The sequence below is a fragment of the Mesotoga sp. H07pep.5.4 genome (assembly GCF_003664935.1).
GTDB lineage: Bacteria > Thermotogota > Thermotogae > Petrotogales > Kosmotogaceae > Mesotoga > Mesotoga prima.
This window is the reverse complement of sequence record NZ_JFHM01000018.1, coordinates 1-57,671: the sequence shown is the minus strand read 5'-3', so window position 1 is coordinate 57,671 and position 57,671 is coordinate 1. Positions and strand designations below refer to the sequence as shown.

Genomic DNA, 57,671 nt, shown 5'->3' with positions numbered 1-57,671 from the left:
AACTAGGACTTCTCCGTCGTCGAACTCAATCCACTTTCTATAATTTTCTTTGCAAATGGAAAACAGCGTATCATCGATAACTTCCGACAACCTGAAGTAATCCTTTCCGCGCAGGGAGTCCTTCAGAATCTCTTTACGTAGAAGCCTTTCATTACCATAGTAAGCAAGGAAGTAAAGCTTCAAAGGACTTTGAAAGATCGCTCGATGGTACGTCAGTTCCGTTTCGTCCCCAAAGAAACCGGCGAATACTTCCATATACGGGTTCTCGACTTCGTTTGGGAACCGGTACAAAGCGCTTGCTGTCTCAAATGGAGATGAGTTTGAAAGACCCACGTAACCTCTGCCTTCGCTGTCCACAAAGACCGAAAGAACGGGAGCGTTCCCTTTTGAAGTTTGAACGACCAGTGTCATGAAGTGGCCAAAAGCATTGTCCAGTCGATCAGAGTGGTCTTTGACAAGTTTTGCCCACGAGACGAAGCTGTCTTCAACTTTTTCGTAGACTCTCCTGAGAATTTCCCTGTAGCTTTCGGGGCCGGAATAGTAAGTCACTTAAGAAACACCACCGACGAACGTCCGTATATTGATTTTGCTTCTTCAGCAAATTCTGAATTGTGGCTTTTTGGTAGAACGAACAATACTCTTCTCGAAACTGTAGGCAAATCCGTGAACCCGTCGGTGAAGAGGAGGAGACCTTCAGGTCTCAGCTTTTCCTGAGCGTAATCGACGGCCGGCTGAAGATCAGTCTCTCCTCTTCCCATTAGCTTAAGGTCTCTCCACATTCCCTTTCCATATTTCATCACACTCTGAACCGTCTCATCAACCTGCACAAGCCAGACCCTGGAATCTGTCACTCTTGTAACTTCGTCTATCTCACTGAAGAAAGAGTTGAACTCCTCTTCGATAATGCTCCCACTGGTATCGACAACTACCACCAGTTTCGCCGCATAGTCGTTTTTCCATCCCGGTTGATCATCATATCTTCGGTTGGGCCTCATCGGAGTTCTGTACCTTCCAACCTGCATGGAGGAACCAAAGAAACGTCGAATCATATTTCTCCAGTCGAGAACGGGATTGTCGAGAATCAGCTTCATAACTCCCTCGAGACCTTCTGGCATGCCGGTCTTGGCCTTTTCCATAGTCTCAGAGATCACCTGCTTCAGTAGATCCTCTACAAACTCCTTAGGAAGCTCGAATTTGCCAAAGTCCTCATGTGAATCCGGCCTGGAGATGTTTGAATCGAGTAGTTCGAGATCAATGGTCTTGTTCTTCTTCATGAAGTCAAGTCCCCAGTCGTGATAGAACTCTGCCGTCATTCCCGGATACTGCATTGGAGGTCCAACGAAAAACCTCTCGTTGTCGGTCCCGCAGCCTTCTTTCAAAATCGAATCCATTGGGAGGCTGAAAGCATCGAGTTCCCGTATGAACTGATTCACGGCCGCGTCCATCGACAGATCCCACAGCATTTTTTCTCTGGACTTGCTTACCGGTATCAGTATGTGACCATTTACTATGTGGAGACACTCATGCTTTAGTAATGCCTTTGTAAACGTCAAAGGTCTGTTTCGAAGAGTATCTGGATTGTATAGGAGCTGAAACCTTCCTCTTGAACTAACTCGGAGTTTCAACGTTCTTACCGCAACCGAGGGGATTCTATCTATGAAGAGGAGCAGGAAATTGTAGAAGGGGCTGTCTTTTCCCAGTTCAAAGACTGCCCGTTCCATCAATTCCTCATTTTTCATCCTTTTCGCTCCTTTGAAGGAATTTCAGAACGTCGTGATCCATTGCCAGTTCCTCAAGAAGATTCTCATAAAAAGCCCGCTTCAGTCCCTTCTCTCCCTCTACCTGATGAACAATGTGCCTTATCACCGAGAAGAATGAGTCTTTTGGAATCACTTTCCCAATTCTGAGAAGATTACCGGCGATTACCGGAACGTTCTGAAAGTATTCCTGAACTTGCAAATCATCTAGCTCAGAAAGATGCTTCGTAACACGGAGCACCGAGGCACTGGTCCATGAGATGTCCCCCTCCGAAAGCCTCCCTAAAATGTTCTCGTCAAGATCGAGAAGGAGAGCTCTTGGAGAAGGGAGAAGTTCGCTACCTTGAATCTTGCTCATGAAAGTCCTGGCCGCCTCGGGACCAACAATGCCTGCAGCTATTACATAACCGTATCTCTCGATCTCTTCGCTTGAAAGGTCTGCGAATACTCTTCCGAGCTTATACCAGCTACGAGGGCTCGGCCTCAGCTCGAGACGCATCGAAACTATTGTATCCCTCGAAAGAAACTCTGGATACTCCCTAATAAAATTCGTCACGTTGCTCGGCATCCCCTGAATTTCAGCCCATTTAAGCCACTCATCGGGATCTGGAGTGAGCTCTATGTGGAAGAACCTTGACATAAAGGCGGGATCAGTTATTAGCTCTACCTGATCATATTCCTCATCCGGCGGGTTAGCAGCTGCCATTATCCAGCTTCCTTCCGGAAGAAAGTGATTGTGTATTCTTCTATCTATCAAGAGCTGCATTATTGCATTTCTTATCGATCTGTGAGCTCTGTTCACTTCATCTATCATCAATATGACATTTCCTTCGGTTGGCCACCAGTCAGGCCTTAAGAACAGTGTCCGCTCTCCATCCCTTGAAGGCATTCCGATGAGATCACCGGGCTCCATCTGTGAAATCACTAGAATTATCAGTTCTCTGCCCGTCTCGGATGCGATCTCCCTAGCGAGATCTGTCTTTCCAACCCCAAAGTGGCCCCAGAGAAGTGGGATCTCTCCAGACTCCATAATTATTTTACTCAAGTGTTTTGCATCTTGAACCTTCAAGCGTATCCCTCCAAAATCCTCATTCAGACAAAATTATAGCACAGTGATCTGAACGATGCCCAGGCTATAGAGACCCAGAGAGAAACCGGCAAAACGAGTCCTAAGAGCCAGGTAAAGGGTGAAACTATAGGGATATTCATGAAATTAAGAAAAAGACCGATATTTCCGGAAATGTACAGGGTCATTGGAAGCGTTGAAAAAACAGGGAGAAGTGTTGATAGAAGGAAAGATAGAATCGCACCCGAAAGACTTAGTGCCTTAAAAACGTTCTTCGAATCCTTCGTTCCAAAGCTCTTCTCGAGAAATCCCCCTAACAATGAAAGAACGAAGATCGTAGGAATCATAAATAGAATGAAATTCATCATGAAAGCCCTGTACTGTGAAGTGTTGTTGGAGACGTACAGACCTACAAGCAAAATGACGAAAGAATACAGAGAGGTGATAACGAACGATTTCGATAAGATCGTCTTGCCCCGCCTGATGGGAAACAACCACGAAGTATCGCCAAGTTGCCTCTCAAAAGCAAAAAGTGCGGTCGAAGAGACAGTTGTGTAGTTACTGAAGAGGAAAACTATAAGACCCAACAGCTGTAAAATACCAAAGCTGCTTAGAAGACCCGGGTTGACAAGAACAACCACAGGGACGAACAGTGAAGGATACAGAATTGCAAACATTAGTTTGGGCTCTCGAAGAAGCAACAATGAATCCTTTATCAGCAGACCCAAAAACAATCCATGAACTTTGAAATCTCCATTTGATTTCGTGGACACATTCCCGATTGGTCTAGTCATAAGCTTCTGGAGAACCTTGCTGTAAAGGAAGATTTCTAGCAGTGCTAGAGAAGAAAAGATACCTATCGAGGATACTATGAACACGGCAAGATCCCTTGTATCTCCCGTAATTGCTCTTACAAAGGGCGACCAGGGAAGATAGGGGGAAGTGACAATGCTCTGAAGCCCGCCGAATTGTTCTGCAACCTGATCAGGTTTTGCTAGATCAATTGCGGAAAAGTCCATGAATCTCAATGTGAAAATGAAAACGAAAAGCGTAACCATGGTCATCATAGCCGAAAGCGTCTTAAGAAAGCGCCCCTTGGATAGAAAGACAATCACGAATGAGATTATCGCAGTTATCGCCAGAGTGTTGAGCACGAAGACAAAGAGCAAGACGAGGGCCATCCAGAATCTCCCGTCCGAGTACCCCAAGCCTCTTAATGCGGCCATGAAGACCGGCGCAAAAAGAAGTATGGGCAATCCTCCCGCAGCCAGAACTTCAAGCAACTGAACGTTTGCAATAGTGGCTGTCCTTACCGGCAAATTCAGCAGCATTTCAACCCGTTCAGAAAAGAAAAGGTTTGAGACTACTATTGGAAGGTCGCTCCCAAGGAGTATTGAGAATATTATCGCCGAAAAGAATGAAATGACTATCAGTTTTAGATCGATTCCCGTCAGCTCCCTTAACTGATCGGAAAGATCGGCGACCCTGGAGAAATTCGGCACGAGGTAACCTCTCAAGTAGAAGGCAATCGGTACAGCGATCATTATCACGAATGCGACAGCAAGAAAAGAAGCAACAAACGCTCTCTTTCCCTGACGGGTCAGCATTCTCAACCCTTCGACGCCTCGCCACTTAAGAATCGACAAGAAATCTCTCATGAAACTATTTTGCCACACTCTACAAGTCTTTAGCCAAAAGGCCTTCTGCGAAATTTACGAACCTCTTTCAATAAAAGCCAGGGTCGAAGTTGTAAAAGCTTCGTCACGACAAATCTTCATTAACTCAGAAAATTTCTTTTTCAGTCGACAATACCCGGTTATGCATCGTGGCGCAGAAAGAAGTGCCTTCATCCAGGCAGATTACCAATAACAGTGCAATATCATTTAGGAAGCGTGAGACATTTAAACAGCCAGCTAAACGGTCCATCGTTCTTTTGAGAAGGAGCGAGTACAAACGCAAACAGTTTCCTCCCGGAATAAAAGTATCCAAAAGAGCTTTCGGAAAAGACTGGAGAATACCAATAACCAGTCACCACTGAACCACTGTTTTGAACCCTAAGTTCCCGAAATCTAACGATGAAAACCATTTAAAGCGTTGAAAAGACTGAGTTAGGGTTGTTTTCTCTAGGTTTGCTACTCGTTATATATTATAATGCATGTAACGAGGTGAAGAGATGGGGATTGTCTATCAGAAGAACAAGAAAACTGGAATCACATATGTCTACAAAAACGAAGCCTATTGGGACAAGGAAAAACAACAGTCCAGAGCCAAGAGAACCTTAATCGGCAAACTGGATCCAAACACTGGAGAAATCCTACCGACGAGGTCATACAGGAAGGATACTGAAAAGAAGGATAGCATTTCGAAAAAGCCCGGTTCAGTTCCCATCACCAAAATCCGCAGGGATTTCTATGGTGCTTGCTATCTTCTCGATCAGGTTGGAAAGATCACCGAAGTTGAGGCAGATTTGAAAGCCTGTTTCCCCGATCGTTATAGAATGATTCTGTCTATTGCCTATTATCTTATTCTCGAAGAGAACAACTCCCTTAGTAGGTTTTCACATTGGCAGAGATTGCATGTTCATCCTTATGGAGAAGACATACCATCACAGCGCAGCAGTGAGCTGTTCCAATCTATTTCCGAAGAAGAGAGGATGATGTTTTTCAAGAAGCAGGGCAGACGTAGAATTGAGAAAGAATACTGGGCCTTTGACATCACTTCCATCTCCAGTTATTCAGAGACACTGAGACAGGTAAAGAAAGGAAGAAACAAAGAGTACGAGAGACTACCTCAAATCAACCTCGCCCTTCTCTTCGGTGAACAGTCTGGACTTCCCTTTTACTACCGGAAGCTCCCTGGCAATATCACCGACGTGAAAACGGTCAAGCAACTTATGGCTGAATTCAATGTCATGGGATACAAAAAGGTAAGTGTCCTTCTTGACAGAGGCTTTTATAGCAGAGAGAACATAAACCTGCTCTTCAAGAACCACCAGAAATTCATCATCGGTGTCAAACTGAATTTGAATTATGTGAAAGAGACCCTGGAAGAAGAGCGCGATAACCTCCAGCTATGGTCAAACCTGCAACCCCAGTTCGGAGTATATGGCTTGTGCCGAACAATCCAGTGGGAATATGAACAGGAAAGACCCAGTAAAGGGGACGTATTCAGCTCGAAAAGGAGGGCATATTTACATCTTTTCTACAATCCCGAGAAGGCAGCCAAAGATCAGGCAGAGATGAACGATTATCTGAGCAGACTATACAATGATTTGGCAAACAACACGCGTGAAGAATACCGCATGAAGGACTATGATAGATTCTTCACTGTTACCAGTACACCAAAAAGGGGCAGGAAAGTCACACCGAAGGAGGAGGCGATGCGTGAAGCGGCAAGAAACTATGGCTATTTCGCACTGCTTTCCAATGAAGTCAACGATCCCTTCGAGGCCTTATCTCTCTATCGCAGTAAAGACATAGTGGAAAAGGGGTTTGGGAACCTCAAGGATCGTTTGAATTTCCGTAGAATGCAGGTTTCTTCAGAACTATCACTGAATGGAAAGTTGTTTGTCGAGTTTGTCGCATTGATTTATCTTTCCTACATAAAGAAGAAGATGCAGGACACCGGTCTCTTCGATAACTGGACATTGCAGGGTCTCCTCGACGAACTGGACACCATTGAAAGGTTTGAGTATCCCGAACATGGCCGCTTGATCGGAGAAGTCACTAAGAAGCAGAAGGATATCTACGCCAAACTGGGGGTGAAATCACCTTCGTTATAATTTCCGGGAATGCAGGATGGATGTCTCTCACTTTGTCATCCCGAACTTGTTTCGGGATCCAGTTTTGATCTTATCAGCGCATAGCGGTTCATGGGTACGAGATCCCGTACAGGAGCAATATGGGATGACAGTATGTGAGAATTAGGGAATCACCCTGAACAGGAGCACTTCAGGGCAGGCTCTCCCTTCACGTTATCCTGACAATGCTCCTGGTCAGGATCCCTGTCCCTCGCGTAAAAAAGACGTGAGGAGAATCGTCAGTCCCTTTTTCGCTCTCGTCTTCTCTTGAGCGCAGAGAACTCTCGAATATTCTCTTTGTCGGCTTTTCCAAGTGTTCAGCGGGTCTTCGTTCTTTAGCGCACAGCGGATCTTAGATCGAGATGCTGAAACGAGCTCATGACGCATTGTTAGATTCTCTGAACGATCTTCATCTTCATACATCTATTCTCAAACCTCTGACCTCTTTATCGATTTTTTTGATCCTATTTAAGGACGGCTCTTCACAGCGATCAGCGGATCCTTGATTTTAAGAGTACGCCGGTCATCAAGAAATTCATTACTCTCTACTTTCGAATTTTCGTTTTCTCGACTTTTACACCATTCAGTGACCAACTATCAGTTCCTCTAACAAGTGGATCTTTCAGCTGCAAACGGCCCCTCGATCAGGCGAGGATTAATGTCAAGACCGTATAGATGATTGAGTCGTGTTCGTTTGATGATGATGACCGATTCTGGAACTAAGAAACTTTTGAGCTCCAGAGAAGATGTCATGGGTAGTGATCGGCTATTCAAAGGAGAATTATAGGAAGAAACTGTGAGAGAAGATAATTCATAGAGGCTCTCTCACTTCGTTTTGTTTATCGTACAAAGAAGCTTTTCTACTTGGCAAAAAAAAGGGAGAGCAAGCTCTCCCTTCAAAAGATCACTTCATCAATACTCAGGCATCTGTGGCATTGGAGCCTGGGGTTTTTCTTCTGGCTTTTCTGTAAGAGCGGCTTCTGTTGTAAGAAGTATACCCGCAATGGATGCCGCATTCTGAAGAGCACTTCTTGTAACCTTTGCAGGGTCTATGATACCCACTTTGAACATGTCTGTATAGACATCGTTCAGAGCATCGTATCCAAAAGCTGCATCGTCACTGTGAAGAATCTTGTCAACGACCACTGCACCGTCTAAACCGGCGTTCTCGACTATCTGCCGAATCGGAGCATCTAGGGCCTTCATGACCACCTTGATACCAATCTTGATATCGGGATTCTCCGTGCTATCGAAGAGTTCCTGAACGGGCTTCTTCGCTCTCGCAAGAACAACTCCGCCTCCGGCTACGATTCCTTCCTCTACTGCAGCTCTTGTCGCTGAGAGAGCATCCTCAATTCTATGTTTCTTCTCTTTGAGCTCGGTCTCTGTTGCAGCACCGACTTTGATAACCGCCACTCCTCCTGAAAGCTTTGCAAGTCTTTCCTGGAGAGTTTCCTTTTCGTATTCGGAAGTAGTCTGATCGATCTGAACCTTGATCTGACCAATTCTCTGCTTGATCTTTTCGGGATCTCCCTTGCCATCAACGATTATCGTGTCGTCCTTCTTGACCTTTACAACACCCGCACTACCAAGGTCATCGATAGTTGCATTTTCAAGGGTGAGTCCAACCTCTTCGCTGATCACAGTACCACCTGTAAGAATTGCGATGTCCTGCAGCATTGCCTTTCTTCTGTCACCGAAACCGGGAGCCTTAACAGCTACTGAGTCGAGAGTACCTCTGAGCTTATTGAGAACGAGAGTGGAAAGTGCTTCACCTTCAATGTCTTCAGCGATTATTACGAGTGGCTTGCCTGCCTGGGCAACCTTTTCCAGAATCGGAACGAGCGGTTTTACTGCTGAGACTTTCTTGTCGGTTATAAGAATAAGAGGCTCTTTGATTATAGCTTCCATCTTCTCTGGATCGGAAACAAAGTAAGGAGAAATGTAGCCTCTGTCAAACTGCATACCTTCAACGAACTCTACGTATGTGTCGAGGGTCTTGGAATCTTCTACCGTTATTACTCCATCCTGACCGACCTTGTCCATCGCTTCTGCAATGAGTTCACCAATCTCCGAGTCATTGGCAGAAATAGCTGCAACTGAAGCAATGTCCTCTCTTGAAGAGATCTTCTTCGATAAGGACCTGATGTGAGAGACGGCCTTCTCTGTTGCCTTCTGGATACCCTTCTTCATGAGTATAGGATTGGCTCCAGCGGTAACATTTTTCAAACCTTCCTTGATCATTGCCTGTGCGAGAACGGTCGCAGTCGTGGTTCCGTCACCGGCAATATCGTTCGTCTTGGAAGCTACTTCCTTTACGAGCTGAGCTCCAAGATTCTCGAATTTATCTTCCAGATCGATTTCCTTTGCGATCGATACACCATCATTGGTTATCGTCGGAGAGCCCCAGCTCTTCTCAAGAACTACGTTTCTCCCTTTGGGACCGAGCGTTATCCTAACTGCATCTGCTACCGCGTCTACACCTTTTTCAAGCGATCTTCGTGCTTCTTCGCTGTATTTCAGAATCTTAGCCATACCGATTCCTCCTTCAATCCTCGATCTTTGCCAGGATATCATCCTGATCGATGATTATGTAGTCGTCATCATCGATCTTGATCTCCGTGCCGGAATACTTGGAATAGAGGACCTTGTCGTTTTCCTTAAGGTCAATATCCTCGACTTTCTCTCCAACTGCAATTACCTTCGCAGTCATCTGTTTCTCCTTCGCAGCGTCGGGAAGAACGATACCACCTGATGTCTTCTTCTCTTCCTCATAAGGCTTAATCAATAATCTTGTACCAAGGGGAACTACTTTCATAAAAAGCCTCCTTTCGAATTTTATGTTTTAGCACTCACAGTGATACTCTGCTAATAAATGATAAAACATCGTTCCGATTTCTTCAAGAGCTTTCTGTGTTAAATGATCGTAAACATAAAAAAATGAGCACGCAAGAAGACGGCTGTTCACATTTTTCTCTGGATTCTTTTTGTTATCATACAGCTTCTGCCTTTTGCACAGTTTCGAGTCAGGCAACTCCATCACGCAGTTTCCAGTTTGAGAATGTTCGTGGAGTTGCTAGTTCCAAACGGAATACCGGCCGTCAGTATTATCGTGTCACCGGATTTCACAAGCTTTAGGCGTCTAGCAAGCGGCCCGGCCACTCTGACGAGATCGTCTGTCGAGGAGCCAAGGCCCATTAAAACTGGGCGGGCACCCCAAACGAGGTTCAACCTGTAATACGTCTCCTCATTTGGAGTAACTGCAAGTATGTGAGCTCTCGGGCGAAACCCGGAGACGTTTCTTGCCGTGTGCCCCGAGAATGTGGAGCTCACTATTACTTTCACTTTCAGCTCCTCACTTATATCCCATGCTGCCCTGCATATGGCATCTGTATGGTCGTCCGTAGATATCTTTTCCCTTGTCCACTTAAGTAATTCCGGATTCTGCTTAAGATACTTCTCTGCAGCTCTAGCAGTGAGATCCATAACCGACACTGCTTCTAGAGGATACTTGCCGATCGAAGTCTCGCCAGAAAGCATTATCGCATCACTACCGTCCAGAATGGCATTTGTGATATCGGTTGCCTCTGCCCTCGTCGGTACCGGATTCTCAATCATCGATTCCAGCATTTGAGTAGCAGTTATTACGGGAATGCGTTTTTGATTACCGTATCTAATTATCTTCTTCTGAGCTACCGGGACTTCTTCGACCGGTATTTCAACTCCTAAATCGCCTCTAGCAACCATTAATCCGTCGGAGACTTCCGCAATTTGTTCAATGTTTTTTAAGGCCTGTTCTGTTTCTATCTTCGAGACTATTGGAATAGAACCCCCAAGATCCTTAATCACTTTTTTGGCATGTAAAACATCTTCTGATCTTCTCACAAATGAAAGGGCAAAATAATCAACCCGTTCTTCAATTCCAAGTTTGATGAACTTCTTATCCTTCTCGGTAATTGCAGGAATGCTTATGTCGATTCCAGGAAGGTTTATACCTCTTCTGTGTGTCACTATTCCACCATTTAAGACCTTAGTTTTGACTTCAGAATCGGTTATCGATTCTACTCTCAGTTTTATCTTCCCATCGTCCATGAGAATCAGATTCCCCGGCTGGACTTCTTCGGGAAGTTTCTTATAGTTCACACCGACAATCTTCTCGTCCCCCTCGATATCCTCGGTTGTTAGGATTATTTCACTGCCTCTTTTAATGTCCACCGCATCCTTTTTGAAGACGCCCGTCCTGATCTTTGGACCCGAGAGATCTAATAATATGGTAAGGGGAGAATTCGCCGACTTCCGAATCTCCTTAAGATTCCTTATTCGCTCCCTGTGTTCGGAAATGTCGCCGTGAGTCGTATTCAGTCTTGCAACATCCATTCCCCTTTTAAGAAGGGTTTTCAAAACCTCCAGAGATTCGGTAGCCGGACCGATGGTACATACAATCTTCGTCTTCCTCAATCAAACCACCTCATTAAGAGAGTATTTTCGCCATTTCCATCAGTTCCATATCCAGTTCTTTTTTGTGTGAAAGCACTTCCTCAAGAGGTACTCCTTTGATTTTCCCACCATTCAACGACATCATCATTCCCGCTTTACCTTCTTCAAGCGCCTTAACCGACGCATATCCCATTCTCGAAGCAAGTACTCTATCAAATGCAGTGGGAGAGCCTCCTCTTTGAATGTGGCCGAGAATGGTTATTCTTGTCTCGTATCCAATCCTGTGTTCAACATGTCTAGCAACTGTATATGCGCTTGAAGCCCCTTCAGCGACAACTATAATACAGTTGATCTTTCCCCTTTTCCTTTCATTCCATATCTTCTCGGCAATCGCTTCGTAGTCCACTGGAAGCTCTGGAACTATAATGGCTTCAGCTCCAACGGCCATACCGGAAGCAAGTGCTACATACCCAGAGTTCCTTCCCATAACTTCTACAACAAAGGCCCTTTCATGTGAAGAAGCCGTGTCCTTGAGCTTCTGAATCGTTTCTACGCAGGTATTCAAACAGGTATCGACACCGATACACATATCCGTCATGGCAATATCATTGTCAATCGTTCCAGGAAGACCTATTACGGGAATTCCGTTTTCATCCATGAGAAGCTTGGCTCCGTTTAAGCTTCCTTCTCCACCAATAACTACAAGGGCATCAATCCCATTGCCTCTCAAAAGGTCGGCCGCTTTTGCTCTTCCCTCTTCGGTTCTGAACTCCTCACAGCGTGAGCTGCGAAGTACTGTGCCGCCCTTCTCCATTATTCCTCCCACAGAGGAGTAATCCATATCGATGAATTCCTCATCGAGCAGACCGGAGTATCCTCTGCGAATTCCGACGACAGCTATCTCATCCGTGTAAGCCGTTCTTACCGCCGCTCTTATCGCCGCGTTCATTCCCGGTGAATCTCCCCCGCTCGTAAGGACACCAATCTTCTTTATCATCATTATCCCTCCCAACAACTTCTACACTCAGCAAGACGAAAACATTCTAGCACATTGAGCTTCTAAAGTCATCAATCAGAAAAGCTTCCAGAAGTTAACTAATCTAATTACTTGGTGTATAATTTCTGGTGAACCGGGAGGTGATAAAATGAAGATCCTCAAATCGGGAGTTCCTGAATTTGAAGCGAAGATGTTCCAGGAGATTCTGCTCGAAGAGGGAATCTTTTCAGAACTTGTGGATTCTCATTTTGCATATACCGATAGTATTTACTTTGGTTCGGGCGGTTTAGTAGACATTATTGTACCAGACGAAGTCTTTGATGAAGCCGTCCAGATCTTTGAAGACTTAAAGAAAACGGGGAAGGAGGAAATGGATGAGTGAGCTAAAGAGAACTCCGCTTTTTGATGAGCACGTACGTCTAAAGGGGAAATTGGTGGATTTTGCAGGATGGGAAATGCCGCTCCAGTTCGATTCTATTATCAATGAACACAACCTTGTGAGAAAGGTGGCCGGTCTTTTCGACGTTTCACACATGGGAGAGATAGAAATCGAGGGTCCAGACGCCATTCACTTTTCGGACTACCTGGTGACGAACTCCGTTTCTTCACTCAAGAACGGAGCTATTGTGTATTCTCCAATGTGCAATGAAAAGGGCGGAATAGTCGACGATGTTCTAGTCTACAGGTTGAGCAATGCTAAAACTATGTTCGTTGTAAATGCCTCAAACAAAGACAAGGATTTCAAGTGGATTACGAGCAATAAGGGTAGTTTCGATGTGAGAATCAAAGACGCATCGGCTGACTTTGCGCAGATTGCATTTCAAGGGCCACGCGCGGAGGAGATCCTGTCGGAGGTATCACAGGTAAGGCTTGAGAAAATCCCATTCTATCACTTTGAATACGGCAGGGTGAATGGCATAAAAGCTCTCGTATCTCGCACGGGATACACGGGTGAGGATGGTTTTGAGCTATACGTTGACCCCGAAGCTGTAGTCGCTTTGTGGAGAAAGATACTTGAATTGGGGTCAAGTATTGGTGTCAAACCAATCGGCCTCGGAGCAAGAGATACCCTTAGATTTGAGGCGGCTTACATGCTTTACGGTAACGAGCTAAACGATTACAACTCTCCTCTTGAAGCAGGTTTGAAGTGGACCGTCAAGATGGAGAAGGATTTCATCGGCAAGGAAGTACTTCAGGAGCAACTGGCAAATGGAACAAAGTATAAATTGAAGGGACTGGAACTATCAGGCAAGAGCATTGCCAGACACGGGTTCGAAGTCTTTGATGGTGAAAAGAAAATCGGCTGGATCACGAGTGGTATCTTCTCACCGACCCTTCAGAAATCGCTCGCACTTGCTTACTTGGAAAAAGAATACTGGAAAATCGGTTCCGAGGTACAAGTTGAGATTCGAGGTAAGAGGTCTCCTGCAACTGTAGTAAAAACACCTTTCTATAGAGGTTCTGTGAAATCAAAAGGTTAAGGAGGAGTGTAAATGAAAAAGTATGCTGCAACACATGAATGGGTATCGGTAGAGGGAAAGACTGCAACTGTAGGAATTTCGGATCACGCTCAAGATCACCTTGGGGACATCGTGTACGTTGACCTTCCTGAAGTCGGTAAGTCATATAAGAAGGGAGACGTCTTCTGCACGATAGAGTCTGTAAAAGCTGCCAGTGATATCTACGCACCAGTGAGCGGCAAGGTTGTTGAAGTGAATGAAGAACTCGATTCATCACCAGAAAAGATCAACGATGATGCCGAAGGTGAAGGCTGGATTGCAAAGATGGAGATAAGTAACGAATCTGAACTTGACAGCCTGATGGATTTGGAGGCATATAAGAAACACTGCGAAGAGGAGGGCTAATATGCCTGAGTTCCCCTATCTACCCCAAACAAAGAAAGACATAGATGAAATGATGGAGGTAGTTGGTGTCAAGAGCATATCAGAGCTGTTCAGCGACATACCCGAAAGGTTCGAGGTCGACATCTCTTTACCTGAGAGTCAGGATGAATTCACTGTACTTAGAGACCTCAGTGAACTCAGCAAAAGAAATCTCACGCTTAACGATATGTCTGTCTTCCGAGGAGCCGGAGTGTATAAGCACTTCGTCCCTAGCGCGGTTCAAGCGATAGCATCAAGAGGGGAATTCCTGACTGCTTACACACCTTACCAGGCAGAAGTTTCTCAGGGCACTCTTCAGATGTTATTCGAGTTCCAGACAATGATATGCGAACTTACGGGGATGGAAGTTGCCAATTCATCGATGTACGATGGTGCAAGTGCCGTTGCGGAAGCTGCTCTTATGGCTGTCAGAGTAAAGGGTGGTAAGAAGGTTTTGGTCTCGGAGGCACTTCATCCCGAATACGTTGAGACGATCAAAACATATTGCTTTGGTAGCGACATCGATGTAGAGACTGTTGCCTTCGATTCCGAATCTGGACAGATAGATGTTACTGACCTTCAGAACAAACTAACAGAAGATATTTCTGGCTTTGTTCTAGGTTATCCAAACTTCTTTGGAATAATTGAAAATCTCTCAGAAATTCGCTCCACGATTGGGGAGCACACTATGATGATAGTGAGTACAAACCCTATCGCTTTGGGCATACTTGAAGCTCCGGGGATGTTGGGAGCCGATATAGTCGTGGGCGACGGTCAACCGTTGGGAAATGCACCTTCTTTTGGTGGACCGGGGCTTGGTTTCTTCGCATCTAAGGAGAGTTACATCAGAAAGATGCCAGGAAGAATCATCGGGGAGACCAAGGACAACGATGGTCGCACAGGCTACGTAATGGTTCTCCAAACGAGAGAACAACATATCAGGAGAAGCAAAGCAACCTCGAACATATGTTCGAATCATGCTTTCAATGCACTAATCGCTTCAATATACATGAGCATGATCGGTTCTGAAGGTTTAAGGGAGATAGCGAAGAGATCCTTCGATAAGGCTCATTATCTTTCCGAAAGAATAAGCAGAACAGATCATGTAAGCCTTGTCTTCACAGGGCCCTTTTTCAACGAGTTTGTGGCTCGCTTTGATTGTGATTTGAAAGAGTTTAACAAAGAGTTATTGAAGGATAAGATATTGGGCCCACTTGAACTTGAGAGGTTCAACGAAAAACTGAAGGATTGTGGTTTGATTTGTACAACTGAAGCAAACCTTAACGAAGAAGTGGAGTTCTTTGCAGGTAGGCTGGAGGCGATAGGATGACAATATTCGAGCTGTCAAAAGAAGGAAGAAAGAGTTTCTTTCTTCCAAAGGAAGAATCTTATGGTTACGAGCCTTCAGAATTACTGCCTGAAGAATCGGTTCGGAAGAATGAGCCGTTGCTTCCACAATTGAGTGAACTTCAAGCAATCAGACACTACACGGGACTCTCGAAGAAGAATCACTCTGTTGACAGCGGCTTTTATCCACTTGGTTCATGCACGATGAAATACAACCCAAGAGTGAACGAGAAGATCGCAAATCTTGACGGGTTCAGTCAGATACATCCATATCAGTCTGAAGATACGGTTCAGGGTGCTTTGGAAGTCATGTACAACTTGCAGAACTCCCTTTGCGAGATAACCGGTATGGACAGCTTTACCCTGCAACCGGCTGCCGGGGCTCATGGTGAGCTGGTTGGAATGCTGCTGATGAAAAAATACTTCGAACTTAAGGGTGAGGATAATAGAAGAAAGGTAATTGTTCCAGACTCTGCTCATGGAACCAATCCCGCATCCGCAGTTATGGCGGGGTTTGAAGTCATAGAGGTCCCTTCAGGAAGAAATGGTAGAGTCGATTTAAAAAGCCTTGAGGAAATCCTGGACGAAAGTATCGCAGGAATAATGCTGACAAATCCCAATACGTTAGGGCTCTTTGAAAACGAGATCTGCGAGATTCAGGAACTGGCACATAGTAAGGGGGCTCTGCTGTATTACGACGGCGCGAATCTCAATGCTATTATGGGCCACGCAAGACCTGGTGACATGGGATTTGACATAGTGCATCTGAACCTCCACAAGACTTTCTCCACACCTCATGGTATGGGTGGCCCCGGAAGCGGCCCGGTTGGTGTTAAGAGTTTTCTGGCAGATCTTCTTCCGGTTCCCGTAGTTCGTTTTAATGGCAGAAGATTCTCACTGGATTATGATTTGCCTAACTCCATAGGTAAGGTGAGGAGTTTCTATGGAAACTTTGGAGTCTTCTTGAAGGCATATGCTTATATTCTCACTTTAGGCGGAGACGGACTAAAGAGAGCAAGTGAGATGGCGGTGCTAAATGCAAATTACCTTCGGGCAAGATTGACGAAGCTGATACCTACTGCTTATGCCGGGATCTGTATGCATGAGTTCGTTTTGAAAGGAAGTAAACTCGTCTCGGATTATGGAGTAAAAACCCTAGACGTCGCTAAGAGGCTCTTAGACTACGGGATTCACCCGCCTACCATTTATTTCCCACTAATAGTCGAAGAAGCACTTATGATCGAGCCAACTGAAACGGAGAGCAAAGAATCATTAGACATCTTCGCTGACACATTCGAGAAGATTTTGAACGAGGCAAAGAAGGATCCTGAGATACTGAGAGCTGCTCCTAAGCTTACTGCCGTGGGCAGACTTGATGAAGCAACGGCTTCAAGAAAGCCAAAGACAAGGTGGAGCAAAGACAGTTGATATTGAAACTTGAAAAATGCTGTGATATCATAGTTTCAGCAGAGCAGGCGTAGCTTCAATCGGTCGAGCGCCGCCTTGGTAAGGCGGAGGTTGTGAGTTCAAATCTCATCGCCTGCTCCATTTTATAACCGGATGATCATCCGGTTATTTCTTTTGTTGGCCATGAAAGTACTAATTTTGAATCTTCTCCCAATCTATGCTAGAATAAAAATGTAACTTTCTTTTCGTAGCATAACCATCCAGTTCCCTTTGCAAGGCTTTGAACGGCATTGTTAGCAAAACGACTGTAACCTCCGGTATGAACATCAAAGTTTAGCTTATTCAGAATGGATTTTGCGAATTGTTTCCTTTATGGGTGGATGTATAGGTAACTGGTTTCATCGGTGCGTTCTGTTCAGGGGTGAAGTCTGTGTTTGATTTCTATTCAAAGCCACGAATTATCCTGGTTGGAAGAAGCCAAAAGGATGCAAGAAGGTTAATTGAAGCTTTCGATGAACGCTTCGACGTGAGATACGTTGAAGAAGTATCTGACGAATACAGTCGCTTTTCTGATGCAATGGTCTTCGATTATGTCGGAGAAGACATAATCATGAATCTTCGTTCAGGTTCCATTCCTTATCTGTGTCTCATTGGTAGCGAGAAGGCTGTTGCGAAGTACTCTCTCGAACCTGGAGAGTATCTTCTCAAGGGGCCCGGTTATCTTCACTATCTTCCCGAGATAGTCTATTCGATGTTGGAAAAGCATCGTCTTCAAAAAATTCTTGATTTCGAACGAGAGAAGTACATGGGTCTGGTGAATAGCATGGGCTGCGGAATGCTAATCCTTAGAAAAAGAGATGGAAATGTGATCTTTTGCAATCAGGTCGCGCAGAGCCTTCTGGGATACTCGGAGGAAGAAATCGAAAAGATGCGATTGCAAGATCTTGTTTATGACGAACCCTTTGCTTTGGAGACTATTCTGGGAATTGAGCATTTCGAAACTGATCGAGAAATCGTTATGCTAACAAAAACCGGTGGAAAGACTTATGTAATTTTCAACACCTCTGAAATGCTTTACGGCGCAGAGAGTGTTGTTCAGCTGACCTTCATGGATATCTCAAAACAGAAGAGAGACAGGGAAGAGCTGATACTCCAATGGCGTTTTCTTGACAATGCCGAAGAAATTGCAATAGCCGTCGATGAGAAAGGAAGGATTGTATATCTGAACAAATTCGCTGCAGAAATCCATGGATATGATCTTGAAGAAATGCTGGGAGATAATCTTGCCTCATATTTGGTGCATGGTGAGGGAGAGGCAGAATCCATGCAGTTCTCGATGATGAAGTCCGGCAAGTGGAAGGGAAGACAACTTCACAGGCGAAGAGACGGAACCGAATTCATAGTTGAAGCGAAGCGAAGCATATTGAGGGTTGACGATAATGTCTATGAACTCGTTATTGGAATAGATATTACAGAAAGCATTGAGCTTCAGAGGCGCAATAATCTTCATTCCCTGCTTCTAAACGGGACTGGTGATCTGGCGATCGCAACCGATATGAAGAATCGACTGATTTACTTGAATGAAGCTGCCGAGAAATACTTTGAAACCAGACTGGAAAATGAAGAAAATAAAGCTCTGGAGGACATTAGTTCAGAACCTCTAAGGAACTTCCTTAAGATTGCCGTTTCAAAGCCATCAGAGCCCCTTAAAAACAAGATCAGATTTCCAGTCAGGCAGAAATCAAATGCCGTCATTGAATTCACGGGGAAGATTGTACGCGATCATGATGAAGAAGTAGGCACTATCTTTATTGGCAGAAAGGTTACTTAGTCTCTTTCATTCCTCCATAACTGAATGCCAAGCGCAAGTGACAATAGTTTCTCGGCGCTAAAGATGGCGACTGTCTCTCGAGGAATCGAGATCTTGAAGCCTTCTTACCTGAGATCTCACATCGAAATCTGTATTCACCTCACAGGGAAATTGCGCATGACAGTTGTGAATTGTAGCAAAGAAGGGGTAAATATAGATGAAGCATCCGAAAGGCAAGTGTTGTGATCCTGAGTTCGAATTAAGATTAATCGAGAATTTCCTGGACACTCCCATCATATTGGTAAATAAGGTTGATTATTAAGATAACTAAGGACTACTTAGAATCCTTCGATGATTTTTGCTGTGTTCAAAACTGGAAGGTTCAGTAGTGATTGGTAATTGGCATTCTCCAATCTTTTCCGAAAGCTCTTTTGGACACTTTTATTCCGGGAGGACACTGTTTGCGTTTGTACTCGCTCCTTCTCAAAAGTTTGAGAGAGTGCTCCACAGTATCCCTTTCAAAACCCTCCAGCACAATCTCTTCCGCCGACTGACCCTCTTCAATGTGAAGCCTGAGGATTTCGTCCAGAATCTCATATGGAGGAAGAGAGTCCTGATCTTTTTGACCTTCTCTCAACTCTGCTGACGGAGCTTTGGAAAACACATTTCGCGGTATCATATCTCTCTTCGCGAGTTCATTTATTCGCTCTGCGATTTTATATACCTGGGTCTTGTACAGATCCTTGAGGACGGCAAATCCACCCGCCATATCCCCGTAAAGAGTAGCATAACCTGTTGCCATCTCACTCTTGTTGCCGGTAATAAGAACCAGCCATCCAAACTTGTTAGAGAGAGCCATCAGTATCATCCCTCGAATTCTTGCCTGCAGATTCTCTTCAGTAATATCTTCAGATGTCCCCGCAAATACTGGTTCTAGAGTGCTCAGTGTCGTACACATGATATCGTCTATCGGTATTTCCAAACCCTCTATTTGGAGATTATTCAAAAGTTCCAGTGCATCTCTCTTTGATTCGTCTGAGGTTATCCTCGAGGGCATCATTACACCCTTAACATTGTCGTTACCGATTGCCCTGACAGCTAGAGCTGCTACTAGCGAGGAATCCATTCCCCCACTTAAGCCAAGTACTACCTTCTTGAAACCGTTCTTTTTCACGTAATCTCTTATTCCGACTTCCAGGGCCGCTATCAGCTCATCGTACTTGCAGAGTTCTTGACAGTAGCTATCAGGGTTTACCGATGGACTCTGTCGACGAGATGGCTTTATTGAGACCTCTTCGAGGCTTACCTGCATAGAATAGTCTTTCCTCTTTCCTTCGAAAAGGTTGTATCTAGTCGAAACATCGGTGTCTATATCGAGCAGAATCATATCTTCTTCAAAAGCCTTTCCTACTAGCAATCTTCCATCCGGCATCGCTACGCAGCTTCTGCCGTCAAAGACTAGATCATCTTGACCACCCACTAGATTACAGTATACTATGGTGCTGGAGTACTCCATCGCCCTTGTAAGCAACAGAGCGGACCTTGTCTTGTTCTTCATCCCGGAAAAGGGAGAAGCTGAAAGATTGAGTATGAGATTTGCGCCTCCAATAGCCTGTTCATTTATCGGGCCGGAAGGAACCCAAAGATCCTCACAGATATTTATCCCGATATTCGCTTCCCCGTATCTTACTAGTAAAGGGTGGCTTCCCGGAGAGAAGTATCTCCTTTCATCGAATACCGAATAGTTTGGCAGGCTCATCTTTCTATAGACGGCTCTAATCTCGCCCGAATGAATCACGGCAGCAGCATTGTAGATTTCATTGGAGAAATCTACAAACCCAAGAACGATCATTGTTTTGCTTCCTTCTGTGTAGTTGGCGATTTCCCTAAGCGCAGCCAAATTCTCTCTGAGAAAGCCTGTGTTGAGTAGTAGATCTTCAGGAGGATATCCTGTCACCGTCAGTTCTGGGAACAAAAGTATTTCCGAATCACTTGCGGTCGCCTTATCAATTGCCTCTATGATCTTATTCTTGTTACCGTTTATATCTCCAACAGTCGTATTTATTTGAGCCAGCGCCGTTCTGACAATCATTTTGAGACCCCCCTTATATACTCGAAATGATTCACAAATTCCCTTGCAAGTTCTCTGGAGTCGATTATAGCAACTACTTCTCGATTTTTCCCCCAGCCGCTCAGAGACGCATTCGCCGAACCAGTAATTACAGTTTCTCCATCAACGACAAATGTCTTGTCGTGAATTGTGACAGCACCGCCTTCATCTACTTCCATTCCAGTAGTCAAATATTCTCGCAAAGGAGAATCCTCGTTCCAGCTGTCTACTATGCCAGTAACCCTAACTCCATTGGAAGCACAAAATTTCAAAGCTGCTAAGATTTCCGGATCGGTAAAGGCAAACATAGCGAAACATATCTCCCTTCTAGCTCCCATAAGCTCCTTTATTACTCTTTCCCTTGCCTCCCCTGAAGGGCACAAGTAGAAATCAATGTTTCCAATGTTGACTTCGTCCAAAAAGGCCCCAGTTTCAATCGCTTCAAAGTATCGTAGAAACAACTCAGCTACCGATGGAGATTCGAAAACCAAAAAGCTATTCGAATCTTCTCTTAGGCTTCCTTCAGTGAAGTTGCCCGTTCCGAAGACAACCACTTGTCTGTCAACGACAAGAAATTTCGAGTGGACTAGAGCCGCTGCAGTATCGCTCCTGATTTCAAATTCCGGTGATTTTGCGAAGGCTCTATCCACAGTCGAATCATCGATCATCACCTTAATTCTTACTCCCCTTCCCTCAAGGTGATTTAGACATTTCATTATCTCGGTTTCATCAAGAGAGTAAGATACCAAGATGACCTCTTCTCTCGCATCCTCAAGAACGTTCAGTATTTTTTGCACCGCTCTCCCATCGTCAGTGAAAAACACTGAGGGGGCTGCAACTAGCGCGGCTTCAACCAAAACCAAGACAAAAACGAGGAGTCTCTTCATCCACATCACCAAAATTAAAAAAGCGGAGAACTCGTGTTCCCCGCCTGGTGGAGACGAAGGGATTCGAACCCTCGGCCTATACAATGCCATTGTATCGCGCTCCCAACTGCGCTACGTCCCCACTCTACAGAAAATTATACTCTACCAGGTATCACTTTTCAAGAGGTAGACAACGATCAAGCGTGGCTTCTGCTCTCTGATCTCTTCAACCACTCGATAACGATAGGGCTGGAGATGTACAGAGAGGAGTATGTTCCAACGACAACACCGACCAACATTCCAAAAGCAAATGGTCTCAAGACCTCTCCCGAGAATATGAAGAGAGTGAGAACAGCAAGGAAAGTGGTCAAAGACGTATTTATCGATCTAACTATTACATCATTGATACTTGTATTTACCACTGTTTCTATCGTCTTTCCCCTCATCTTCTTGGTATTCTCCCTAATTCTGTCGTAAACGACGATCGTGTCATTGAGAGAGTATCCAACCAAAGTAAGGAGTGACGCAACTACCGGTGCATTGAACTCAATTCCGAAGATACTGTAGAATCCCAGTACTATAATCACATCGTGAATAAGCGTTAGTATAGCTCCTACTCCAAAAGAGAACTTGAATCTAATCGTTATGTATAGAAGAAGAAGCGCCATGGACACTGTTACGGCAATCCAAGCATATCCCCTTATCTCCTGGGCAGCATATCCCGAAATTGTACTCACAGAAAGTATATTGTCATTTGTAACATCTTTCACTTCTAGTCCGGCCAGCATCTTTGCTGTTATGGATTCTTCACTCTCTGAAGTATTGACGATAATCGAGAATCTACTCCTCTGTTCGGAAGAACCTTCTTCGGTAAGCGGTCTTTGTTTTATGATTCTTGCAGCCGCAAAATCGGGGTCCTCTGCGCTCAGGAGCTCTCTCATCTCAGCCACAGTCATATCGACATCCTGGACGGAAACGCTTATTTCGATTCCGCCGGTGAAGTCAACTCCAAAATTGAATCCTTTTGTGAAAATGAAGATAACAGAGACGACAATCAGCACAAGGGAAAGAGCAATGAAATACTTCCTTTTTCCGACGAAGTCTGCTTTGAAGGTCATCTTGCATCTCTCCCTTCCGTTTCAACTTCAACGTAGCGATGGGGTTTGAGACTTCCCGCCATTCCCGTAAGTACGGTTCTTGACACCACTATATTTGTGAACATTGCGCCTACAACGCCTATTATAAGTGTGACTGCGAATCCCTTAACCGTACCCGTTCCAAAATAGAAGAGAACGAGACCGGCGAGTATTGTAGTGAGGTTGGCGTCGAAAATCGTCCACACAACCTTAGAAAAGGCCGAATCTATTGAGTTCTCCGGCGTCTTTCCCAACCTCAATTCTTCTTTTATTCTCTCGAAGATCAGAACATTTCCATCGACTGTCATTCCTATTGTCAGAACTATACCAGCTATACCAGGCAGTGTGAGAATTGAACCGGTAAGAGATATCATTCCAAAGAGAAGCACCGCATTATACAGCAAGGCGATGTCTGCCACAATACCCATCTTCTTGTAGAAGACAACCATGTAGATCATTATTATAACGATACCTGCTACTCCGGCCCAAAGGCTTGAATTTATGATATCTCTGCCGAGCGTGGGCGACAAAACTCTCTTGTTGAACGATGCGAGATCGACGGGAAGATTTCCACTTCCGACAAGAATGGAAACTTCCTTCGCTTCTTCGATTGAATTCAAACCCTCAATTACGGCATTTCCATCGGAAATCTGAGACTGAACTAGAGGTGCGATGATTACCCTATCGTCCAGGACAATTGCGAGCCTCTTCTTCATATCGGTATCGGCATATGTGGACTTCACTGAAGTAATGTCCCTAAAAGTCTTCGCACCTTCGGAACTGAACTTCAGAGAAACCATGAATCTTCCTTGCCCGGGTCTGGGCTGATTGTTCACCAAAGGCTTAGCATCTGTAACCACGCTTCCGTCAAGCTCTGCATAGCTAGACCCTATGCTGACTTTGGGACTGATGAAATACCATGTGTTGTTCTGTACTCCTCCGACGTATTCTCCGTAGTGAAGTTCCTTGACCCAGTAAGGTTCGGCTCCTTGAAGCTTTCTCCTGCTTATCTCCAGCGACATTCCTGCTGGGATAGAAGGCGTAGAAACCGAAGTTTCAATCGCGAGAACATCAGCAAAATAGAGCCTCCCGGTCTTTCCCACTAGACTCTCGGCTCTAGATACATCTGTTATTCCAGGAATTTGAACTCTCACTCTCACAGGTGGAATATCTTCCCCAAACGAAATTCCCGTGGTAACCTTTTCTACTGTTGCTTCAGTGAATCCGGCAGCATCCAGTCTTGCCCTCAAAACTTCAATGACTCTGTCTGCAAGTGCATTCATCTCTTGATCAGAGACATCGGTAAGCATCTGGTACTCAAGAAGAGCTCCACCCTTTATATCAAGCCCTAACTTGATGTTCGCAGCCAATTTATCTATGAAGCTGCTTCCGGCTGGTGCACTACCGTGAGGTATAAGTAGTGGCAATAATGCCGCAACAAACACCACAACGGTAACGATCAAGCGTTTTTGGTTTGCTCTCATACGGACTTTGCCCGAAAGACTCGGACAGACACCCCCTTCCAATATCTACAAATGTACCTGAAACTATTACTGTTTGACATTCACATCGGGTTCTACTTCTTCTTTGTCATTCTCGCCTTTATTAACTACGACGGCGATTGCCTTTCTTGTAACATCAAGTTCTGTTCCGGTGCCGGTCCTGATCCTTAGGCTGTCAGGTTTTATCATTGTAATCTTTCCGATGATTCCGCCGGCCGTAACTATTCTATCGCCAACCTTGAGCTTCTCCATCATCTGCTTGAACTGCTTATCCCTCTTTCTTTGAGGCATAATTATGAGGAAATAGAAGAAAGCAACCATAAGAACTAGCCATATGATTATTCCTGAGAAGCCCCCGCTGGTTGCTGCCCCCGGATCTGTCGAAGGAGCTGCCACATCTCCTGCCGGGGCATATGCAATGAAACTAAGGACTGAAAACATTTACATACCTCCTGTCATGGTTAGAGCACCTGTATGATTTTACCAGAATAGACTACCCAATTCAACTAACAAACCTTTTTTGCAGTTCTGACGCTACTAATACGAAAAGCCTTACATGATATAATTCCGTTGACATACGAGAGAAAGGGAGGAAGATCATGAATAGCCTGCTGAAAGATGCTGAAAACCGAATGAAGAAGAGCGTAGAAAAAATCGTGGAAGAGTACGCCCAAATGCGTACGGGCAGACCTTCCCCTGCCCTTCTTGAGTCTGTAAAGGTCGACTATTACGGAGTGCCTACACCGATTAACCAGATAGCCACAATCACAACTACCGAAGACCGTTCTTTAGTCATTAAGCCCTGGGATAGAAGCGTCCTCAGCCAAGTTGAAAAAGCAATCTTTGCCTCTAAACTTGACTTGACTCCCATAAACGACGGGGTCAATATCAAGTTGAACTTTCCTGTACCGACGACGGAACAGAGAGAAAAGTGGGTGAAGATCGCAAGAGATAATGCGGAGAAGGGAAAGATAGCTATTAGAAATATCCGAAGAGACGTTATAAAGGAAGCTAGAGAACTTGAAAAGGCATCAGAGATGACTGAGGACGATCTTAAGAAATTCGAGGAGGAAATTCAGGAGCTTACAAATCGATATATTGAAGAGATGGACAAGGCCTTTGAAAAGAAGAGTAAGGAGATCATGGACTTTTAATGGCCTTTCCCGTTCATGTAGCCTTTATAATGGATGGAAATGGCCGATGGGCCAAGAAAAGGGGACTTGAGAGAATTGAAGGACACAGAAAGGGTGCTGAAGTAGCGGACGCCGCCTCTCACTGGTGTGCAGATCTTGGAATAAGATACGTAACACTTTACGCGTTTTCCACGGAGAACTGGAGGCGTCCAAAGGAAGAAGTCGAATTTCTATTTGAACTGATGCTCCTTTACATAAGCAGCAAAGTCGGCAGTATGCTGGAAGAGGGCGTTAGAATGCGATTCATGGGGAGGCTGAACGAGCTTCCTCCTGAACTCGGGGACTTCGTCTTTCAGATCGAGAACAAGACTTCGATGGGTAAGAAACTTGATGTTATCGTAGCCCTTAATTATGGTGGAAGGGCAGAGATTGTTGACGCGGTAAACGAGATTCTTAAGATCGGAAAGGAACAAATATCGGAAGAAGACATAGCCATGAATCTTTATCTTCCAGATGTTCCCGAACCCGATCTGATCATTCGAACCTCTGGAGAAGAAAGACTCAGCAACTTTTTGACGTGGCAATCGGTATACAGTGAGCTGTTTTTCACTGGAACTCTGTGGCCTGATTTCACGAAAGAGGAATTCCATAGAGCAGTGGACGATTACTCAAAAAGGAAAAGAAGGTTTGGTGCATTGGACTGATGAAGAAAATCTCGGAGACAGGTATCAGGATAGTGACCGCTGCCGTTGTGGCTCCTTTTGTCATTCTATGTTTCGTTAACTATTATTCATTCATTGGATTGGTCTCTGCCGTGGTGCTTTTTTCAAACTATGAATACCTAAAGTTCAGTTTAAAAGAGCGGAACCATCAGTCAGTCAGAATTGCTCTGTCCGGGGTAATACCTGCGATAATCGTTGCTTACGGAATACTTCTCGATAGATTTGCCAGAGTTGAATCTGCAGCTCCTAGACCGGAGTTGATTTTTGCAGTGGGTGTGATTTCTATTACTTCGATAGTCATAACTACAGTCGCCGATGTAAGGAGTGCCAAAGAGATAATAGCTAATTCCGTATTCTCCCTTATATACATTGGCTTCGATCTTGCATTCTTTTATCACATCTATCTCGGGTTCGGTTCATCTATGGCGTTGATGTCATTAACATCTGTGTGGCTATTCGACACCGGGGCTTACTTTTTAGGAAAGAAATTTGGTCACATCAGGATCTCTCCGAGTTACAGCCCCAAAAAGAGTCTCGAGGGAGTAATTGGTGGATACGTGACTTCTCTTCTTTTTATGCTTCTGTTCGTCTCTTTGAGCAAACTAACAGGACTTTACAACGGTCCCGACCTGGGAATACTTCAGTTCATGGTATTGGCAGTTGTGGTAGCCGTATTTGGTACAATTGGTGACATTGCCGAATCATCTTTCAAAAGATATCACGGTGTTAAGGATTCTGGCAGTTTGCTGCCTGGACATGGTGGTATGCTTGATCGTATAGACGGTGTTCTTTTCGTAACACCCATGTTTTATATTTTCCTTACTCTTTTGACTTGAGGAGGCAAGATAGTGAAATACATGACTGGCGCTGAGATAAGAGAGAGTTATCTCAAGTTTTTTGAATCTAAAGATCACAAAAGGTTGCAGAGTGCTTCATTGATACCGAACGATCCCCAGCTGATGTTCACAGTCGCCGGGATGGTTCCTTTTAAACCGATCTTCTGGGGCAAGATAGAACCCACTTACAGAAGAGTAACAACCTGTCAGAAATGCGTAAGGACTAACGACATCGAAAACGTAGGAAGAACCCCTAGACATCAAACGTTTTTCGAGATGCTGGGTAACTTCTCGTTCGGCGATTATTTTAAGAGAGAGACCATAAAATGGGCTTGGGAATTTGTTACCGAGTATCTGAATCTCCCGGAAAACCGTTTGTGGGTTTCCGTCTATCTTGACGATGACGAAGCGTTTTCAATATGGAGAGATGAAGTCGGCATCCCAGAAAAGAAGATCATTAGGCTTGGAAAGAAGGACAACTGGTGGGGTCCGGCCGGGCCCTCCGGTCCATGTGGACCCGATTCAGAGATCTTCATAGACAGAGGTCATGGAGACAACTGCCCGGATCCCGAGAACTGCAGCCCCGCTTGCGATTGCGGTAGATTTCTTGAATTCTGGAATCTTGTATTTACAGAATTCAACCAGGACGAGGAAGGAAATCTCACTTACCTCGAAAGAAAGAACATCGATACGGGATTTGGCCTTGAAAGAGCCGCCTCGATACTTCAAGATGTCGATTCGAATTTCGACACCGACTTGTTCATACCGATAATCAAAAAGATTGAAGAGATCCTTGGAATTAAGTATAAGGAAAAACCGGGCTCCGATATCTCGATAAAAGTCATTGCCGATCATGCGAGATCGGTTGCATTTATGGTTTCAGATGGTATTCTTCCCTCTAACGAAGGTCGTGGATACGTACTCAGAAGAATTTTGAGAAGGGCTGTACGCCACAGTTCACTGCTCGGATACAGTTCCCCGTTTCTTTACCGAATAGTGGAGACAGTTGCGGATCATATGGGAAATGTATATCCCGAACTGAGGCAGAGGCTTTCATTCACTCAAGAAATCACTCTTAAAGAGGAGGAGAGATTCCTCTCAACACTTGTAAATGGTGAAAAGAGATTGAAGTCAGTACTTGTCGACAAGAAAGAACTTTCAGGTCCCGAATTATTCATGCTACACGATACTTATGGATTCCCCCTGGAACTTGTTGAGGAGATCGTTGCGGGTACCGGTGTAACTCTTGACAAAGAAGGCTATGAAAGGGAAATGGCGTTACAGAGAGAGAGGGCCAGGGAGGCAATGGGAGACAGAGAATATCTTAGCAACGTCGAAGCATATTCAACTATATTTCCTGTGACCGGCAATTCGAAATTCACAGGTTACTCGAGATTCGAAGACAAATCCAAGATCGTCGCCATTCTAAAAGAAGGTGACGCCGTAGAAACCCTTAGCAAAGGCGAAACCGGAGATTTAATCTTTGAAAAAACACCGTTCTATCCCGAAAGAGGAGGACAGGTTACCGATACGGGTTTGATCCGTACAGACAATGCTTCTGCAAAGGTCGAGAGAGTGTTCATACCTTACCAGGAGATGATAGTCCACAGGGCTTTTGTTGAAGAAGGTGCTTTACATGTTGGGGACAAAGCTTGGCTTTCGGTGGATGAGGACCGAAGAAAGGCGATAACGAGAAATCACACCGCTACTCATTTGCTGCACGCAGCGTTAAGAAAGGTGCTTGGGGAACACGTCCACCAATCTGGTTCTCTGGTTCAGCCAGATAGATTACGTTTCGATTTTTCGCATTTTCAGCCGTTATCGACAGATGAACTCAACGAAGTTGAAGAAATCGTAAATGAAGAGATCCTCAAGGCTAAAGTAGTAGATAAGGCAGAAAAAAGCTTTGACGAGATTAAAGGGCAGGATGTGATGGCGCTTTTTGAAGAGAAGTACGGCGACAAGGTGCGGGTAATATCAGTCGAAGGATTCAGCAGAGAACTTTGCGGAGGCACTCATGTTGACAACACCGGAGAAATCGGTCTCTTCAAAATCCTTTCCGATACCTCTGTTGCTGCAGGGACAAGGCGAATAGAAGCGATAACAGGAAAAACGTCTCTTAATTATTTCAGAAATCTGTTCAACAGGCAGAAAACAATAAGAGAAGTGCTTGAGGTTCCCGAAGATTTAATTATCCAGAGGCTTCAAGGGGTTTTGAACGAGCTGAAGTCAGGTGGACAAGAGATAAAAAGATTGAAAGAAAAGCTGCTCTCTGGAGACTCCCTGATGAAAGATAAGAAGATGATCGTTAATGGGACGAAACTGCTCATAAGAAGGGTCGAAAACGCTCCTTCTAGCGCCCTGAGAAATGGGGCCGATGTTCTTCTTAGCAAAGAAGGCGGCGGAATAGTGATAATATTCAACGAGCTGGAAGACTCAGTCTCGTTCGTTGTGAAGGTCGAGAAGAAACTTACTGACAAATTCAACGCAGGTGAGATCGCCAGGAAAATCGCAAGAGACCTTGGAGGGGGCGGTGGAGGTAGACCAGACTTTGCCCAGGCAGGTGGAAAGGATCTATCAAAGTTGCAAACATTAATCGAGAGGATTGATGAATACCTATAACAACGGTAACGACAAAAGGGATAATCTCTTTTCTTTCTCGGTAAGTCCTGACCAGTTGTCGCTTGACAGCCTTGCTTTCTTAGGAGATGCAGTTTATTCGCTCTATTTTCGATTGAATACCTTGCCGCAGGCCCGGAGGAGAGCAGGTCATCAGCACAACATAGTAAAAGATTACGTAAGTGCCTCAGGTCAAAGGAAAGCTCTTGAAGAAGTTGCTGACCTTCTTGATGAAGAAGAGAAAGAAATCGTCAGAAGGGGTTACAATTCAAGAGGTTCAAAAAAACATGGAGATGATGAGGACTATAAAATGGCCACCGCTTTTGAAGCTCTCATCGGATATTTATTTCTTGAAGGAAAGACTGAGAGAATCAGAGAGCTGTTCGAAAGGGTGATTTAATGTATTTACATGGAAGAAATGTATTGAGAGAGCTTCTCACAGTCGACTCTTCAGCTCTGAACGTAAAGCGCATAGTTTTCACTAATCAGAAAAATGTCGACTCGCAACTTCTTGAACTGGCTGAGGAATCAAAGGCAAGGGGATTCAGAATTGAAGAGATGGCACCAGAAAAGCTTGCCAATCTCTGTAGAGAGAAGAAGCATCAAGGCGTCGTGATTGATCTTAAACAGTTTCCTTACTCTGACTCCGAAGAGCTCCTCCGAGCAATTGAAGAGCAAAGGACAGCTACGATTGTACTTCTTGACCAGATTCAGGATCCGCATAATCTTGGTGCAATAATTAGGACTTCAGTGGCAGTTGGGGCGGATGCTATCGCAATTACCTCGAGTAACTCCGCGGAAATAACCCCGTCGGTTGTGAAAGTCTCTGCCGGTCTTGCTTTTAAAATTCCGATAATAAAGATAATAAATATGGCACAGTTCGAAGAGATTCTGAAGGAGAAAGGGTTCTGGATTTATGCTTCAGATATGGAAGGAATCCCTTATTATGAAAACGAATACTCTGAAAAGTCTGCTATTGTGTTCGGGAATGAAGGGAAGGGTGTAAGGCGACTGGTAAAGGAAAGAAGTGACCGTCTCATTTCGATACCTATGGAAGATACAGTGGACTCCCTTAATGTAGCCGCCTCGGCCGCAATTATTCTCTTTGACAGGCGTCGCCAGCTTGCCCTGGGAGGAGAGTGAGCTTTTTATGAGAATACACGAGCTCCCGACAGATGTTGTGAGAAAGATCGCGGCGGGAGAAGTGGTAACGGGTTGTTTTTCTGTTGTAAAGGAGCTTGTAGAAAACAGTATAGATGCAGGAGCATCATTAGTTGAAATCGAAATAAGATCCGGTGGTAAGGAATACATAATGGTTAGAGACAACGGTAGTGGGATGACTAACCAGGAAGCGAAACTTGCAATAAAACCCCATACTACGAGTAAGATCTCCTCGATAGAGGATCTTGACTCGCTCATTACGTTTGGCTTTAGAGGCGAAGCTCTCTCGACAATTGCTTCAGTTTCACGCATGCGTCTTTCGACCGCAGCAGATTCAGAAGAACTTGGGACGATCCTGGAAATCGCAGGAGGAAGTGTCACTGGGCAGAAACCCCTAAGCGGCTCAAATGGCACTTTCGTGGAGGTCTTTGATCTGCTTTACAACACACCCGCCAGAAGGAAGTTCTTGAAGTCCGCCTCAATTGAAGGTCGTATGGTAACTGAGATGATCCAGAGATTTATTTTAGCTTTCGAAAATGTCGATTTTGTGTATTCCCGTGATTCTCAAACGGTATTCGACACAAGAGGAGCCGGATCTCTTCAGGATAGGATCGCTCTCATCTATCCGGGGATCTCTACGAGGGATCTAATTCCCGTATCAGGTGATTCAGGCGAAATCAAGGTCAATGGTTACGTTACACTCCCTAGCCGCACGAGAAAAAACAGAATGGGTGAAAACTTCTCTGTCTTCCGAAGATATGTGAGACAATTCGAACTGAATTATGCACTGGAAAGAGGTTATGGCGAAACCCTTCAAAAAGGTAATTTTCCTTTTGCAGTTCTTTTTATTGATATTGACCCTCAGGAAGTCGATGTTAACATCCATCCACAGAAACTCGAAGTTAAGTTTGCTTCTACTGCAGCCGTTCTGGATGAGGTGAAGAGAGCAGTGCGGTCGGCCATCAAAGGTGCCGGTCATTTCACAATCAATATAGTCCATAGCGAAGAGAACATAACCGGAAGTTCGGAGGAACGGAAAGATGTCTCAGAGATTTATCAGGATCACGAAGTAAGTAATCACGGCTTCAAACACCCATGGAGGAACCAAAAAGTCTTCGATAACAATGCTAGCGACACCTACACGCAGTCCAGAATTGATCGTCACCATTTCAGATCATTTGCTCTTGGTGGAGAGCGTGAAGGTTCACCGGAAAAGGAAAAAAGTGGGGAAGGAAAAGTCAGTTTTATTGGCGTATTCGGAGAAAGGTATTTGATTGCGGAATCCGAGGACGGTCTCTTGTTGATCGATCAGCATGCCGCTCATGAGCGGATCATTTTCGAGACCCTCAAAGAAAGCAAGAGAATCGCCCCGCAAAATCTTCTAATGCCTCTTGAACTGAATCTCGAGAGGTCAAGAATGGATCTGGTTATCGCAAGAGAGGAAACGCTGAAGAAACTTGGGTTCACTTTCGATTTCGTCAATGATAAAATCATAATGGTCTCTATCCCTCAGGTCATGGGAGTAGAAGGCGTAGTCGATGTGCTAGAGGAGATTCTCGACGAAATGAGGCTTGAAGGTCTTGAGGATCCGAAAACGGTTTTCGATAATCTCCTGGCATCGATTGCATGCAAGGCTGCAATAAGGACCGGAAACAGACTTGACATAGGACAAGCGGAGGAGCTCTTCGAAGAGCTGAGAAGAAAGAATCTTCTTGTTTGTCCCCATGGAAGACCAATCTCCATGGTAATAAGACTGGAGGATCTGGACAGGTATTTCTCCAGGTAACTCTGAAAAACATAGCTTCATATCAAGGGAAACCGGTGTGAATCCGGTACGGTCCCGCCACTGTGAGCGGTACGAACTCTGCGAGTGCCACTGGGTAACCGGGAAGGCGCAGACATTAGGTTGATCCGCAAGTCAGGAGACCTGAGTGAAGCTCAGATATCACCATCCTTCCGAGGTAGAGGGGTGGTGAAATTCCTTGCAAAAGAGGTGAGTGTTTTGAAAAGAGCTTTAACAGTTGGTTTGGTTGTACTGTTTGCTGCTTTGTCAGCTGCGATCGACATTGTGGATGATCTTGGAAGACTCGTAACGATCAATGAACCTCCCGAAAGAGTGGTTGTCGCTTCTCCCGCGATAACGAAGTATCTTGAGGTTCTTGACCTTTCATCCAGAATCGTAGGAGTAACCGACTGGGATCCATTTGCGCTTTCGAACGAAGTAGAAAAGATCGGCAATCTGGTTCCCTTAAACCTGGAGAAGATAGTCTCACTCAGTCCTGATCTTGTGATGATTTCGGGAGGGTTTCAGGAGGCAGAAGTTGAGAAACTGGAGAATATCGGGGTCAATACATACGTGATGAATCCAAACTCCTTCGAGGACATCTACAGAAATCTCGTGGTTGTTGGGAATATTTTTGGCGTTCCCGAGAGAGGCAAGACCTCCGCCGATGACTTCAGAGAAGAGGTTCTCGCAATCGCAAAAGACTCTCATAAGCTATCTCAAGATGAGAAACCCAGAGTAATTTACATAATGATAGCCGGGGAGGTTAGCGATATATGGACATGCGGGACAGGTTCCTTTGTGAATCAAGCAATCGCATTCGCAGGCGGTGCGAACGTCGCCGCTCCATACAGTGGAAACAACGGGTGGTTTCCAGTAAGCCCAGAGTTTGTGCTGAATTCTCAGCCCGAGATAATACTGGTTCCATACTATTACGAAGGTGGGCAGGAAGAAGCTGTCAATATGATTGTCTCATACAAGCCCTTTGAAGAACTGCCAGCTGTGAAGAACGATAGAGTTTATCCCCTTTATGACGGACTTACAGCTTATGCAAACCCCAATTTTGTCAACTTAGTTAAAACGCTAAAGGAGTTCTTCTTTTGAAACGAACTGTATTATTCGTACTGCTTTCCACAGCATCCATTCTAGGGATGCTGTGGTTTTCGAGTTTCGGCACGATAAGCTATTCCCTCGGCGAAATCTTCGAGATACTCATCGGTAATTCTTCGGGAACTGCCTCCAGTATCTATCTGAATCTAAGGCTTCCAAGGTTATTGGTGGCATTCCTAATCGGTTCGGGACTGGCAGTGGGTGGAAACGGTCTTCAGTTAACCCTTAAAAATCCTTTGGCAGATCCTTACATTATCGGTATATCTGCAGGGGCTTCTTTTGGAGCTGTTCTTTCTCTATTCTTGCGGGAAGTGAGCAGATTAGACCTCAATATGAACACGCTTGCTTTTGCATTCGCCCTGTTTTCATCTTTCCTGACTTACACGATCTCCAGAAGGGGAGGAAGGATTCCGATTACAACACTCGTCCTATCCGGGGTAATAGTCTCTTTTCTCTTTAATGCAGCAGTAACATTTCTCGTCGTTTTTGCGTGGCGAAACGTAATAACTCTACATTTCTGGTCCCTGGGTTCGCTGTCTGGAGCTACATGGAATGACGTCTTCAAATTAACTCCTGTCATTTTTGCCCAGTATGGAATATTTGCGGTAATCCACAGGAAAATGGTAATTATGGCGGCTGGTGAAGAACACGCAATTACCGTCGGTGTCCGTCCTGAATTACTCAAGTTTCTCGTCTTTTTCACGGTTTCTATAGTATCCGCCGTCGCCGTTTCAACTGCAGGGTTGATAGGTTTCGTAGGTCTAGTCATTCCGCATATGATAAGACTTGCTTTTGGGGCGGACAGCAAATTGAACCTTCCTGCAACTGCGCTGCTTGGAGGGCTGTTCTTGGTGATTTGCGATGCTTTTGCAAGAACACTGTTTCAACCAACAGAGCTTCCTATAGGTGCAGTTACAGCGCTTGTGGGAGCGCCCGTATTCATCTTCTTGTTGAGAAGCAAGGAAGTGGCTAAAGATGGTTGAACCTATACAAATAGAGGGACTCCATTTCAGCTACGGCAAAGAGGAGGTCTTGAGAGGAATCGATCTCCACCTAAAGAATGGTGAAGTACTTGGAGTTCTGGGACCTAATGGAAGCGGTAAATCAACCCTCATGAGCGTAATCTGCGGAATTCGAAAGAACTGGAGCGGCAAAATTAGTGTGATGGGCGATAACCTTCGGGGCCTCTCGACAAAAAAACTGGCAAGAATAGTATCTTACATTCCACAGAGCTTTGAACCATCATTTGATCTGAAAGTTGAGACTATTGTTTCCTTTGGAAGAAATCCACATTTGAACGGACTGGGAAACATGACAAATGAAGATTACAGGATCATTGAGGAATCGATGAGGCTTACGGAAGTATATGAATTCAAGGATCGTCCCTTCAGTACGCTCAGCGGAGGTGAGAAACAGCGTGTAATAATTGCAAAGGCTCTTGCCCAGGAAGGGAAGATACTTCTTATGGACGAGTTCACAACTCACCTAGACCCTGGCCACGCAAGAAGAGTCGGAAAAATCGCGACCGATCTCGTCCGCGCAAAAGGACTAAGTGCAATAGCGATCTTTCACGATATAAATCAGGCGGTAGAAATTTCAGACAGGCTTCTATTCATCAATAATGGAAGAGTAATTGCTTCAGGCAAGGTATGGGATATCGTTACTCCGGAAATTATTAGTTTGGTTTACGGCCTCAAATCAAGAATCATGGAAAACCCGATCAGCGGGCTGCCACTGGTAGTATTCTACGATTGAGACATGGGATTGCTGACATCGGCTACCTTGGCTCCAGTTATCCTTACAAGCTCTTCGAAGCTCGTCTCAACTGCAGAACCCGAAGTCCCCGCGGCAGGGAACACGACATCATATTCCCGTAGATTAAGATCAACGATAATATTGATATCCTGAAGTCCGAAGGGGCAAACACTTCCGGGAGAAAAGCCTGTTAACTGAAGTGTTGTGGTCTCATCTGCGAGTCTCGGTTTTTCACCGGCGATTTTCTTGAGCTTCGAAAGCGACACCTTCCGATCACCCGGGCAGACCACAAGATAAGCTCTTCCACTTTTGCAAATGAAGAGGATCGACTTTGCTATCTGACCGACTTTCACCTTCAACATCTGCGCAGCCGTGATGGCAGTGGGTGTCGTCCCTTCAGGAAACTCGTAAAACTCTAGGTCGTTGGCCTTCAGTATGGCCATTACCTTCTCTGGAATCATCGTACACCTCCGGGAAAGCAATTGAATTATGATACCACGAGTTTGAGAGTCAAATCGAGCATCCGATATGCAGATAATGAAGTCAAAATCTAACTCAAAGGGACGTGTTCTTAATCTCCTTCATGTCGACTTCGAGTAGATTTTATTTTGATGCATCAACTCTCTCTTAAGTAGATTTAATTATGATGCATTACGGCATCTATTACAAAAGTAGAAATGGAAAATCTTTGAGGAAAAAGCTTTCCCCTGAATAAAGGAAACATTCAAAGTTTTCTGCTGCCTTCCGATATTGGACCAATCGCAAGCCGTTTTCGTAATTTTGGACATCAAAGACGGGCATATGGATGCATAATCGATCACATTCTCATGAACAGTCGCCAAGCGATAGCTTTCTTAAATTTATTTTCACTCTCTTCATTAAAGACCGGGTCACTCTCTCGATCAGAATGCAATCAGATTAACAACGTGCGTGTTTCTACAGAGTTTTTTGACAGCCAGCCACAACCTAGAATTTCACGAACCGTCAATCTTCTTCACTGCGACAATCCAGCCTCTTCGCAGAACCAATGCCGTCATACAGAAATCCGCGCGCCAAAAAAATCAGAACCTGCTGAACCTTTCCAACCGCCTCGAGCGGAAAAGCTTGGTCTCCCGATCGCCTTCATCGCTTTGTTGGCAGTACTTCACCAATATAATGAAATGTATTTATAGAGATTCCGTATTGCCTTTAATTTACAATACGGTATTGTGGTAAACTATTGGTGTACATACTCATGTGCCCTATCCAAATTCAATCATTGGAGGTGGTATTATGAGACTTACGGTAGTTCTACTTCTGCTCTGCCTTCTATCAGTCTCTTTCGCAAACGGTCTGGAGCAAACAAAACAGACGCGTGTCGAACTTCCGGGTTGTTATATCATAAGATGCTACGGAAGCTGTTTCCGGGGCGATCAGGGATACGACTGCGTACTAACGGGCAGAGCGGCGAACTTCGATGGCAACGGAAATCCACTGGCCGTAACATTGCATCTCTATCTAGATTGTTACGTCGTTTATTTCATCGTTCAGTCCTGCAGTTCCAGCGGTGAGTTTTCCGGCATCGGAGAGGTTGAAGGTTCGGTGGGTTGTTTCATAAACACCGGGCCTTACGAAGGCTCTTGCTTCACTTATGAGTCATCATGTGCCTGTTCGGACTCATAAAGTTTCTCCGAAATGTCACAGATAACTGGAGGTGATTTTATGAAAAGGACAATGCTTTTTCTAATACTTTCTCTGTGTTTCGTCACTACCTTTGCCGCCGGCCTTACAGGCTACTTGACTCAACAGATTCCATGGATGGCCGGAAACGAAATGACGCTCGTCCCGCTCAGCGAATCAAAACCTGACACTCTGGAAGCTCCATCTATAAAAGGATTGAAGTACGGCCTTCTCGAGCTCGGCGCCAAGCCGATAGTATTCGCGCTCATACCCGGAGAGATCCCCCTCCTGTGGATCGACGCAAACAACAACAGCAATGTGCTTGACGACCCAACGATCGCACCGGACTTCAAGGAGACCCACCAAGACACTACGACCTACGAGTGGATTACCAGAGTCAAAACCTTTTATGAACTCGAGGGTTATTGGGAATCAAGATCTGTCAAACTGTTAGCCAGAAAGACGGGGTTGACTGGCGAGTTGGAGTTCCGATACTGTTTGTATGAGCACATGGAGGGGTTAGTCTGGGCCGAAGACGGCCCGAGAAAGCTCAAACTCTTCACGCTCGACCCCAAAGGTTTTTACTCTACCGACCAGGTTTACTTCGGAGTCGATACGGACGGCGACGGCGAAATTGCTCTAATCCACGACTCTTACGAGATCTTCCTGCATGGGGAAGTCTTCTCTTTGAACGGCAAGGCATACAGACTTGGCGAAGTTTCCAAAGACGGGAAAAAGGTTTCCTTCGAGGAGACCGGGTACGCTCCGACGGAGAAACCGAGATTTCTCAAGGGAGATGCTCTTCCGATTCCCGGAGTTCTCCAGACGGATCCAATTGTTAATGCGGCCTTTTTTGAGGGATCCCCCAGCCTGATCGTCCTCAGCAAAGTCACGCCTGCGACAGTCGTCGAACCGGTATACTCCGATTGCGACTGCATTTCTCTGAGCGCTTTCGAAAGGTTCAGATTGGACGGAATCATCGATCTCGCCCAAAGGTACACAGATCTGAAGGTTCTATGGGTACTCACAGGAAAGGAGCAAGTCGAGCCGGAAGCGGCGCTGCTGGAAAATATCTATTTGAGAGACGAAAAAGCCCTGGTCGATTTCTACGGCTTCCCAGGCGAGGAGAGGGTTTTCATCGTCGACTCGAAGGGCGTTATCGCCGAACTAGACAGCTACTGGGTCGACGAGGCGAGCCTCGACACTGACCGGCCGCAGAACGGAAAGTTGATGCTCAATTACTCCGACATAAGAAAGACTGTAGAAGCTCTGTACAAAACCGATTGAAGATTAACCCCGTTAGCAAATCGAGTCTTCCGATAAGGCAGAGAACCGCTCTTCAAATGAATGAGAGCGGTTCTTTCCATTTAGAACTTCCGACAAAAAACGCTCAACCCGCCGAATCAATTACTTCCCATATCGTTCACTATAACGGCTTTCGCCAGTTCGTGCGCGAGAGCGGTGAAATCCTTTCCCTCGATGTTGCTCAGCACCACCACAAAGATGTCGTCATCGACATACCTATTTATTCTAGTCGAGGTACCCTTCGTGTCTCCGTCGTGATAAACAACTCTTCTGTACTCGCCATCTATAAGCTCGTTACCGATGAAGACTCCATAGCCTGCCTCAAAGAGTTCGTTTGATGGACTCTGCATTAGTCTTAAAAAGCTTTCTGAAAGCACTTCGCCGGCGGAAAGCGCTCGGTCCCACAGATACAGATCATACACAGTGGAGTATAACCCCCCGGCTCCTCCGGGAAGCCTTCTATCGACCCAGTCAGCAGGTCTTACGCTAGAGAGATCTATAACATAGGAATCACAGTAGTAAGGAAGACCCCATCCGCTATCGTATTCATTGTAGTCGTAACCGGTGTTGTTCATTCCCAGTGGTTCGAAGAAGCTCGTTCTCAGATATTCATCATAGCGCTTCCCGCTTGCCCTTTCTACTATGACACTGAGAAGGAAATAGGCGCTGTTGCTGTAGAGAAAGCTGCTTCCAGGTTCAAACCTCAAAGGCAGAGAGGAGATGTAGGCGATTTCGGCCTCTTGAAGAGTTCTTCCCACTTCAAATTTTCTGATTTCCTCACGGAGTTCTTGCGTGTTAATCATTGTGGGGATTCCAGAAGAATGATTAAGCATTTGTTCGATCGAAATGATATCGCCGTTTTGAAACTCAGGTATGAACTTCCCAACCGGGTCTGAAAGAGACATAAGACCATCTTCGCATAGCCTCAGAATCGCCGCCGCAGTGAACTGCTTTTTTATAGAGGCAATTCTGAACTTCTTCTCTGGAGTATTGGGGATAGTTCTCTCGATATCGGCCATGCCATAGCCGCCTGCATGAAGGATAACGTCTCCCCTGGAGACAAGAATGGCCCCCCAAAAACCCTCAAAGTCGATAATTCTATTTATCACATCATTTATGGGATTGGAAACCAGAGATACAGAAGACATCACGACGATTACTGCTAATGTAGCTATTTTCCTTATCAACGAGCACCTCCCGCAATAAGAAAAGTATCGAGTATAACTACATAATAACCTATGACAAACCATCTCATATAGAGTTATCGGGAGATTTTACTAAGATGGTAGCGTCCGGCTTTTTCACAGTTTCTTTGGACATTCGTACTCTGGTTTTTCCGAAGTTTGAAATCAACACATGTAGTTCTGAAGAAGCCGTCTCGGCGACCTAAATACCTAGAACTACCTACGAACACACAATGAAGATTGATGAGCTGGATAAGAACTACAAGAATCTTCGCATAAAGCAACGTAATCTGCGATAGACTATTGATGAAACGGAAGATTTGCAAATTATCCCGGAATATTTCTCAACAAAGCCAGAGTTAGGTTTTTCCACTCATAATGTTTAAAATATCAATCGATGCTGGCTTTACTGTATATTACGCCCGGATTGAATGATGCACTGATGGGTTCGTTTGGGGAGGAATGAAGTGAGAAGAATTGGCTTAATGTTGATGTTGTTGATTGTTGCCGTTACTGCCTTGCTTTCACAGAGAATAGTGGTTGCGGTGATGCAGGATCCCGATTTTCTCGATCCACACAGGGCGGCGGCTTCGGGAACCTACGAAATGATGTTTAACGTGTTCGAGGGTCTTCTCAAGCCCAACCCTAATGGTACCGTAATACCTGCCATAGCCGAAAGCTACAGTATTTCTGAAGACGGTATGGTCTACACTTTCAATCTCAGGAGCGGAGTGAAGTTTCATAACGGATCAGAGGTTACGGTAGACGATGTTTTGTACTCTTTGAACCGGCTCAAAGGCTCTAACGGCGAAAGAGGACTTTCTCCCGATTTTGAGAAGTTTGTTTCGAAGATTGAAGCGGTAGATGACAAGACTGTCAGGGTCAAACTCAGTACACTCAACACTGACTTTCTCGAGAAGTTCATAGTGGCAATTATTCCGGAAAGTAACGAAAACCATGAGAAGAATCCTGTGGGAACAGGTCCTTTTAGGTTCGTAGAATATAGACCGGGTCAGAGGCTAGTTATCGAAAAGTTTGAGGAATATTGGAATCCTGAGCTGCCAAAAGTCGAGGAAGTTGAATTTAGAATAATTCCCGACAATCAGGCAGCAATAATGAGTTTCCTGGCAGGAGAGGTTCAGATACTTCCGAGACTCGATGCTATTCAGGCAATGGCACTAGGAGATCGATACAATCTATTAACTGCCGAACAGAATATGGTTCAGTTGATGGCAATGAACCATGCGGTCAGCCCTTTCGACGACATTAGAGTCAGGAGAGCGATAAACCATGCTGTGGACAAGGAGGAGATTATAGAAATCGTGGCCGGCGGTTACGGGACAAAGCTCGGCTCAAACATGTCGCCGATAATGAGCGCGTATTACAGAGAAGGTCTTGAGGACTACTACGAACCGAGTGTCGAGAAAGCAAAAGCTCTTCTCTCAGAAGCTGGATATCCAGATGGATTTGACACAAAGATTACTGTGCCTTCCAACTATCAGTTTCATATAGATACTGCCCAGGTAATTGCGGAACAGCTTAAGAGAGTGGGTGTAAGGGCGGAGATCGAGCTTGTCGAGTGGAGTGTTTGGCTGGACAGAGTCTACACAGCAAGAGAGTACGAAATGACAATAATCGGTCTTACTGGCAAATTGAGTGCTTACGAAATATTGAGGCGATATGTTTCCGACTATCCGAGAAATTTCTACAACTATTCCGACAGTGAATACGACCGTATAATTAGTCTGGCTATTGAAAAGACTGCCGTCGAAGAAAAAGCATCTATGTTCAAAAGAGCTCAAGAGATTCTTACAGAAGATGCCGCCGCAGTTTACATCATGGATCCCAACTTTATCGTTGCTCTAGCTCCCAATTTGCACGGATACACGGTCTATCCTCTCTACGTGCAAGACATGTCGACTCTCTATTATCGCTGACAAGGAGAGGCATTTGTGTTTGTTTATTTAAAGAAGCTCTTTGCCATGATTTTAACGGTGCTTCTGGTTTTGCTGATAACCTTTGTTACATTTGAGATCATTCCGGGCAATCCTGCGTTGTCAAGACTTGGTGTGGATGCTCAAGAATCCCAGTATGAAGCCTTGTCAGCAGAACTAGGTTTGGATGATCCATTAGGGATAAGGCTGTCCAGGTGGTTGAAAGGGCTTTTCACGGGTGATCTTGGAATCTCAATGAGATACTCCGTTCCTGTATCGGAATTAATCCTCGACAGATTGCCCGTAACTATTTCTCTCGCAGTGATGGCTTTGGCCCTGATTATCCTAATAGGCATTCCTCTTGGCATAGTTAGCGCAAAATATGGTGAAAGGCTACCAGGAGTTATGATCACACTAATCTCACAGATTGGGATGGCAATTCCATCTTTCTGGAGTGGGATTATTTTGATCTATATATTTGGAATTCTCCTTCGCTGGGTATCACCTGGAGGATATGTTCCTTGGAGCGAGGATGCTTATGGAGCGTTCAAGTCACTTATCCTACCAGCCATCGCCATAGCGCTTCCATCGATTGCATCAGTCATAAGATACACAAGAAACTCCGTAATGGATCAGATGAAGAACGATTATGTACGGCTCGCAATGTCGAAAGGGATGAACCTGAATTCAGTGTTATTGAGACATGTACTCAAGAATGCCCTGATTCCTATTATCACTGTACTTGGAATGATAACGGCAAACATTTTAGGCGGATCAATCGTCATTGAACAGGTTTTCACGCTTCCCGGCGTCGGAAGACTTCTGATAAACGCCATCACGACCAGGGATCTCCCTCTGGTGCAGGGAATGGTTTTGTACATTGCTTTCATAGTCGTTATTATTAACTTCTTTATCGACGTCATATACACAGTTATCGACCCAAGAATCAGATTGGGTCAGAGGGACTAACATGAACAAAAGGAGGATCAATCTATGGATTGGGACAGTGCTGATTTCCATTCTGATGCTGATGATGGTAGTCAGTCTATTCTATACTCCATTTCCTGTAACAGAGATCAATAGACTTGAACGATTTGAACCTCCTTCAGCGCGTCACCTCCTGGGCACAGACAACTTTGGAAGAGATGTGCTCAGCAGAATAATGAAAGGATCCCAGACAGCCTTCTTTGTGGGACTAGTCGCGGTATCGATTGGCAGTGTTTTTGGCGTACTTATCGGCGCAATCTCTGGTTACTTTGGAGGAATAGTCGACGAGATAATAATGAGAATCGTCGACGCTATGATGGCTTTCCCAAGTATCCTTCTTGCACTGATGTTTGTATCCGTTTTTGGAGTAGGCTTGAGAAATACGATTATTGCAATAGGGATAATGTCAATTCCTTCGTTTGCCAGAATCACAAGAAGCGGTTTCGTTCAACACAAAGAGCTGGATTACGTCAAGAATGCAAAGATAAAGGGCATCTCGAATTTGCGGATAATGTTCAGACACATACTGCCAAATGTGCTTTCCCCAATAGTCGTTGCTGCTTCAATGGGATTTGCAAACGCAGTTCTCGCCGAAGCGGCGCTGAGTTATCTTGGACTTGGAATTCAGCCGCCCAATCCCAGCTGGGGAAGAATGCTGAGTGAGTCTCAGGTCTTCATAACCGTCAGCCCCTGGTACGCGATAGCACCCGGAATCTTTATCACGCTTCTTGTGCTGGGATTCAACTTCCTAGGAGATGGGATCAGAGACATTAGAGAGAATAGGTGAAAGAGAATGAACTGTGAAAACGAGCCCTTACTAGAAATCAAAGATCTCAAAATTGGATTCAAGACTCCAGAAGGGCTTCTTCACGCTGTGAAAGGAATATCTCTTGAAGTAAAAAAGAGAGAAATCGTTGGGATAGTCGGAGAATCCGGCTGTGGAAAGACAGTAACGGCATTGTCAATAATGCGCCTTTTACCCGATAATTCATTCGCTACTGGAAGCATAAATTTCTCCGGCATCGATCTTCTTTCACTCACGGAAGACGAAGCGAGGGGAACACGCGGAAGAGATATATCAATGATTTTTCAGGACTCCCTCTCCTCTCTAAATCCCCTTATGAAAGTAGGAAGACAAATCGACGAGAATCTCATGATGCACACTTCTCTCGACAAAGCAGAGCGATTCTCAAGGGTTCTTGAGATCATGAAAGGTATCGGTCTTCCAGATCCAGAAAGAACATACGGCAAGTACCCTCACGAACTCTCCGGTGGGATGAGACAGAGAATAGCCATTGCTATTGCCATCGTGTGTAATCCCGATCTGATTATCGCAGATGAACCGACGACCGCTCTGGACGTCACAGTTCAGGCACAGATACTGGAACTTCTGAGAAAGATAAACCGTGAAAGCAACTGCTCTATTATTTTTATCTCGCACAATCTTGGAGTCATTCGGGAAATATGTTCTAAGGTCTATGTAATGTATGCAGGTCACATCGTTGAGAGAGCTTCTACAGAGGCACTTTTCACGAATCCAGGCCATCCTTATACTTTGGGCTTGATAAAAGCTCTACCAAAACTTGAATCTAAGGGGAAAGAGCTTTTTGATATTAGAGGCAGAGTTCCATCCATTGCCGATTTAACTCAAGGTTGTCCTTTTGAACCAAGATGTGATTACTCATTCGAGAGATGCAGGAAGGAGTTCCCCGATCTGAAAGAAATCGATTCCGATCACGAGGTGCGATGTTTTTTAGCCGGAGGCAAACTTTGAAGGAGAGAATTCTCGAGATTCAGGATCTCACGAAGCATTTTCGCTTGAGAAGAACCAGCTTGTTACGGAGGCCGGGCTCTATAAAAGCGCTTAATGGAATTTCCTTCAGTATCTCTAGAGGAGAGTCCTTCGGCATCGTCGGTGAATCGGGTTGCGGTAAATCAACGGCAGGATATAGCATAGTGGGACTTCTGAAGCCCACGGCAGGGAAGGTATTGTTCAAAGGCGAAGAAGTCAATTCAATGGATGCAAACAGTCTTCGAGAGTTCAGAAAGAAGGTACAGCTTGTTTTTCAGGACACTTCAGGCTCTCTTAACCCCAGAGGAACGGTTGAATGGATACTGTCTGAACCACTAAGAGCAATGGGTATGGCGAAAAAACAAATCAGAAATCTAGTTGTTGATAGTCTTGAACTCGTAGGATTAGACAAAGACCTTCTAGGTCGATTTCCTCATGAGCTTTCCGGAGGTCAGAAACAGCGTATAGGTATCTTAAACGCGCTCATACTCGATCCGGAAGTCATCATCGCCGACGAACCAGTGTCTTCTTTAGATGTCTCCATTCAGGCACAGATACTTAACCTTATGAACGAACTTCAGGATAGGCTTTCTCTAACTTATCTCTTCATTTCGCATGACCTGAACGTCGTGCACTATTTCTGCAACAGAATAGCCGTTATGTACCTCGGAGAAATCGTTGAGCTTTCCGAATCCGAAGAATTGTACAGATCGCCCCTCCATCCCTATACACAGTCTCTTCTTTCGGCAATACCCGGCGGCTCTTATCGGAAGACTGAAAAAATAATTCTCGAAGGTGACGCTCCAAGTCCTATGAATCCGCCATCTGGGTGTTTTTTTCATCCCCGATGTTTCAAAAGAATGGAGATTTGCTCGAGAGTCAAACCCAAAATAATTGAGGTTTCGAAAGATCATTTCGTAAGCTGTCACCTTTACTGAGCATTCCACTCTCTTGATATTGGAACACGAGGCGGTTTTTGACCGGCATCGCTTCGAGCACGAATCAACTCTTTCATCCGATCTTCTTGAGTAGATACATACTAAGCACATAAAGACAGCTTGCCATTACAGCCAGTGAGACAAAAGCAACTCCAAACGAGATTGTGTCAGCGATTCTTCCGAAGATGGGGAAGAAGATTATCATTACTAAGCTATACATCATACTTGCAAAGGATATTATCGTTGCCCTGCTCCTGGATGGAATCAGCTTATTTATGTAGTCGTTACCCGCTACAAACAACATAGCTTCAATCATTGCTACAACCATGAAGAAAGGTAACTTGTTTGAACAAAGCGCCACACCCCACATAGATGCGACGGAAATAAGAGGCAGTATGATTAGGACTTTCTTCTCCTTCAGCAGGTGAGATAGCCTCTGAACCTTCATGGCCACTAATCCCGCTAGAAACGACCCGGCCGCGAGGTATATGCCAATCTGAAACTCCGTGCGGCCAAGTCCTTTCCAGTAATTCTGAATGTAAAAGAATATGCAGGCGCTGAATGCCAGTATAGTCTGAACAAAAAAGATAAGAAATGCAACCTTTCTATCTCTGGCGATTAGTGAGAAGCTGTCAACAATCTGCTTCAAGAAGCCCCGGAAAGTTTTTGAATTACGGCCCACCGATTCAAGGATTGGTGGTTCTGTGAACGAAAGAGAATAGACCACCGAAAATGCGATGATCCCGGAGGAAGCCCAAAATGCATAGTGATAACTGTACGTTCCCAGGAACCCGCCGATCAGAAGCGCCACAACTGAAGACACTTGAAATATTGCCTCCTGCCTTCCAAGCACCGATATAAAATTGTTTTCTGCTTTCAGATATTTGAGAGAATCATATACAAGAGCCTCTCCAGAACCCGATTCAAGATTATAGGAGAGAGCGGCAAGTATCATAAACGCAGTAAAATGGAGAAAACTAGTCGAACCGATCAGTATGAGAATGCTTGCAAACGAGAGACACCTTCCCATGCTTCTGCTTAGCTTCCTGCCAAAAAGATCTGCTATCGAACCTGTAGGAACTTCCATAGTCAGTGAAGTAACATGAAAAATCCCTTCAAGAAAGCCTATTTGCGTCAAGCTCATTCCTCTGGAGGCCATATATATCATCCAGAGGCCGCTTGATAACCTAAAATTCATAAGGAAGGAGAATACGTAGTTTTTCTTTATGTTGCTTTCCATGAGTTCTGTCATTGTCTTCAAAGAAATTGCCCTCCAAAAAAAAGCCGTGACACTCGTCACGGCCATTGTCTAAGCTTAACAGTTCTAGATGGATACAGGCTCAACGAGGTAGCATTCACCCACAGATCTTGAAAATCCGCCCGACATAACCATAAAATACACCTGTATGATTTCTAGCATGTGGGTTGCTCCTCCTTTTTGGATCAAAATCATTATACAACAAAAGAATGGTAATAAGGTGCAGCCAAAGCAATACGAACGGTCAAAGTGAATTACGTTTACTACATGGCATCTTAAGTTCTTATCAGAACTCCACCTTACTGTAGAAACTCAGACCAGCTATCCCCACTCTTTCTTCTAGTTATCGATTGTTCATAAGAATCGGTAAGATTTCGCTTTGTTTCAGTAAAAGAATCGATGTCGATATCTTTAGTGTAATCAAGACTCTTCAATCCATCGTCTTCAATGGTAAAGATCTTTTCACCATGTTCCGCAATGAACTGCCGATCATGACTAATGAAGAGGAACCCTCCTGGAAAATCATTCAGAAGTTTGTCAAGCATTTCAAGAGATTCAATATCTAGATGATTCGTCGGTTCATCCATGAAGATAAATTCTACTCGTGAAAGGATGGCTTTCAATATGGCAAGCCTCATGCGTTCTCCGCAGCTTATCAATTCAGCATTTGCCAGTGCTCTGTCGCCCCTGAATCCGATATTTGCCAGATGGCTTCTGGTTGTCTGTTCATCCAGCCCGACATCGGAGATCTCTTCAAAGGGAGTTTTCTTTTTGAAGTGGCGCGTCATATCCTGTGGAATGTACACCCAATCGACACTGTCGTTTCTGTAAATTCTGCCATTTACCGGCTTCAGAATACCTGCAAGACATCTCATGAGAGTTGTCTTTCCTGAACCGTTGGGACCGATTAGCCCTATTCTCTCATTAGTATCGACGTTTAGCGAGAGTTCCCTAAAGATGTTTTTCTTTCCGTATGAGAATGATATCCTCTCGGCATTAAGCATTTTTCTATTAGGCACTTCGTACTGGGGAATCTTGATGGTTATAGGTTTCTCGACGAATGGTTTTTCCTGTTCTAGTTGTTGGACTAATCTCTCCTTCCTTTTCCGGACAACAAGTGCGCGCTTTGCAAGTTTAGCCGCCATGTGACCTTCATGCCCCTTATCCGACGAAAGTCTTTTTGAAGCCTCTCTTGAATCAGACCAGCTTTTCCTCCTGGCCACATCGAGTTCAAGCTGACGGATTTTCTTGTCTATTTCTACGCACTTCTTTTTTCTCGAAAGAAAATCCTTTTCTAAGAAGGCCAGCATCTCGGAATAACCGCCGCTTATGGATATTGCTATTCCCCGCTTCAAATAGACTGTTTTATGGGCGACCCGATCAATGAAAGTTCTATCGTGACTTACAACAATTATTCCCACACCACTTTCACTAAGAGAACTTACTATCTCTTCGAGCTTCAAAGTCATTTCGATGTCAAGATGATTTGTCGGCTCATCCAGCAAAAGAAGTTTGGAGCCGGAGAGAGCTCCTCTGATTACGGAAAGTATCCTTTTAAATCCATGAGATAGATTCCTATACGGAAAGTCTAGATCATCGATGCCTATTCCAAATTTATTTATTGTAGAGGAAATCGAGGCTTCCAACTCAAAGCCTCCGGCATCGTTAAAAGCATTTATTAGTTCTGCGTAAACAATTGGATCTGAAGAGCGACACAGTTCGGTGTAAATCCTGGAGATTTCTGGTTTCGCGCCGAAAAGATACTCCTTCACCGTGCCGGAGAAAGTGTCACACTCCTGATGAACGAAAAATGGGGCAATATCCTTTTGAAGTAAAATCTCTCCTTCCAAAGGGGTTATCTCGCCGGCAACTGCTCTCAGGAGACTTGTCTTACCAGTTCCATTCGCTCCCGTCAAGGCGAGAGTCTCCCCTGCGGCAAGATCCAGATTCACTTTTCTTAATACTTCAAAACCATCGAACGAAATGGAAAGGTCTTTTATCTGAAGCAATTCGATCACCTCCAGTAAAGGCTTGGCAGCAATAAACTACAAAAAACTAGGGATCACTTATGTAGTTGTTGATCGATGAGTCGTATGAGAAAGTATTGAATTACGCAGTTCAGAGAAGCTTTTTCTTCATTTCGGCACCTGCTGATCTATGATCTTTTATTTATATCATATCAAAACCAACTTAGTCAAACAGCCTCTGTACTGGCAGTACTAGATAATGATCTTCAAAAGGTTTTTCCCGTTCTCGTAACGATAATCAACCCTCTTTGAAAACCTCTTTATCAAATAAACGCCCATTCCACCTTTTTGCAGAAGTTCTATGTTCTCAAGATTTGGATCGTCTACCTTAAGAGGATTGAACTCTGTGGAGGCATCTTCGATGGTGATAGTCACTTCTTCTTCTCCAACTTCAAGGTTTACCGAAATAAGATCATCTTCCTTGAGTTCACCGTGCTTAACGATATTCGAGCACGCTTCTATTACTATCAGCCCTGCCCTGAATCCTGTTTCATTTCCTTTAGTTCTTCTGACTATCTCGGACACTTTTGCAGAAAAAGCATCAATCTTATACAGCTCGGGTTCGACCGTGAAACTGTAGTTCTCTTCGGCCATTATTTCAACACAAATCCTTGATGGCCTCTACAACGCTGCAGTTCTTAATGATGAAGAGCCTGTCAAGTCGCAATGTATTCAGTAGTTTCTTTATCTCTTCAGAAAGATTCACCAGAATCAAATCACTTCCTTTTGCGGAAACCGTCTTGTAAATGCTTATCAGAGCTGCAATTCCCATGGAATCAATGAACTCGATGTTATTGCCGTCCACAATAACTGTTGAGCAACTTTTCAGATCAACAGTCTCTTGCCATTTTCTGAAATTTGCCGACATTTCCCCCGTAATTCTTGCCCTCTTAACAAGGGAAATCACTCCAATCTCATCGTTAGCCTTCTTGAATTCGAACATTCTTCACTCAGCTCCTCATCCTAGACTTTTCGGCAACAGCTTACCGAACTAGAACTGTATCAGTAAGGCCGTAATATCGTCTTCCGCAAGTGTACTCCCCTTGAAACTCTCATAAGAGGATTTCAAGTGCAAAGCGGTACTCCTTATATCGATATCTGAACTGCTCTTCATAAGATTTCTAAGTCTTTCCTCGCCATACATTTCACCTTTTTCGTTCATTACTTCGATCAGCCCATCGGTATACAATAACAAGCGATCACCGCTACGGAAAGGCACCTTAGAAACATCTCCGTGAATCATATTTATTCCGACAAGAGCTTCTCTCTTCCCTTCAAGAAACTGTACAGATCCCTCTCTTTGCATCAAAGGAGTCGGATGTCCCGCATTTGAAAGCAGAACGAAGCCTTCCTTAAAGTCCACTATTGCGGAAACAATTGTGAAGAAAAGGTTGAACCTCTCAAAAATAAAGTTTCTATCCAGCTCCTTCATAAAACTTCTCAAATCGAACTCACCATCATAGATACTGGCCCTGAAATCTTCAATGAACCTGTGTACCATCACCGATAGCATTGCCGCATTTACGCCGTGTCCTGACATGTCGGCGAGATAAACAAAGTACCGATTTTCATCCAGCTTGAATATATCGAAGATATCCCCACCAACCCTGTAAGAAGGTTCATATATCCATTCAACAGAGAGTCCTTGAGGATTGCTTTTTGGAACAAGAGCATTTTGAATTTTACCGGCTGCTATGACATCGCTTTCTAGATTATCTACCGCCACTCTCAAAGATCTGATAAGATCATGAAGCTTCAGATGAGTATTTACCCTAAGTAGAACCTCTTCGGGGAGAAAGGGCTTTGAAATGAAATCAACGGCACCTGAACTCAGAGCAGTGAGCTTGCTTTCTCTGTCGGAAGAGCCCGTAAGAACAATAACGGGTATAGGCTCTAGCTCTTCACTTTCTTTGAGCTGAGCCAGAATATCAAGTCCATTATAATCAGGCAACATTAGGTCAAGAAGTACTATATCCGGCTTCTGCACAGCCAGCGATGAGAATGCCGACCTGCCATCCGCACTTTCTACAACGTCATGGTTGTCTCTCGAAAGAATCGATTTCAACAGAACTCTAACCGACAAGTCATCATCCACCACGAGTATCCTACTCACCCGGATCACTTCCTATTCAAAGTATCGCAAAGCTTCTGCAGGTGCAATTTTAGAAGCAGAATAGCTGGGAATAATGGTCGAAACAAGAGAGGCAATGTAGAATATTAACGCCATTGAGATAAGCTGATCCCAAGGAATGTAAAGCTTCATGCCCTCCATTAAAGGAGAGGCAAAGATTTCAACGCTTGTAAGCGTACCGGTCACCATCCCAAGGAGAATTCCAATGATCGCGATAAACGATGTCTCAAGTAAGAAAGAAGAAAACACCATTGCTTTGGTGAAACCAATTGCTTTGAGCATGCCGATAATTCTCTTCCTTTCATGAAGAGCCTTGAACATAATGATCGCTATACCAACTATGCCGACAAGCATTCCGAAGTACAGAAAAGACCTTAGAATGCTTATTGTCCCTTGCAACATTGTTGAGGTCAGGTTCATTATGTCATCTACGTATAGAAGAAAAGGACTTCTAGATGATATCTTATCCTGAAGCGAATCGAAGTTTGCCTTTTTCTCTACCTCGGTGTCTCCTGAAAGGTTGAAAAGGAAATGTCTCGCGGCACTGCTGCCTGTCAACTCCGCAGGAGTATTCCCTATGTAAATGAGCAGTCCATTAAGGAAGGAGATGGTGTTTTCCGGGATCGTTGCTATCACTTCAAGATAAATAGGGCCTGAATCAATCATCTCTGAAGATAGCTTTTTCTGCGTGAAAGCAGCGGCACCGTTTCCGGTATCGCTTTGATCAGCTATCCTTCTTAGTTCAAGCACATCCCCTGGTCGAACATCCGGCAAAACACTGTTTGAAACTATAACAGTGCCGGAATTGTCTCTCAGATAATTCCACAAGTCTTTCACGTCTGAGATCCCAAGCCCTTCAACGAAATCGAGTTCCGTCATCCTGTTATAGTCAATGAAATTGTCGTCAAGCGCAAAGACTTGCTCCACATCATATCTTCCGTCTCTTCTCAGCGCAACGTTTATCCCCGACACCGTCGAAATCTCCCTGACTTCCAGCTGAGATTTCAGTTCAGTAAAGGTAATTGCACTTTCACCAGTAAAAGAAAAAGCTCCGACATCAAAGCCAGCAAAGATTGCATCTCTGCTTTTGACGAGCATCTGTTCCATAGAGTAAGGAATTATCGAAATCAGGGTAATAACAAAAATGACAACGGCAAACATGGCAATAGTGAGGCCTGTTCTTAAACGGTTTCTTGCCGAAAAGGCAATTGAAATCTTGAATACAGGAGCTGCGGCTCTTGCTTTCTGAAAGAGTTTGTTCAGAAGGTACTCAAAGGTCTTCAAGTTGTAGACAATCAAAAATAGCCCGGCAAAGAGAATTGCTGCACCTTTTGCAATCGTGAGATAGATGGATGAGCCACTATTCGATGCTATTAGATCAAAGGAATTGCTGAACATTGTGAATACGATTACCGCAATTGAGAAGAAAGATTCTATCCATCTTTTGTTCTTCATCGGGATCGCAACCGGAATCAGCAATCCCGCAAGCATAACGCCGGTAAAAAAGCCAGTCGCATTTCCCAACGAATATCCACTGTAGGCCATCACTACTGAAACAAGAACCCCTACGGCTGCTATGACATTCAGCAGAAGTCTCTTCCTTTCATCAAGCTCTTCAGGTATATTTCTTACCGCGGTCACTATATTCGTGCGTGAAATCTTCCTTCCCGTGTAAACAATGATTATCATAGGTATGATAAGCCCCAAAAGAAATCCATAGGCAATTGAATCGATCCGCACGAAGAACACGAATGAGTTCTGCATGGAGTTAAAAGCGATATTTGCACCTTCGAAAGGTATCAGTGAGACCGCATCCTCAAATAGGTTTACGAAACTACCTAAAATAAACCTCGCAATTCCCAACCCAGCGAGGACTCCAATACCTGACGAGAAAATAGAATAGAAAAAACCCTCATAGAGAATCGTCCTGGACACTCTTTTTCTTGAATAACCAATCGCTCTGAGGGTACCAAGCTCGGTCCTCCTCTCTTGAGCAAGCATCAAGTAAATGTTTGTAAGAAGAAGCACACCTGCAAATATGGCAAAGACACTGAGCATGAGGAATAAGAGACCGATATTCCCCTGGTCAACCATACTCAAGGAATCCTTCTTGACCTCCCTGACCACCACTTCCTCACCGACTAAGGGCTTTATGCTTGCCACAACCTGATCTGTAAGCCTTTCACCTGTTAGAAAATCCCCACGGTTCGAAACGATTAGTGCATTATAATAGTCTTCAACACCTATCTTAAGTACTTCTCTGGCTTCTTCAACATCCATTAACATGGTAAACCCATTTGAACCCTGGTTTTCTATCTGGTAGTGAAGAATCCCATTCCCTTCAACAATTTCAGCCACCCTTACCTCAGGAAGAGGAATCCAGAAAAGCAATCTCTGTCCTGGGTCTACAAGAATTTCAAGAGTATCCCCGACCGCCACCCCGGCAACTTCGGCCAGCTCTTTGTTGATGACAACCTCGGGAAGTTCATCTGTAGCAGAGGGGAGGACCAGATCCACTTTATCGACGTCAGGCCAGTTTGAGAGTTGATCGGCTTCTACTCCTATCATGCTCACCTGAAAACTCTTTCCAGTTTGACTTCTGGCCTCTCCGGGGAGTCCAATAGAGACAGTTCTACTAAGAATAGGAAGGACACCGTCTACCTGTTCGTTCTTCAAAAGTGAATCGACAAGAATCTCGATTTTGGAATTGGGAATGAGCTCTTTACCAATGTTTTGATTATCTGAAGGGATGTAGATCAGTTCATCGATCTCACCATGGGTTCTTTCGATCTGACCGTAAAGGAAATTCTGAAAAGAATCATTCATGGCCATCGAACCCATGATAAGCGCCGTTCCAATCAGAGATCCCATTATCACCAAAAAAGTATCGGATTTTCTCCTGTAAATGTTTCTGTAACCGATTTTGAAAATTATCGGATTCCTTATCATTGAAACTAGTATCGCAATTACGGCAACACCCGCAAAAAGACTAATTATCTGTATTATCACTGTTACACCTTCAATTCTTTATTTTCTTCAATCTTCAAAATGCTACCACTATCCATGTGAAGAACTCTGTTTGAGAATGCAGAAACTCTCTCGTCGTGCGTAACAATTACGAAAGTCTGATTGAACGTTTCATTCAGCTCGGTGATGAGATTCATTAGATCATTGCTGGTTTTCGTATCCAGGGCTCCCGTAGGCTCGTCGGCCCATACAATAGCCGGCCTGTGAACGAGCGCCCTTGCTATTGAGACTCTCTGTCTCTCGCCACCACTCAATCTTGAAGGGAGGTAATGTTCTCGCTCCCTTAAATTGACTTTTGCAAGAATTTCCATCGCCGCTTCACGGGCTTTCTTTTCATTACTTCCCATTGTAAGCATCGCGAGTTCCACATTTTCGACTGCTTTTAAGACAGGTATAAGATTGTAGAATTGAAACACGAACCCCATATTCATCGCCCTAAAGCGGGTCTTGTCATCATCCTTCAAAGAGTGAAGATCAACCCCCTTGACTGTAACCTTCCCCTCCGTAGGCGTATCTATTCCTGAAAGACAGTTCAGGAGTGTACTTTTTCCGCATCCGGACGGTCCGAGAATCGCTAGTATCTCGCCTTCATAAATATCAAATGAAACTCCCTTCAGTGCTTCGACCGACACTTCACCCGACCTGTAAGTTTTACTAAGGTCTCTGACCTCAACAAATGCCATTTTGAATCTCCTTCCAATAAAAAACTCTCAATTATTGAGTGATATCGTCCACAGCTTTCCTAATTTCTTCATTCAGTTTTTCGATAGTCTTTTCAAGATTTGAAAAGGCCTTTCTTGACAAGAGAACAATTATCAACGATGCCACATACGAAAAAAGACCCGCCACAATTTCGACTCTTCTCTGAACAATCACGGAGGATAACATAACCGCGAGCGGAAAAAGCGGCGCTGCATAAGCTGAAAAAATATACAGCTTTCTCTGTAGCTCAGATGGCTTCTTCAGTTTTTCTTCGAGTGAGGAAACTACCTTCTCAAGGTTTCTCAGATTCTCAGAATCGATAATCTTACCTTTTGTGCTCTCATCGAATGTTCGCCTGAGGGTGAGTATAGACTGTATATTTCTCAGAAAGGCTGAAATTCTTATTGAATAACTCCTCCCAGGAATACCTGAAACTATTAAATAATCAACAATGATTAAGAAAGGCAAGAAAAAAAAGACTGGATGAAAATAGGCACCCTTAGAAAAATTGAGCACGAATAAGATTCCGGCTGATGCCATATAGTACACCGTCACTTTCTTCATCAATCCATTTCCGGCAATTTTTCTACCATAACTGACGATGCAGAAACTCTTACTTTACACTCATCGATTTCTTCAACCCAGTCTATCGGTATCAGTTTCTTTGACCTAGAACCAAATCCTCCGCATTCACCTATCAAATGGGTGATCTTGCCTTCGTCATTTAGAACGAAGCTTTTTACCCTTCCCACAATCTTCTCTTCAGCGGTAACGATATCACATCCCGGCTCAAGGGATTTGCTGTCCTTTGGAACATTTATCGAAGTGTTTAACGGTGGAAGAGGGTATAGCTCTGCGTAATCCCCAACCGGTCTTAACCAGTAAACCGGGGTGACTCCGCTTTCGAGATTCTCTATTTCTTCTCCAGTAACGAAGAACGTCTCTTCGTAATCCTGCAGTGTTTCAACGTCTTTCGATTCAATTCTCAATCTAATTTCGTCGGGAGCTGCAAAAAACACAGTAGCTATTGGCACCAATTTTGCCACTCTATTGAAGATGCCCTTTTCTATCACTAGATGAGTGACTTCGTTGTTCTTAGGATGAATGACTACCCGAATGACTTTCCCGAGGTCTTTGCCGTCAGAAGAAATCGCTTTGGCGCCCCATCTGATTCTGTTTTCCATAGGTTCACCCCCTTTAGTAAAGTTTATCACGTGAGACATGCTCCGTTCAAAAGGATAACTTGACTTATGACTGCAGAAAACCAGAACGAGTTGTAAAATATAGGAGCAAATGGGCGGAGAACAGAAGACTTAGAGTCTTTCCGGGTTATTGCATTTGACTGAGCACTCATAATGATGAGAGGAGGAAGTTCGTCGCTCCAGCATGGATTAGATGGACGTTGAAATCAATGAGCCCACTTAGGCTTTTCTGGATATTCGTCAAAGTCAGCACATTCACTATAGGCGGCGGATATGCAATGATTCCTGTAATAAAGGAGTTTATTGTAGACAAATACAGGATAATAAAGGAAGACGAGTTTCTCGATGTCATTGTCACTGCCCAAACTGTACCTGGTGTTATAGCGATAAACACAGCTATGATCCTTGGAAGTAGGCTTGCAGGGTTTTGGGGCGCTTTTTTTGCGGTGCTTGGAGCTTCGTTAACTCCATTTATTATAATACTTGTAATAGCAAGTTTCTTCACCGATTTCGTAGACCTTCCTGTCTTCAAAGGCTTTTTTGCCGGCGCGAGAGTGGGTGTGACTGTAATACTTGCTAATCTTTCCTTTCAGCTTCTTCGAAAAAGTCTTAGAAGATACCTGATTGTAATCGTTATCGCTGCTGGCACTTTGGTAATTGTCTTTCTTAATGTATCGTCTATCTGGGTTTTGCTGGTATGCTCGCTTCTCATTTATTTCATCGACAGGAGGTCGACCAGATGATTCTACTGAATCTCTTCTGGTCTTTCTTTAAGATCGGTTTTCTAGCTTTCGGAGGAGGATATGGCGCTCTGAGTTTAATACAAGATCAAATAGTAAACGTAAACAAATGGATTGGAATTGAAGAGTTCCTTACTCTAATATCCATCTCACAGATGACTCCCGGTCCCATTGCGATCAACTCGGCCACTTTTATTGGCTACAGAATTGCCGGAGTACAAGGATCGATTCTCGCAACTATCGGAGTCGTTCTTCCAAGCGTGTTCTGGATTTTTCTGATACTAAAGATTCTGAAAATTCTATCCAAATGGATCGACACGGCAGAGGTCTTTAATGCCCTAAGGCTCGGGATAATCGCACTGATCCTTTCGGCTACTTTAAGGATAGGGATTGAGTCTATTAATAGTGTTTTCACCATTGTTACAGCGGTATCTGCCTTCTATATCCTCTACAAATTCAAACTTTCAGTCATCTGGATCGTATTTGGTACGGGCATATTGGGCGTTTTTTGGAGCTTCTTTTTACCTCTATAAACCACAACAAACTAGCAAAGGCTAAACTTATAAAAGGTATTCGCCTCATTAGACAATGCGAACTTTCGATTTCTATTTTTGATTTTTGCACTCGCATGAATTACTAGTTTAATTTTTGTGAGATCAGTTTCTAATCTTGCCTCGCAAAGATTATAATTAATAGTACAGCATATGATTTGGTCATATTTATAGTTCTTACGTTTGATTATCTGTTCTACGCTTCATCATAGTCGTTTGTCAGCGATTATCACCTTTTGCACCTGATTATCACTTCCATTCTTCTTCTATTGATGTTTGCGTATTTGATTGCTCTTGTTCTAAAATGTAGTTGTTATCTTGTTCATGTAGAGATGCTGTTGTTTTCTTCTTGTCCATCCGACCAAACATTTATTCGTAGTAGCTTGAGTTTTGTTAAGAAATTTTAGAGGTGGAGAGAGATTCAAAAGGTAATTTATCACTCGAACACTTGACCAGGAGGTGCGGTGTATGTGGAAGATACCTGAAGAAGAAGATCACTAAGAGTAAGGTGCTGAAACGGAACGAAATTCATCAAGCAGATTTTTGGAGGTGAAGTGAATGAAAAAGGTAGCAGCAATTCTTCTTATTGGATTGATAGCACTTGGTGGAGTTACTCTTGCAGGACCTGGACTTTGGAAGATTCCCGAAGGCGAGTTTACCGTTGATGGTGGCCCGGGACTTTGGAAGATTCCCGAAGGTTATTGATTTTCAACATCGATTTTTTCATGGGTAAAGGGAGGTTAGTTTGATGAAAAAGATGATCGCAATTCTTTTGATAGGTTTAGTATCGTTTGGTACGGTTGCGCTTGCAGGACCTGGACTTTGGAAGATTCCTGAAGGCGAGTTTACCGTTGATGGTGGCCCGGGACTTTGGAAGATTCCCGAAGGTTATTGATTTTCAACATCGATTTTTTCATGGGTAAAGGGAGGTTAGTTTTATGAAAAAGATGATCGCAATTCTTTTGATAGGTTTGGTATCGTTTGGTACGGTTGCGCTT

The 57,671-nt window shown here is 44.4% G+C and carries 52 protein-coding genes, 2 tRNA genes and 1 riboswitch (1 of these 55 running past the window's edge); of the genes, 29 read left to right on the top strand and 25 right to left on the bottom strand.

The window, feature by feature from the left end; translation table 11 throughout:
* The 4 genes in view from Y696_RS10475 to Y696_RS10460 are tightly spaced (at most 23 nt apart) and all read right to left on the bottom strand, a layout consistent with a single transcriptional unit that may run on beyond the window.
* On the bottom strand, positions 1-549 hold the 5' portion of the coding sequence (locus Y696_RS10475) for a DUF4895 domain-containing protein (RefSeq protein ID WP_006487650.1). The gene continues 321 nt to the left of window position 1, outside the view; the window shows 549 of its 870 coding nt (coding positions 1-549); the start codon lies at positions 547-549; the stop codon falls past the left edge of the window.
* Entirely contained in the window at positions 546-1,739 is a 1,194-nt protein-coding gene (locus Y696_RS10470; RefSeq protein ID WP_006487652.1) for a VWA-like domain-containing protein, read from the bottom strand. Before Y696_RS10470 ends, Y696_RS10475 begins: the two co-directional genes overlap by 4 nt.
* Positions 1,729-2,826: an AAA family ATPase gene (locus Y696_RS10465; protein WP_006487654.1), complete on the bottom strand. Its 1,098-nt coding sequence runs from the start codon at positions 2,824-2,826 to the stop codon at positions 1,729-1,731. Before Y696_RS10465 ends, Y696_RS10470 begins: the two co-directional genes overlap by 11 nt.
* 23 nt (positions 2,827-2,849) lie before the next feature.
* Positions 2,850-4,430 carry a hypothetical protein gene (locus Y696_RS10460; RefSeq protein WP_259459923.1) on the bottom strand — a complete coding sequence of 527 codons (1,581 nt, stop codon included), beginning with the start codon at positions 4,428-4,430 and terminating at the stop codon, positions 2,850-2,852.
* 566 nt (positions 4,431-4,996) lie between these two features.
* Between Y696_RS10460 and Y696_RS10450 the strand changes: the two genes are divergently transcribed.
* Positions 4,997-6,604, top strand: coding sequence for an IS1634 family transposase (locus Y696_RS10450; protein ID WP_121510441.1), 1,608 nt, complete (start codon positions 4,997-4,999; stop codon positions 6,602-6,604).
* Positions 6,605-7,534: 930 nt separating this feature from the next.
* Here Y696_RS10450 and groL read toward each other — a convergent pair.
* The 4 genes from groL to pfkA form a co-directional block, all read right to left on the bottom strand.
* Positions 7,535-9,157: a chaperonin GroEL gene (gene groL / locus Y696_RS10440; protein WP_014731609.1), complete on the bottom strand. Its 1,623-nt coding sequence runs from the start codon at positions 9,155-9,157 to the stop codon at positions 7,535-7,537.
* Positions 9,158-9,170: 13 nt separating this feature from the next.
* Entirely contained in the window at positions 9,171-9,440 is a 270-nt protein-coding gene (groES, locus tag Y696_RS10435) for a co-chaperone GroES (protein WP_006487663.1), read from the bottom strand.
* Positions 9,441-9,661: 221 nt separating this feature from the next.
* Positions 9,662-11,080 carry a pyruvate kinase gene (pyk, locus tag Y696_RS10430; RefSeq protein WP_006487667.1) on the bottom strand — a complete coding sequence of 473 codons (1,419 nt, stop codon included), beginning with the start codon at positions 11,078-11,080 and terminating at the stop codon, positions 9,662-9,664.
* Between the two features lie 13 nt (positions 11,081-11,093).
* A complete protein-coding gene (gene pfkA, locus Y696_RS10425; protein ID WP_039882362.1) occupies positions 11,094-12,053 on the bottom strand; it encodes a 6-phosphofructokinase in 960 nt (319 codons plus the stop codon).
* Between the two features lie 151 nt (positions 12,054-12,204).
* On the opposite strand from pfkA, the gene Y696_RS10420 reads away from it, so the two are divergent.
* The 7 genes from Y696_RS10420 (at position 12,205) to Y696_RS10390 (ending at position 18,524) form a co-directional block, all read left to right on the top strand.
* Positions 12,205-12,438: a DUF2007 domain-containing protein gene (locus Y696_RS10420; protein WP_121510440.1), complete on the top strand. Its 234-nt coding sequence runs from the start codon at positions 12,205-12,207 to the stop codon at positions 12,436-12,438.
* On the top strand, positions 12,431-13,537 hold the full coding sequence (gene gcvT / locus Y696_RS10415; RefSeq protein WP_121510439.1) for a glycine cleavage system aminomethyltransferase GcvT: 1,107 nt from the start codon (positions 12,431-12,433) through the stop codon (positions 13,535-13,537). Before Y696_RS10420 ends, gcvT begins: the two co-directional genes overlap by 8 nt.
* A 12-nt stretch (positions 13,538-13,549) precedes the next feature.
* Positions 13,550-13,921, top strand: a complete 372-nt coding sequence (gcvH, locus tag Y696_RS10410) for a glycine cleavage system protein GcvH (RefSeq protein ID WP_121510438.1) — start codon at positions 13,550-13,552, stop codon at positions 13,919-13,921.
* 1 nt (position 13,922) lies between these two features.
* Entirely contained in the window at positions 13,923-15,269 is a 1,347-nt protein-coding gene (gene gcvPA / locus Y696_RS10405; protein ID WP_121510437.1) for an aminomethyl-transferring glycine dehydrogenase subunit GcvPA, read from the top strand.
* Positions 15,266-16,714: an aminomethyl-transferring glycine dehydrogenase subunit GcvPB gene (gene gcvPB, locus Y696_RS10400; RefSeq protein ID WP_121510436.1), complete on the top strand. Its 1,449-nt coding sequence runs from the start codon at positions 15,266-15,268 to the stop codon at positions 16,712-16,714. Before gcvPA ends, gcvPB begins: the two co-directional genes overlap by 4 nt.
* A 43-nt stretch (positions 16,715-16,757) precedes the next feature.
* Positions 16,758-16,834: transfer RNA gene (locus Y696_RS10395), tRNA-Thr, on the top strand.
* Positions 16,835-17,123: 289 nt separating this feature from the next.
* Positions 17,124-18,524, top strand: a complete 1,401-nt coding sequence (locus Y696_RS10390) for a PAS domain-containing protein (RefSeq protein WP_121510435.1) — start codon at positions 17,124-17,126, stop codon at positions 18,522-18,524.
* Positions 18,525-18,885: 361 nt separating this feature from the next.
* On the opposite strand, the gene Y696_RS10385 is transcribed toward Y696_RS10390, so the two are convergent.
* From Y696_RS10385 to yajC, 6 genes are all read right to left on the bottom strand, one after another.
* Positions 18,886-20,595 (bottom strand): NAD+ synthase, encoded by a 1,710-nt coding sequence (locus Y696_RS10385; protein ID WP_121510434.1) that lies wholly within the window; start codon positions 20,593-20,595, stop codon positions 18,886-18,888.
* On the bottom strand, positions 20,592-21,500 hold the full coding sequence (locus tag Y696_RS10380; protein ID WP_259459922.1) for a phosphatidylserine/phosphatidylglycerophosphate/cardiolipin synthase family protein: 909 nt from the start codon (positions 21,498-21,500) through the stop codon (positions 20,592-20,594). Before Y696_RS10380 ends, Y696_RS10385 begins: the two co-directional genes overlap by 4 nt.
* A gap of 45 nt (positions 21,501-21,545) precedes the next feature.
* Positions 21,546-21,621, bottom strand: a tRNA-Ala gene (locus tag Y696_RS10375).
* A 55-nt stretch (positions 21,622-21,676) separates the two neighbouring features.
* Positions 21,677-22,597 carry a protein translocase subunit SecF gene (gene secF, locus Y696_RS10370; protein ID WP_121510432.1) on the bottom strand — a complete coding sequence of 307 codons (921 nt, stop codon included), beginning with the start codon at positions 22,595-22,597 and terminating at the stop codon, positions 21,677-21,679.
* The gene (secD, locus tag Y696_RS10365; protein WP_041928237.1) at positions 22,594-24,099 is read right to left on the bottom strand and encodes a protein translocase subunit SecD; all 1,506 of its coding nucleotides are present in this window, start codon (positions 24,097-24,099) and stop codon (positions 22,594-22,596) included. Before secD ends, secF begins: the two co-directional genes overlap by 4 nt.
* Before the next feature lie 66 nt (positions 24,100-24,165).
* Entirely contained in the window at positions 24,166-24,558 is a 393-nt protein-coding gene (gene yajC, locus Y696_RS10360) for a preprotein translocase subunit YajC (protein ID WP_006487685.1), read from the bottom strand.
* 155 nt (positions 24,559-24,713) lie between these two features.
* Here yajC and frr point away from each other — a divergent pair, with 155 nt between their 5' ends.
* From frr to Y696_RS10310, 10 genes are all read left to right on the top strand, one after another.
* Complete coding sequence (gene frr, locus Y696_RS10355; protein WP_041928234.1) at positions 24,714-25,271, top strand: ribosome recycling factor; 558 nt, start codon at positions 24,714-24,716, stop codon at positions 25,269-25,271.
* Positions 25,271-25,954 (top strand): polyprenyl diphosphate synthase, encoded by a 684-nt coding sequence (uppS, locus tag Y696_RS10350; RefSeq protein ID WP_014731596.1) that lies wholly within the window; start codon positions 25,271-25,273, stop codon positions 25,952-25,954. The genes frr and uppS overlap by 1 nt, the downstream gene beginning before the upstream one ends.
* On the top strand, positions 25,954-26,808 hold the full coding sequence (locus Y696_RS10345) for a phosphatidate cytidylyltransferase (protein WP_006487688.1): 855 nt from the start codon (positions 25,954-25,956) through the stop codon (positions 26,806-26,808). The genes uppS and Y696_RS10345 overlap by 1 nt, the downstream gene beginning before the upstream one ends.
* Before the next feature lie 12 nt (positions 26,809-26,820).
* Positions 26,821-29,430, top strand: a complete 2,610-nt coding sequence (alaS, locus tag Y696_RS10340; protein ID WP_014731595.1) for an alanine--tRNA ligase — start codon at positions 26,821-26,823, stop codon at positions 29,428-29,430.
* Positions 29,417-29,827: a Mini-ribonuclease 3 gene (locus tag Y696_RS10335; RefSeq protein ID WP_014731594.1), complete on the top strand. Its 411-nt coding sequence runs from the start codon at positions 29,417-29,419 to the stop codon at positions 29,825-29,827. Before alaS ends, Y696_RS10335 begins: the two co-directional genes overlap by 14 nt.
* 23 nt (positions 29,828-29,850) lie before the next feature.
* Positions 29,851-30,570: a 23S rRNA (guanosine(2251)-2'-O)-methyltransferase RlmB gene (gene rlmB / locus Y696_RS10330; RefSeq protein ID WP_236609153.1), complete on the top strand. Its 720-nt coding sequence runs from the start codon at positions 29,851-29,853 to the stop codon at positions 30,568-30,570.
* Positions 30,571-30,577: 7 nt separating this feature from the next.
* Positions 30,578-32,374: a DNA mismatch repair endonuclease MutL gene (gene mutL / locus Y696_RS10325; RefSeq protein ID WP_183084211.1), complete on the top strand. Its 1,797-nt coding sequence runs from the start codon at positions 30,578-30,580 to the stop codon at positions 32,372-32,374.
* Positions 32,357-32,538, top strand: a riboswitch (cobalamin riboswitch). It overlaps the preceding gene by 18 nt.
* A 43-nt stretch (positions 32,539-32,581) precedes the next feature.
* Positions 32,582-33,475 (top strand): ABC transporter substrate-binding protein, encoded by an 894-nt coding sequence (locus tag Y696_RS10320; RefSeq protein ID WP_236609257.1) that lies wholly within the window; start codon positions 32,582-32,584, stop codon positions 33,473-33,475.
* Positions 33,472-34,464 (top strand): iron ABC transporter permease, encoded by a 993-nt coding sequence (locus tag Y696_RS10315; RefSeq protein ID WP_014731590.1) that lies wholly within the window; start codon positions 33,472-33,474, stop codon positions 34,462-34,464. The genes Y696_RS10320 and Y696_RS10315 overlap by 4 nt, the downstream gene beginning before the upstream one ends.
* Positions 34,457-35,236, top strand: coding sequence for an ABC transporter ATP-binding protein (locus Y696_RS10310; protein ID WP_014731589.1), 780 nt, complete (start codon positions 34,457-34,459; stop codon positions 35,234-35,236). The genes Y696_RS10315 and Y696_RS10310 overlap by 8 nt, the downstream gene beginning before the upstream one ends.
* Here the strand turns inward: Y696_RS10310 and Y696_RS10305 are convergent.
* Positions 35,227-35,697: a YbaK/EbsC family protein gene (locus Y696_RS10305; protein ID WP_014731588.1), complete on the bottom strand. Its 471-nt coding sequence runs from the start codon at positions 35,695-35,697 to the stop codon at positions 35,227-35,229. The two genes, Y696_RS10310 and Y696_RS10305, sit on opposite strands and share 10 nt — an antisense overlap.
* A gap of 811 nt (positions 35,698-36,508) precedes the next feature.
* On the opposite strand from Y696_RS10305, the gene Y696_RS10300 reads away from it, so the two are divergent.
* Together Y696_RS10300 and Y696_RS10295 are read left to right on the top strand one after the other, a co-directional pair.
* A complete protein-coding gene (locus Y696_RS10300) occupies positions 36,509-36,898 on the top strand; it encodes a hypothetical protein (RefSeq protein WP_006487699.1) in 390 nt (129 codons plus the stop codon).
* Positions 36,899-36,937: 39 nt separating this feature from the next.
* A complete protein-coding gene (locus Y696_RS10295) occupies positions 36,938-38,182 on the top strand; it encodes a hypothetical protein (RefSeq protein ID WP_014731587.1) in 1,245 nt (414 codons plus the stop codon).
* Between the two features lie 116 nt (positions 38,183-38,298).
* On the opposite strand, the gene Y696_RS10290 is transcribed toward Y696_RS10295, so the two are convergent.
* Complete coding sequence (locus Y696_RS10290; RefSeq protein ID WP_014731586.1) at positions 38,299-39,387, bottom strand: serine hydrolase; 1,089 nt, start codon at positions 39,385-39,387, stop codon at positions 38,299-38,301.
* Positions 39,388-39,851: 464 nt separating this feature from the next.
* On the opposite strand from Y696_RS10290, the gene Y696_RS10285 reads away from it, so the two are divergent.
* The 5 genes from Y696_RS10285 to Y696_RS10265 are packed head-to-tail and all read left to right on the top strand — an operon-like array spanning position 39,852 to position 45,035.
* Positions 39,852-41,321 (top strand): ABC transporter substrate-binding protein, encoded by a 1,470-nt coding sequence (locus Y696_RS10285; RefSeq protein WP_014731585.1) that lies wholly within the window; start codon positions 39,852-39,854, stop codon positions 41,319-41,321.
* Between the two features lie 15 nt (positions 41,322-41,336).
* Positions 41,337-42,287, top strand: a complete 951-nt coding sequence (locus Y696_RS10280) for an ABC transporter permease (protein ID WP_014731584.1) — start codon at positions 41,337-41,339, stop codon at positions 42,285-42,287.
* 1 nt (position 42,288) lies between these two features.
* Positions 42,289-43,092 carry an ABC transporter permease gene (locus tag Y696_RS10275; protein WP_006487704.1) on the top strand — a complete coding sequence of 268 codons (804 nt, stop codon included), beginning with the start codon at positions 42,289-42,291 and terminating at the stop codon, positions 43,090-43,092.
* 6 nt (positions 43,093-43,098) lie between these two features.
* A complete protein-coding gene (locus tag Y696_RS10270; RefSeq protein WP_014731583.1) occupies positions 43,099-44,079 on the top strand; it encodes an ABC transporter ATP-binding protein in 981 nt (326 codons plus the stop codon).
* Positions 44,076-45,035: an ABC transporter ATP-binding protein gene (locus Y696_RS10265; protein WP_099772827.1), complete on the top strand. Its 960-nt coding sequence runs from the start codon at positions 44,076-44,078 to the stop codon at positions 45,033-45,035. Before Y696_RS10270 ends, Y696_RS10265 begins: the two co-directional genes overlap by 4 nt.
* Positions 45,036-45,108: 73 nt before the next feature.
* Here the strand turns inward: Y696_RS10265 and Y696_RS10260 are convergent, their stop codons facing one another.
* The 9 genes from Y696_RS10260 to Y696_RS10220 form a co-directional block, all read right to left on the bottom strand.
* The gene (locus tag Y696_RS10260; RefSeq protein WP_259459925.1) at positions 45,109-46,287 is read right to left on the bottom strand and encodes an MFS transporter; all 1,179 of its coding nucleotides are present in this window, start codon (positions 46,285-46,287) and stop codon (positions 45,109-45,111) included.
* Positions 46,288-46,592: 305 nt separating this feature from the next.
* Complete coding sequence (locus Y696_RS10255) at positions 46,593-48,311, bottom strand: ABC-F family ATP-binding cassette domain-containing protein (protein WP_257212090.1); 1,719 nt, start codon at positions 48,309-48,311, stop codon at positions 46,593-46,595.
* Positions 48,312-48,512: 201 nt separating this feature from the next.
* Entirely contained in the window at positions 48,513-48,914 is a 402-nt protein-coding gene (locus Y696_RS10250; protein ID WP_014731578.1) for an ATP-binding protein, read from the bottom strand.
* 4 nt (positions 48,915-48,918) lie between these two features.
* Positions 48,919-49,263, bottom strand: a complete 345-nt coding sequence (locus Y696_RS10245; RefSeq protein WP_014731577.1) for an STAS domain-containing protein — start codon at positions 49,261-49,263, stop codon at positions 48,919-48,921.
* 48 nt (positions 49,264-49,311) lie between these two features.
* Positions 49,312-50,433 carry a PP2C family protein-serine/threonine phosphatase gene (locus tag Y696_RS10240; protein ID WP_099772825.1) on the bottom strand — a complete coding sequence of 374 codons (1,122 nt, stop codon included), beginning with the start codon at positions 50,431-50,433 and terminating at the stop codon, positions 49,312-49,314.
* A gap of 12 nt (positions 50,434-50,445) precedes the next feature.
* Positions 50,446-53,460 carry an FtsX-like permease family protein gene (locus Y696_RS10235; RefSeq protein WP_121510430.1) on the bottom strand — a complete coding sequence of 1,005 codons (3,015 nt, stop codon included), beginning with the start codon at positions 53,458-53,460 and terminating at the stop codon, positions 50,446-50,448.
* A 2-nt stretch (positions 53,461-53,462) separates the two neighbouring features.
* Positions 53,463-54,161 carry an ABC transporter ATP-binding protein gene (locus tag Y696_RS10230; protein WP_121510429.1) on the bottom strand — a complete coding sequence of 233 codons (699 nt, stop codon included), beginning with the start codon at positions 54,159-54,161 and terminating at the stop codon, positions 53,463-53,465.
* A 31-nt stretch (positions 54,162-54,192) separates the two neighbouring features.
* Positions 54,193-54,744 carry a hypothetical protein gene (locus tag Y696_RS10225; RefSeq protein ID WP_014731573.1) on the bottom strand — a complete coding sequence of 184 codons (552 nt, stop codon included), beginning with the start codon at positions 54,742-54,744 and terminating at the stop codon, positions 54,193-54,195.
* Positions 54,744-55,364, bottom strand: coding sequence for a PRC-barrel domain-containing protein (locus tag Y696_RS10220; protein ID WP_014731572.1), 621 nt, complete (start codon positions 55,362-55,364; stop codon positions 54,744-54,746). The genes Y696_RS10225 and Y696_RS10220 overlap by 1 nt, the downstream gene beginning before the upstream one ends.
* A gap of 227 nt (positions 55,365-55,591) precedes the next feature.
* Between Y696_RS10220 and Y696_RS10215 the strand changes: the two genes are divergently transcribed.
* From Y696_RS10215 to Y696_RS14085, 4 genes are all read left to right on the top strand, one after another.
* A complete protein-coding gene (locus tag Y696_RS10215; protein WP_121510450.1) occupies positions 55,592-56,125 on the top strand; it encodes a chromate transporter in 534 nt (177 codons plus the stop codon).
* Positions 56,122-56,655: a chromate transporter gene (locus tag Y696_RS10210; protein WP_014731570.1), complete on the top strand. Its 534-nt coding sequence runs from the start codon at positions 56,122-56,124 to the stop codon at positions 56,653-56,655. The genes Y696_RS10215 and Y696_RS10210 overlap by 4 nt, the downstream gene beginning before the upstream one ends.
* Positions 56,656-57,231: 576 nt before the next feature.
* Entirely contained in the window at positions 57,232-57,378 is a 147-nt protein-coding gene (locus Y696_RS14090) for a hypothetical protein (RefSeq protein WP_014731569.1), read from the top strand.
* 43 nt (positions 57,379-57,421) lie between these two features.
* A complete protein-coding gene (locus Y696_RS14085; RefSeq protein WP_006487741.1) occupies positions 57,422-57,568 on the top strand; it encodes a hypothetical protein in 147 nt (48 codons plus the stop codon).
* Positions 57,569-57,671: the final 103 nt, after the last annotated feature.

Excerpts from the sequence above, each read along its gene's own strand:
- Y696_RS10470 (WP_006487652.1), bottom strand. The coding sequence starts at position 1,739 with ATGAAAAATGAGGAATTGATGGAACGGGCAGTCTTTGAACTGGGAAAA.
- Y696_RS10460 (WP_259459923.1), bottom strand. The coding sequence starts at position 4,430 with ATGCTGACCCGTCAGGGAAAGAGAGCGTTTGTTGCTTCTTTTCTTGCT.
- Y696_RS10450 (WP_121510441.1), top strand. The coding sequence starts at position 4,997 with ATGGGGATTGTCTATCAGAAGAACAAGAAAACTGGAATCACATATGTC.
- groL (WP_014731609.1), bottom strand. The coding sequence starts at position 9,157 with ATGGCTAAGATTCTGAAATACAGCGAAGAAGCACGAAGATCGCTTGAA.
- groES (WP_006487663.1), bottom strand. The coding sequence starts at position 9,440 with ATGAAAGTAGTTCCCCTTGGTACAAGATTATTGATTAAGCCTTATGAG.
- Y696_RS10420 (WP_121510440.1), top strand. The coding sequence starts at position 12,205 with ATGAAGATCCTCAAATCGGGAGTTCCTGAATTTGAAGCGAAGATGTTC.
- gcvT (WP_121510439.1), top strand. The coding sequence starts at position 12,431 with ATGAGTGAGCTAAAGAGAACTCCGCTTTTTGATGAGCACGTACGTCTA.
- gcvH (WP_121510438.1), top strand. The coding sequence starts at position 13,550 with ATGAAAAAGTATGCTGCAACACATGAATGGGTATCGGTAGAGGGAAAG.
- gcvPA (WP_121510437.1), top strand. The coding sequence starts at position 13,923 with ATGCCTGAGTTCCCCTATCTACCCCAAACAAAGAAAGACATAGATGAA.
- gcvPB (WP_121510436.1), top strand. The coding sequence starts at position 15,266 with ATGACAATATTCGAGCTGTCAAAAGAAGGAAGAAAGAGTTTCTTTCTT.
- Y696_RS10385 (WP_121510434.1), bottom strand. The coding sequence starts at position 20,595 with ATGATTGTCAGAACGGCGCTGGCTCAAATAAATACGACTGTTGGAGAT.
- Y696_RS10380 (WP_259459922.1), bottom strand. The coding sequence starts at position 21,500 with ATGAAGAGACTCCTCGTTTTTGTCTTGGTTTTGGTTGAAGCCGCGCTA.
- secF (WP_121510432.1), bottom strand. The coding sequence starts at position 22,597 with ATGACCTTCAAAGCAGACTTCGTCGGAAAAAGGAAGTATTTCATTGCT.
- secD (WP_041928237.1), bottom strand. The coding sequence starts at position 24,099 with ATGAGAGCAAACCAAAAACGCTTGATCGTTACCGTTGTGGTGTTTGTT.
- yajC (WP_006487685.1), bottom strand. The coding sequence starts at position 24,558 with ATGTTTTCAGTCCTTAGTTTCATTGCATATGCCCCGGCAGGAGATGTG.
- uppS (WP_014731596.1), top strand. The coding sequence starts at position 25,271 with ATGGCCTTTCCCGTTCATGTAGCCTTTATAATGGATGGAAATGGCCGA.
- Y696_RS10345 (WP_006487688.1), top strand. The coding sequence starts at position 25,954 with ATGAAGAAAATCTCGGAGACAGGTATCAGGATAGTGACCGCTGCCGTT.
- Y696_RS10335 (WP_014731594.1), top strand. The coding sequence starts at position 29,417 with ATGAATACCTATAACAACGGTAACGACAAAAGGGATAATCTCTTTTCT.
- mutL (WP_183084211.1), top strand. The coding sequence starts at position 30,578 with ATGAGAATACACGAGCTCCCGACAGATGTTGTGAGAAAGATCGCGGCG.
- Y696_RS10310 (WP_014731589.1), top strand. The coding sequence starts at position 34,457 with ATGGTTGAACCTATACAAATAGAGGGACTCCATTTCAGCTACGGCAAA.
- Y696_RS10305 (WP_014731588.1), bottom strand. The coding sequence starts at position 35,697 with ATGATTCCAGAGAAGGTAATGGCCATACTGAAGGCCAACGACCTAGAG.
- Y696_RS10300 (WP_006487699.1), top strand. The coding sequence starts at position 36,509 with ATGAGACTTACGGTAGTTCTACTTCTGCTCTGCCTTCTATCAGTCTCT.
- Y696_RS10295 (WP_014731587.1), top strand. The coding sequence starts at position 36,938 with ATGAAAAGGACAATGCTTTTTCTAATACTTTCTCTGTGTTTCGTCACT.
- Y696_RS10275 (WP_006487704.1), top strand. The coding sequence starts at position 42,289 with ATGAACAAAAGGAGGATCAATCTATGGATTGGGACAGTGCTGATTTCC.
- Y696_RS10270 (WP_014731583.1), top strand. The coding sequence starts at position 43,099 with ATGAACTGTGAAAACGAGCCCTTACTAGAAATCAAAGATCTCAAAATT.
- Y696_RS10260 (WP_259459925.1), bottom strand. The coding sequence starts at position 46,287 with ATGACAGAACTCATGGAAAGCAACATAAAGAAAAACTACGTATTCTCC.
- Y696_RS10250 (WP_014731578.1), bottom strand. The coding sequence starts at position 48,914 with ATGGCCGAAGAGAACTACAGTTTCACGGTCGAACCCGAGCTGTATAAG.
- Y696_RS10245 (WP_014731577.1), bottom strand. The coding sequence starts at position 49,263 with ATGTTCGAATTCAAGAAGGCTAACGATGAGATTGGAGTGATTTCCCTT.
- Y696_RS10230 (WP_121510429.1), bottom strand. The coding sequence starts at position 54,161 with ATGGCATTTGTTGAGGTCAGAGACCTTAGTAAAACTTACAGGTCGGGT.
- Y696_RS10225 (WP_014731573.1), bottom strand. The coding sequence starts at position 54,744 with ATGAAGAAAGTGACGGTGTACTATATGGCATCAGCCGGAATCTTATTC.
- Y696_RS10220 (WP_014731572.1), bottom strand. The coding sequence starts at position 55,364 with ATGGAAAACAGAATCAGATGGGGCGCCAAAGCGATTTCTTCTGACGGC.
- Y696_RS10215 (WP_121510450.1), top strand. The coding sequence starts at position 55,592 with ATGAGCCCACTTAGGCTTTTCTGGATATTCGTCAAAGTCAGCACATTC.
- Y696_RS10210 (WP_014731570.1), top strand. The coding sequence starts at position 56,122 with ATGATTCTACTGAATCTCTTCTGGTCTTTCTTTAAGATCGGTTTTCTA.
- Y696_RS14090 (WP_014731569.1), top strand. The coding sequence starts at position 57,232 with ATGAAAAAGGTAGCAGCAATTCTTCTTATTGGATTGATAGCACTTGGT.
- Y696_RS14085 (WP_006487741.1), top strand. The coding sequence starts at position 57,422 with ATGAAAAAGATGATCGCAATTCTTTTGATAGGTTTAGTATCGTTTGGT.